Source organism: Mycobacterium shimoidei (genome assembly GCF_900417275.1).
Lineage (GTDB): Bacteria > Actinomycetota > Actinomycetes > Mycobacteriales > Mycobacteriaceae > Mycobacterium > Mycobacterium shimoidei.
The window spans coordinates 2,931,334-2,989,004 of record NZ_UEGW01000001.1 but is presented as its reverse complement, the minus strand read 5'-3'; the positions used below and the strand labels follow the sequence as shown (position 1 = coordinate 2,989,004).

Below are 57,671 nucleotides of genomic sequence, written 5' to 3'. Positions count from 1 at the left end.
GGTGTTCTCGACTGTCGACCAATTGGGTGACGGTGGGGGTAGCGCGCCGCCGGCCGAGGACGTCGGCGATCGCGAAGCCTTGGTTCTGTTCACCAGCGGCACGACCGGATTGCCCAAAGCGGTCGGCATCAGCCACCGGCAACTGAGTGCACGAATCCGCGGGTTCGCGACGCCCTTCCGGGCGGACTCGCCACCCGCCGTGGCGATGATGTGCGTGCCGTTCTTCCATGTCGGTGGCGCCATCGGCATGCTCGGCAGCCTGTATTCGGGCAACACGCAGGTGGTTCAGGATCGGTTCGACGCCGGAGAGTGGTTGCGCCTGGTGCAAGAACACCGGGTCACATCGACCTTTCTGGTGCCCACGATGCTTCAGCGGATCCTCGACCATCCCGAGTTCGCCCGCACCGACCTGTCGTCGCTGACCGCCATCGCGTACGGGGCGGCCGCGGCACCAATCGACCTGGTACAGCGGGCCATGACGGCGCTGCCAAAGGTGGCTTTCGCCAACGTCTTTGGGCAGACAGAAACCCTGGGCGCGTACACGACGCTGCTGCCCGACGATCATCACGACCCACGCCGAGCGGGATCCGTCGGCCGACCACTTCCCGGAGTCGAGGTCCGGGTGGTCGACCCCGACACCGAAGCCGATGTCGAGACGGGAGCGGTCGGCGAGCTGTGGGTGAGCACCACCCAGAACGTCGGCGAAGGTTGGCTGCGCACAGGTGATCTCGCCCGCCAAGATTCCGACGGCTACATCTATCCGAGCGGCCGGCTTAAAGACACCATCAACCGCGGTGGTGAGAAGTTCGGTCCGGTCGAGGTCGAGGAAGCGCTGCGCAGCCACCCGGCGGTCAGCGATGTGGCCGTCGCCGGAATCGACGACGTCGAGATGGGCCAGCGAGTCGGCGCCGCAGTGGTGGCTCGCTTTCCGGTGACACTCGAGGAGTTGCGATCGCACTGCCGGGAACTGCTCGCGTACTTCAAGCTTCCCGAACGGCTGAAAATCGTGGACCACATCCCCTACACCGAGACCGGCAAGGTCAACCGGCGCACACTGGCCGCGCTGATCACCGCGAGAGACGCGAGAGAGGAATGAGTTGCCGTGCTGTTCCTGCATGAGACACACAAGGTCGTCGGCGCGCACGAGGACGACTTCGAAGCTGCCTATCGAGAGGGCTGGATGCCCACCCTCGCGCAGGAGGACAACGCCCGGCTGCTCTGGTACACCAACCACGCGCACGGCACGGGTGTGTCCTACAACGTCGTCACCATCACCGGCATCGCCGATGGTGCGGCGTGGGAGAACCTGGCCCGTCGCGTTCAGCAGGGCGACCTGGCTGCCTGGGCGCGCGAGCTGGACAGTTTGCGCCACGACGTGACGGGAAAGATCCTGCTGCCCGTCGACTGGTCGCCGCTACAAGAGGTGGACTTGGCCAGCGTGCCCACCGACGGTGCGACCCACCCGTTGAGCCTGTTCATGGAAGACACCGGATGGCCGCACGCCCCGCTGGACGACTACATCCGCTGCTGGGACGAGATCTACTACCGCCCCATGTCGCAGGCACCCCCGGGCATGCGGGTGCTCGAGATCCAGGGCTGCTTTCAGGTCGCACATGGCAGTTACAAACGACGCGAGGCCATGCTGTGGCAGAAAATCGACCCGTCCAACAACTACGAGGCGCTCATGCACCTGCTGACGACCGACCTTCCTGTCGAGCGCCGTGCACCGGGCAGTTACATGTTCGATGCGCTCCAGTACCGCGATCAGTGGGAAAGCCGGCTCTTGCGGACGTCCGCGTGGTCACCCCTGTACTGAGTCGTTGTGCCGTATCTGGGCGACAGGGTCGAGGCAGACCCCGATTTCACGAAGGTAATGGTCGATGATCAGCCAGGCGTGGGTGGTGAGTCGGTCGATCAGCTGCTCACGCGTATCGGCTCGCCGGCTCAGCCAGTCCAGAATCGACGCGTTGATCATTCCGGTCAGTCCCACCACGATCGCGACCGCAGTATCGGGGTTGTCACCAAAACGCGGGAAATAACGTGCCCCGACCTCAGCGAGTTGGGCCATGAAGTCATGCCCTTCGGAGTTGCGCCGATGCGAACTGCGCTGGTAGCCGCGGCTGACGAGAAACCGGTACAGGTTGGGATGAGTGTCGGCCCAAACCGCCTGGGCCGCGATCGGCGCGCGGATCACCTCACGCGGTGATCCGCTCAAATCCACCCGTTTGAGGACTTCGGCTCGCAATTCCCGGTATGCGCTGCGGGCTACCGCCAGGTCGAGTTCGTCTTTGCTCGAAAAGTGTCGGTACACATTGGGCCGGGCCAATCCGGCCCGCTCGGCGATCTGCCCGGTCAATGCGTCCGGGCCATACTCTTCGATGACCGCCCGAGCGGCCTGCAGGATTTGCTCACGCCGTGCGAGCCGCGCCGGGCTTTCAGCCTGTGCAGGTGGCGCTACCACCGGCTCACCCTAGCAGCGTGCGCACCACCGCGTCGGCCAGTAGCCTTCCACGATCGGTGAGCACCAGCGCCTCGCCTTGGGCGGCCAGCAGCCCGTCGTCGACAGCGGTTGCGGCGCGGGCACGCTCGTCGGTGTCCAGCAACTCGAGCGGCAAACCCCGGCGCAGCCGAATCCGCAGCATCACGTCCTCGGTGTGCATGTCATCGACGCTGAGTTGTTCGAAACCGGCCACCGGCAGCGCTGTCTCGGCCAGTCGCTGCGCATACGTATTGGGGTGTTTGACATTCCACCACCGGGTTGCGCCGACGAAGCTGTGCGCTCCGGGGCCGGCCCCCCACCACTGCCCCCCGTTCCAGTACCCGATGTTGTGCCGGCACTCTGCCCCCGGGCGGCTCCAGTTCGACACCTCATACCAGTCCATGCCGGCGTCGCGCAGCCGCGCGTCGACCAGCTCGTAACGCTGCGCGAGAACGTCGTCGTCGGGAGGGGCCAGCTCGCCGCGCCGGATGCGTCGGGCCAGCGCGGTGCCGTCCTCGACGATCAGCGAGTACGCCGACACATGGTCGGCGCCGGCTTCGAGGGCCGCGTCCACCGACCGGCTCAGGTCGTCGTCGGACTCCCCCGGCGTGCCGTAGATCAAGTCGAGGTTGACGTGCTCGAAGCCGGCCGCCAATGCCTCGCCGGCCGCGGCCGCGGCCCGGCCCGGTGAGTGCACCCGGTCCAACGTGGCCAGCACCCGCGGCGCGACCGACTGCATGCCCAGCGAGATGCGGGTGTAGCCGGCCGACCGCAGCGCGTCGAACATTTCCGGTGTGGTCGATTCGGGGTTGGCCTCCGTGGTGATCTCGGCGTCCGGCGCGAGGCTGAAGTGCTCGCGCACCATGTCGAGCAGCGCGCACAACCGCGCGCTGCCCAGCAGCGACGGGGTGCCCCCGCCGACGAACACCGTGTCCGCGGTCGGCCCGCCCAGGCGCGCGGCTGCCGCCTCGAGTTCCGACCTCAACACCTGAAGCCAGGCGTCGGGATTGACGCCACCCAACTCAGCCGGCGTATAGGTGTTGAAGTCGCAGTACCCACACCGGGTCAGGCAGAACGGCACGTGCAGATAGACGCCGAACGGCGCGCCGGGCCTCAGCTGCACGTCGGGCAGGGTGACCGGTGCGGAGGGGGCCGTCATGCCACCCCATCATCCCCGCTCATCCCCGACCGCGAGTCAGGTCAGGCTGTCCAGGAACGTCAGCATCTGGGTGAGCGAACCCACCGGCGATACCGTCGAATTGCTGCGGGACGAACATTTCGGCCACGCGTCAGGCCCTTGGGCGGCCATGATCCGCTTTCCCACTTGGATCTGCTCCAGCCGGCTGGCGTCATCGGGGAACTTGGCAAACCCGTCGCCACCGTGGGCGCGCCACGTCGGAGCACTGATCTGCAAGCCGCCGTAGAAACCGTTGCCGGTGTCGGCTGCCCAGTTTCCACCGGATTCGCATTGCGCGATGGCGTCCCAGTTGACCGGCTCCGCGGTGGCGATGGTCGGGATTGCTGCCACCGCGCTCAGGGCTGTTATCACTGCGGCGATGTTTTTCATTGCAACTCAACCTTGCTGGCCAGCCAACGGCCGTCGACCTTGTCCATGGTCATCTTGATGCGGCTTCGATCGATCTCCGGATCGGGATCGTCTGAGGTGTTCACCGCCTGCTCAACGTCGTACACGAGCTCAACTCTGCTGGGAGTGGCCGACCGGACCGTCGAATCGACGATGGTGCCGTGGGTCGTTGCATCGTGATCCAGCAACATCATGCGCAGCACCCCATTCGACTTGCCGTACCGGGCTTTGAATTCACCGGTGGAGTTGGCCAGGATTTCTTTGATGCTCGAGTCCATCGACTTGCTGTCGAGGTTGATCAACGTGAGGACGTACTTGTTGGCCACGCTCGAAGCTTGAGACGCCGCGACGTCCTTTTGATGTCGTTCATCCCACGACCAGGCAAAATATCCCCCGGCACCGGCCAGTACCGCGGCCAGGGCGACAGCGGCGACCCAGCGGCGGCGCCGGCCCACGGCGTGTTTTTCGTCACTGCCGTCGGGCAATGCGGCATCTCCCGGACTTTCCATTGCAGCCACCTATCTGTTCTGTCTGTTCTTCAGCCAGCACATTCGCGACCGAAACGGTCACATCCGAGCGATTTTTGCTCACGGTGATCACAATTCCGACCCGGTCGGATGGCTTTTCGGCATCCATGGCACAATGGCCGGGTGACCGCCGCCCACCGCAGCCAGCTCCGTATTGCCTTGGTGGCGCGTCGGCACATCGATCTCAAGCGCGTCTGCAGCTGTCGCTGTCTGCCTTGATGTCGTAGACCCGCCCACCCTGTACTTGCAGCTGGCCGCGGATCTGCGCCGCCGGACAGCAACCGGTGATGTGCGCGTTCCCAGCCGGCCCTCCGCATAAGGAGACCGCCGAATGACGACCACCCGCCCCGCGGGACCCGCCAAAACCCGCAGCGAGGGCCAGTGGGCGCTCAATGAGCGTGAACCGCTCAATGCCACCGAGCAGCTCAAGTTCGACGACGCCCCGCTCAACGTGCGAGCCCGCGTCGAAAACATCTACGCCAAGCAGGGTTTCGACAGCATCGACAAGACCGATCTGCGTGGCCGGTTCCGCTGGCTGGGGCTCTACACCCAGCGCGCGGAGGGCTATGACGGCACCTGGACCGGCGACGACAACGCAGACCTGCTCGAGGCCCGTTACTTCATGATGCGGGTGCGCACCGACGGCAAGCCGTTGTCGGTCACAGCGCTGCGCACGCTGGGGCAGGTCTCGACCGAATTCGCACGAGACACCGCCGACATCTCGGATCGGGAAAACGTGCAATTTCACTGGATCGAGATCGAGAACGTCCCGGAGATCTGGCGGCGGCTGGAAGCGGTCGGCCTGCAGACCACCGAGGCCTGCGGGGACTGCCCGCGCGGCATGCTCGGTTCGCCGCTGGCCGGTGACTCGCTCGACGAGGTGCTCGACGCCAGCCCCGCCCTCGACGAGATCGTGCGGCGCTACATCGGCAAACCCGAGTACGCGAACCTGCCGCGCAAGTACAAAACGGCGGTATCCGGCCTGCAGGATGTCGCACACGAGCTCAACGACGTGTCGTTTGTCGGGGTCAACCACCCCGAGCACGGCCCGGGCCTGGACCTGTGGGTCGGCGGCGGGCTGTCCACGAATCCGATGCTGGCCCAACGGGTCGGCGTCTGGGTGCCGCTGGACGAGGTGCCCGATGTGTGGGAGGCCGTCACCTCGGTGTTCCGCGACTATGGCTACCGGCGGCTGCGGTCCAAGGCCCGGCTGAAGTTCCTGATCAAGGACTGGGGCGTCGAAAAGTTCCGCGAAGTGCTCGAGACCGAATACCTCAAGCGGCCGCTGATCGACGGTCCCGCTCCCGAGCCGGTCAAGCATCCCATCGACCACGTCGGCGTGCAGCGGCTCAAGAACGGACTCAATGCCATCGGGGTGGCCCCGATCGCCGGGCGGGTCTCCGGCAGCACCCTGTCGGCGGTGGCCGACCTCATGGAGCGCGCCGGATCCGACCGGGCCCGTTTCACGGCGTATCAGAAGCTGATCATTCTCGACGTCCCTGACGCCATGCTCGACGAGACGATCGCCGGCCTGGACGCACTGGGCCTGCCATCGCGGCCGTCACACTGGCGTCGAAACCTGATGGCGTGCAGCGGAATCGAATTCTGCAAGCTGTCGTTCGCGGAGACCCGTGGGCGCTCCCAGGTGCTGGTGCCCGAGTTGGAGCGAAAGCTGGAAGACATCAACGCCCAACTCGATGTCCCGATCAGCATCAACATCAACGGCTGCCCCAACTCGTGTGCGCGAATTCAAGTGGCCGACATCGGTTTCAAAGGCCAGATGGTTGACGACGGCCACGGCGGCTCGGTCGAGGGCTTCCAGGTACACCTGGGTGGCAGCCTCGGTCTCGACAGCGGGTTCGGCCGCAAACTGCGCCAGCACAAGGTCACCAGCGATGAACTGCCCGACTACATCGACCGGGTGGTGCGCAACTTTGTCAAACAACGCGACGAGGGCGAGCGGTTCGCCAGCTGGGCGGCCCGTGCCGACGAGGCGGACCTGCGATGAACTTCACTGAGGCAGAACTGCGGGAGCTGGCCGCGCGTGGCGCGGCGGAGATGGACGGCGCCAGCGCCACCGACCTGCTGCGCTGGACCGACGAGAACTTCGGCGGCGTCCACGGCCCGCGCGGGGCGGCGACCTGTAATTACGTGGTGGCCTCCAACATGCAGGACGCGGTACTGGTCGACCTGGCGGCCAAAGTGCGCCCGGGTGTGCCGGTGCTGTTCTTGGACACCGGTTATCACTTCGTGGAGACCATCGGCACCCGCGACGCGGTGGAGGCGGTCTACGACGTGCGGGTGCTCAACGTCACGCCCGAGCAAACCGTCGCCGAGCAGGATGCGCTGTTGGGCAAGGACCTGTTCGCCCGCGAACCCAACGAATGCTGCCGGCTGCGCAAGGTGGAGCCGCTGGCCAAGGCGCTGCGCGGCTACTCGGCCTGGGTGACCGGGTTGCGCCGGGTCGAGGCGCCCACCCGAGCCAACGCCCCATTCATCAGCTTCGACGAGGCGTTCAAGCTGGTGAAGATCAATCCGCTGGCCGCGTGGACCGACCAGGACATGGACGACTACATCGCCGAAAACGATGTGCTGGTGAATCCCCTTGTCTACGAAGGCTATCCGTCGATCGGTTGTGCTCCGTGCACGGCGAAGGTGGCTGACGGCGCCGATCCGCGCAGCGGACGGTGGCAAGGCACCGGCAAGATCGAATGCGGGTTGCACGCCTCGTGACAACCCTGGTGTTGGCCGCACACGGCAGCGCCGATCCGCGTTCAGCCGCCAATGCGCACGCCGTCGCCGGTCGGCTGCGGCGGCTGCGGCCAGGCCTGGATGTGCGCGTGGCGTTCTGCGAGCTGAACTCACCAAGGCTGCCCGAGGTGCTCAGCCCGGGCGCGGTGGTGACACCGTTCTTGCTGGCCGACGCCTATCACGCGCGGATGGATATCCCCAGGCAAATCGCGGATTTCAGCGAGGTGCGTCAAGCCGAGGTGCTCGGCGACGACGAGCGACTGGTGGCCGTCCTGCGCGAAAGACTTGCCGAAGTAGGGATTTGCGGGCACGAGCCGAATCTCGGCGTCGTGGTGGCGGCGATCGGGTCTTCTCATGTCGCGGCGAACGCGCGCACGGCTTCCGTTGCTGTACGGCTGGCGTCGGGCACCCGTTGGGCGGGTGCGACGACGGCGTTCGCGACCGGACCCGGGCCGAGGCTGGCGGAAGCTGTCGAGGCATTGCGGCGGGACGGGGCCGAACGGCTGGTGATCGCGCCGTGGTTTTTGGCGCCAGGGCGACTGCTCGATCGAATGGCGGAATACGCACGCGGCGAGGACATTCCGATGGCGGCGCCGTTGGGCGCGCATCGGTTGGTGGCCGCGACGGTGTTGGACCGCTACGACGCGGCGTTGGCCGAGGTTATGGCTGCTTGACTTGCTGCGCCGAAATCGACGTTAGCGGGCGAAAGTTCGAGTAGCGGTCGCGCTGACGTCGATCTCGGCGCAAAGCCGCGTCAGGTCAGGGCGTCAGCCCGGTCTGGATGGAGCTCAAAGGAGATCGGCGGCACCCGGGTGGCCCCGACATAGACGGTGTCCCCCTCTTTGAGGCCCAGCGCCTCGGCGTCACCGCGGGTGATCTGCGCGGTGAATTGGCCGCCGGTAGCGGCACTGGTCAACTCGACCCGCACCTCGAAGCCCAGCATCACCACCCGGTCGATGGTGGCCCGAATGATGCCGGTGGACCGCGCGGCGGCGTCACTGGCGAAGATCTTCATGTCGGGGCTGCGACCAACCCGGATGTCATGCGGGCGCACCAGGGTTCCGTTCAGTGAGGACACCGCCCCCAGAAACGACATCACGAACGCGTTGACGGGCGCGTCGTAGACCTCGGCCGGCGACCCCACTTGCTCGATGCGGCCCTTGTTGAGCACCGCGATACGGTCGGCGACGTCGAGCGCCTCGGCCTGGTCGTGCGTCACCAGCACCGTGGTGACATGCACTTCGTCGTGTAATCGGCGCAGCCAGGCCCGCAAATCCTCCCGAACCTTGGCGTCCAGCGCACCGAACGGCTCGTCGAGCAGCAACACTTGTGGGTCGACCGCCAATGCGCGCGCCAGCGCCATGCGCTGGCGCTGACCACCGGAGAGCTGATTGGGGTAACGGGTCTGAAAACCGCTGAGCCCCACCACTTCGAGCAGGTTGTCCACCTTCTGCTTGATCTCGGCCTTGGGGCGCCGGCGGATCTTCAATCCGAATGCGACGTTGTCGCGGACCGTCAGATGCTTGAACGCCGCATAGTGCTGGAACACGAACCCGATTCCGCGCTGCTGCGGCGGCACCCCGGTGACGTCGCGACCGTTGATCGTCACGGTCCCGGTGTCGGGCTGATCGAGTCCGGCGATGGCGCGCAGCAGCGTCGACTTGCCCGAACCGCTGGGTCCCAGCAGCGCCGTGAGCGAGCCCGCGGGCACCGTAAAGTCGACGTTGTCGAGTGCGACGAAGTCACCGTGCCGCTTGTTGGCGCCCCGCACGATGATCGCGTCAGACTCTTGAGCGGTCATATCGTCTCCTTACCAGAGCGCCGCGCGTCCAGCACCACCTGGACAATCAGCACCAGCACCGACACCGACATCAACAGCGTCGACAGTGCGTAGGCACCGTATTCGGCGCCCCGGTTGTAGCGGTCCGATACCAACAGGGTCAATGTCTGCGACTGTCCCGGCAGGTTCGACGACACGATGAGCACAGCACCGTATTCGCCGAGTGTGCGGGCGATCGTCAGCACCACGCCGTAGGTCAGGCCCCACCGGATCGACGGCAGGGTGACCCGCCAGAACGTCTGCCACCACGACGAGCCCAGCGTCGCGGCGGCCTCCTCCTGATCGGTTCCCAGCTCATGCAGCACTGGTTCGACCTCGCGCACCACGAATGGCAGGGTGACGAAGATGCTGGCCAGCACGATGCCGGGTAGACCGAAGATGATCTTGAGTCCGAAATCGTTTTCGACGAAACCGAGCACGCCGGCCGACCCCCACAGCGCGATCAGCGCCACACCGACGATCACCGGTGAGACGGCGAACGGCAGGTCGATGATGGCCTGCAACACGCCTTTGCTGCGGAACCTGCTGCGGGCCAGCATCAATGCCGTGGGTATACCGAAGATCACGTTCAGCGGTACCACGATCGCGACCACCAGCAGCGACAACTGCAACGCTGACACCGCGGCCGGAGTGCTCACCCAAGCGAAGAATTGGCCGAAGCCCGGCGCGAACGTGCGCCAGAGGATCAACGCGACCGGCACGATGAGTAACAACGCGAGATAGGCCAGCGCCACACAGCGAATCAAGTAGCGCACCGGCGAAGAGAGGGTCATGAGCTCCTCCTCATCGCTTCATCCCGCCAACTCCTCGCGTTTGGCCGCGCGTGAGCCCAGCGTGCGCAAGATGAACAGCACGACGAATGAGATACCCAATAGCACGATGGATATCGCCGCGGCGCCAGTACGGTCGTCGTTCTCGATCAACGTGCGAATCCACTGCGAGGAGACTTCGGTTTTGCCCGGCACCGCCCCGCCGATGAGCACCACCGAACCGAACTCGCCGATCGCCCGCGAAAAGGCCAGCCCGGCACCGGATAACAACGACGGCATCAGCGAGGGCAACACCACCGAGGTGAAGATCGTCGCGTTGTTGGCCCCCAGGGAGGCTGCTGCTTCCTCGGTCTCGCGGTCGATTTCGAGCAGTACCGGTTGCACCGCCCGCACCACGAACGGCAGCGTGACGAACGCCAGCGCGACCGCCACGCCCCACCCGGTGTGCTGCAGATGCAGGCCGACTGGGCTGTGCGGGCCGTACAGCGCGAGCATCACCAGGCTGGCGACGATGGTGGGCAACGCGAACGGCAAATCGATGATGGTGTCGACCAGCCGCTTGCCGGGGAAATCGTCACGCACCAGCACCCAGGCGATCAGCAGACCGAACACCACGTTCAACACGGTGACACCGGCTGCAATGGTCAGTGTGACCCGGAAAGAGGCGAGCGCAGCATTCGACGTGACCGCCAACCAGAAAGCGTGCCAACCACTGCCGGCGGCTTGCCAGGCGATCGCCGCCAGCGGCAGCAACACGATGACCGACAGCCACATCACGGCCGCGCCGACCCGTAACGAGGTGCTAGCGCGGCGCACCTCGCTCAGGTTGGGAAGTACCGCCGTCATCCGGTGGTCCGCATATAGATCTCGGTGATGCTGCCGGTCGTCTTGTCGAACAGTCGCGGGTCCACCGTGTCCCAGCCACCGAGGTCGGTGATCGTCCACAGTTTCCGCGGCACCGGGAACTGGTCGCGAACTTCGGCGGCGACGGACGGGTCGACGGGACGGAATCCCGCTGCTGCCCAGAGCTTCTGCGCCTGTGCCGTGTACTGGAAATTCTTGAACGCGGTGGCCAGCTCCAGATGAGCGCTGCTGGTCACCACCGCCAGTGGATTCTCGATTTTAAACGTTTGCGGCGGGTTGACGTGGGTGATCGGCTTGCCTTGCCGCTCAGTGGCGATCGCCTCGTTTTCATAACTGATCAGGACGTCGCCGCTGCCCTGCACGAACACGTCGGTGGCTTCGCGCCCGGAGCCCGGACGCAGTTTGACGTGCTGGCTCACCAACTGGTTCACGAAGTCGATGCCGGCCTGGGGATTTCGGCCGCCCTCGCTTTTGACGGCGTACGGGGCGAGCAGATTCCATTTGGCCGAGCCGGAACTGAGCGGACTGGGCGTGATGACCTCCACGCCGGGCTTGAGCAGGTCGTCCCAATCTTTGATGTTCTTCGGATTCCCTTGCCGCACCACCAAGGTCACCACCGATCCAAACGGGATACCTTTGGTGGCGTCCTTGTCCCAGTCCTTGGAAACTTTGCCCGCCTTGACAAGCCGGGTGATGTCGGGTTCGACCGAGAAGTTCACGATATCGGCCGGCTTACCAGCAGCGACACCACGAGACTGGTCGGCCGAAGCCCCGTACGAGGTGATCACCTGAACGCCCTTGCCCTGCTCCGAGGCGTTGAACGCCGGAATCACCTTGCTCCAGCCGGGTTCCGGCGCCGAATACGCAACCAGCGTGATACTGGTGTGCGCATTGGCTGGCCCGCTCCCGCCGACGACGTCGCTGGCGCCGCCGTGACATGCCGTCAGGCCGGCCGCCAGCGCGAGTGCGGCGATGCGCCCCGCTTTGACGTGTTGGAGCATTGACGACCTTTCGTGCCGGACTAGATGAGGATTTCGCCCGCTATGACAAGTCCTGGCCGGAATTGATCATTTGCTGAGTTTGACCATCACCGACACCAGACCGTGCGCGGGTGTTTCAGGTCAGTGGCAACAGTGCACGTCAGCTACAGCGCAATCACCCACGGCAATGAGCGCCAACACATAGCACTCTTTGTTGCCGGTCGCAGCGTGCATGTCGCGAAGCCTAACAGAATTCGCCGGACCGCCATTCGACGCGGGCGCGTGTCAATGGGTCAGCAGCCAGGTGACGATGACCAGCACAACCAGCACGACCAGCACCAGCGTCACCCGTGAACGCGGCATGCCGCCTGTCATCGCGGTTCTTCGTCGGTGGGACGGGTGCGGCGCGTCGGCCGAACAGCCTGGATGACGCGTATCCCGCGGCCGAGCCCGGCGTCCAGCACCAGCGCGATGAGGTAGGCCAGCGCCAGCACGACGGGCATCACCACAATGGTTTGCAGGACGAAGCCCAGCCCCGATAGCCACAGTTCGACGCCGTCCCACCAACTGAGGAACCCGCCCACCCGGCTCACCCTATAGCCTCAGCGAATGGCACCGGTACCCGAAGAAACCACCTGCGCGATCGTCGGTGGCGGCCCGGCCGGGGTGATGCTCGGGCTGCTGTTGGCCCGGGCCGGCGTGCAGGTCACTCTGCTGGAAAAGCACGATGATTTCCTTCGCGACTTCCGCGGCGACACCGTGCATCCGACCACGCTGCGGCTGCTCGACGAGCTGGGCCTCTGGGAGCGCTTTACGACGTTGCCCTACAGCGAAGTTCGAAACATGACCTTCGAATCGAACGGGCGCCCGGTGACGTTTGCCGACTTCGGGCGCTTGCGTCAGCCGCACCCGTATGTCGCCATGGTGCCGCAATGGGACCTGCTGAACCTGCTCGCCGAAGCTGCTCAGGCTGAGCCGACATTCACCCTGCGGATGGGCACCGAAGTCACCGGCCTGCTGCGAACAGGTGACCGGGTCACCGGGGTGCGCTACCAAGGGCCGGACGGCGCCGGTGAACTGCACGCCGAGTTGACGGTGGGGTGCGACGGCCGCTCATCCACCGTCCGCCAAGACGCCGCACTGCCCGGACACGACTACCCGGTGAACTTCGATGTGTGGTGGTTCAGGCTGCCATTCAAAGACAGTGACGGTGCCGCGCAGTTCTCGTTGCTGCCTCGCATTGGCTTCAAGAAAGCCGTCCTCCCGATTCCCAGGAGGGGCTATTTCCAAATCGCTTACCTCGGCCACAAAGGGACCGACGCCGAGTTGCGTGCCCGAGGCATCGACGCGTTTCGCCACGAGATCGCCGAACTGTTTCCGGAAGCAGCAGAATCGGTGGCCACCCTGAAATCCATGGACGACATCAAGCACCTCGACGTAAAGCTCAACCGGCTGCGCCGCTGGCACCGCGACGGACTGCTGTGCATCGGCGACGCGGCGCACGCGATGTCGCCGGCAGGGGGCGTCGGCATCAATTTGGCGATCCAAGACGCTGTCGCGGCCGCGACAGTGCTCGCCGAACCGCTGCGCCGGCACCGGGTCACCAGCCGAGACCTTGCGGCTGTGCGGCGCCGGCGCCGGCTGCCGACAGCGGTAACCCAGGCAGTGCAGCGGGTGTTACACCGCGTGGTGCTCGAACCGATTTTTCAAGGTCAGGACCCGACGCAATCACCGGTCGTGCCGGCGATCATGGGCCGATTGCCGTGGCTTTCGGTCGTGCCCGCCTACTTCGTCGGGGTCGGGGTCCGGCCCGAACACGCGCCACGCTACGCGCGTCGCTAGACGTCGACGATGTCGGCAGCCCATGATGTCGGCATGGTGTTGCACGCCGAGCCTGCCGACGAGACCGCCGAGGCCGCCGGCAAGGCCGCGGAAACGTTCACCATCACCTCGCCGGTGCCGTTCGCATCGGGCGTGTCGGCGCGCAACCCGTTTCCGCCGATCGCCGACTATGCATTTCTGTCCGACTGCGAGACAACCTGCTTGATCTCACCGGCCGGCTCGGTGGAATGGCTGTGTGTGCCGCGGCCAGACTCGCCGAGTGTGTTCGGCGCGATCCTGGACCGCAGCGCCGGCCACTTCCGGTTGGGGCCCTACGGGGTGTCGGTGCCCTCAGCGCGGCGCTACCTGCCCGGCAGCCTGATCATGGAAACCACCTGGCAGACCCCCACCGGCTGGATGATCGTGCGAGACGCGCTGGTGATGGGCCCATGGCACGACATCGAGCGGCGCTCGCACACGCATCGTCGCACCCCGATGGACTGGGACGCGGAGCATATCCTGCTGCGGACCGTGCGCTGCGTCAGTGGGACCGTGGAGCTGATGCTGAGTTGCGAGCCGGCATTCGACTATCACCGGACCAGCGCCACCTGGGAGTACTCCGCCAACGCTTACGGCGAAGCGGTCGCGGCGGCCAAAAGCAGCCCCGACGCTCATCCGACGCTGCGGCTGACGACGAATCTGCGGCTGGGTCTGGAGGGCCGGGAAGCACGAGCGCGAACCCGGCTGAAAGAGGGCGACGACGTGTTCGTCGCGCTGAGCTGGTCCAAGCACCCGGCGCCGCAGACCTATGACGAGGCCGCCGACAAGATGTGGCAGACCACCGAGTGTTGGCGGCAGTGGATCAACATCGGGAATTTCCCCGACCATCCGTGGCGGTCCTACCTGCAGCGCAGCGCGCTCACGTTGAAGGGCCTGACATATTCGCCCACTGGCGCGCTGCTGGCGGCCAGCACCACCTCGCTTCCGGAAACCCCGCAGGGGGAACGCAATTGGGACTACCGCTACGCGTGGATCCGCGATTCGACCTTCGCCTTGTGGGGGCTCTACACGCTGGGGCTGGACCGCGAGGCCGACGACTTTTTCGCGTTTATCGCCGACGTGTCCGGTGCCAACAACGGCGAACGTAATCCGCTGCAGGTGATGTATGGCGTCGGCGGCGAGCGCAGTCTCGAGGAAGCCGAACTGCCGCACTTGTCCGGTTATGACCATGCGCGGCCGGTGCGGATCGGCAACGGCGCCTACAACCAGGACCAACACGACATCTGGGGCAGCATTCTCGACTCGTTCTACCTGCACTCCAAGTCGCGTGAGCAGATCCCCGAGACCCTGTGGCCGGTGCTCAAGAAGCAGGTGGAAGAGGCGGCGAAGCATTGGCGTGAGCCCGACCGGGGCATCTGGGAGGTGCGCGGCCAGCCGCAGCACTTCACGTCATCGAAAGTGATGTGCTGGGTCGCGCTGGACCGGGGCGCCAAGCTGGCCGAGCGCCAAGGCGAGAAAAGCTACGCGCAGAAATGGCGGGCGATCGCCGAAGAAATCAAGGCCGACATCCTCGAACACGGGGTGAACGCCAACGGAGTGTTCAAACAGCACTACGACACCGACGCGCTGGATGCCTCGCTGCTCATGGTGGTGCTCACGCGATTCTTGCCGCCGGACGACCCGCGGGTGCGCGCGACGGTACTGGCGATCGCCGACCACCTCACCGAGCAGGGCCTGGTGCTGCGCTACCGCGTCGAGGAGACCGACGACGGGCTCACCGGCGAGGAGGGCACCTTCACCATCTGCTCGTTCTGGCTGGTGTCCGCGCTGGTCGAAATCGGCGAGGTCAGCCGCGCCAAGCACCTGTGCGAGCGGCTGCTGTCCTACGCCAGCCCGCTGCACCTGTACGCCGAGGAAATCGAGCCGCGCACCGGCCGCCATCTGGGGAATTTCCCGCAGGCGTTCACCCATCTGGCGCTGATCAACGCCGTGGTGCACGTGATTCGCGCCGAGGACGAAGCCGATTCCACCGGCGGCTTCCAGCCCGCAAACGCGCCGATGTAGGCCAGCCTTCTTTGGCGCGAACGTGCGCAGATGTACGCCTGCACGCCAGAAATTGCGTACAACTGCGCACCCTCGCGCAAGTGCGGCCTTACTTTTTCGTTTTGTCGCCCGTGGCGTCGGTGGACAACGCGGCGACGAAAGCTTCCTGCGGCACGTCCACCCGACCAATGGTCTTCATCCGCTTCTTGCCTTCCTTCTGCTTTTCCAGCAGTTTGCGCTTGCGGGTGATGTCACCGCCATAGCACTTGGACAGCACATCCTTGCGGATCGCGCGAATATTTTCTCGCGCAATTATTTTAGAGCCGATCGCCGCCTGCACCGGCACCTCGAACTGCTGTCGCGGAATGAGCTCTTTGAGTTTGGTGGTCATCTTGTTGCCGTAGGCGGCTGCGGCGTCCTTGTGCACGATCGCGCTGAACGCGTCGACAGGCTCGCCCTGCAACAGGATGTCGACTTTGACCAGCGACGCCTCTTGCTCGCCGGCCTCCTCGTAGTCGAGGCTGGCGTAGCCGCGCGTGCGCGACTTCAGCGAGTCGAAGAAGTCAAAGATGATCTCGCCCAACGGCATTGTGTAGCGCAACTCCACGCGCTCCGGCGACAGGTAGTCCATGCCGCCCATCTCGCCGCGACGGGATTGGCAGAGTTCCATGATCGTGCCGATGAATTCACTGGGCGCGATGATGGTGGTCTTCACGATCGGCTCGTAGACCGTTTTGATCTTGCCGTCCGGCCAGTCCGACGGGTTGGTCACCCGCACCTCGGTCCCGTCGTCCTTGATCACCCGGTACACCACGTTGGGTGAGGTGGAGATCAGATCGAGGTCGAACTCGCGCTCCAAGCGCTCGCGGGTGATCTCCATGTGCAGCAGGCCCAAAAACCCGCAGCGGAAACCGAAGCCCAGCGCCACCGAGGTTTCCGGCTCGTAGGTGAGCGCTGCGTCGTTGAGCTGCAACCGATCCAGCGCGTCGCGCAGGTTTGGATAGTCCGACCCGTCGACGGGATACAGGCCGGAGTAGACCATCGGCCTGGGTTCGCGGTAACCGGTCAACGGTTCGGTGGCGCCGTGGCGGGCCGTCGTCACCGTGTCGCCGACCTTGGACTGGCGCACGTCCTTCACTCCGGTGATCAGGTACCCGACCTCCCCCACACCCAGACCGTCGCTGGGCTTGGGTTCGGGCGAGACGATCCCGACCTCGAGCAGTTCGTGGGTGGCGCCGGTCGACATCATCGCAATGCGTTCGCGCGGGACGATCTTGCCGTCGACCACCCGCACGTAGGTCACCACACCGCGGTAGATGTCATAGACCGAGTCGAAAATCATTGCCCGAGTGGGAGCTTCAGCGTCACCCTGCGGCGGGGGAACCTGCTTGACGACCGCATCCAGCAGCTCGGCCACACCCTCGCCGGTCTTGCCGGAGACGCGCAGCACGTCGCCGGGTTCGCAGCCGATGATGTGGGCGATCTCGGCGGCGTAACGGTCGGGCTCGGCGGCGGGCAGGTCGATCTTGTTGAGCACCGGGATGATCACCAGGTCGCGGTCCAACGCCAGATACAGGTTGGCCAGCGTCTGCGCTTCGATGCCCTGTGCGGCGTCGACCAGCAGAACCGCGCCCTCACAGGCGGCCAGCGCCCGCGACACCTCGTAGGTGAAGTCGACGTGGCCGGGGGTGTCGATCAGATGCAGCACGTAGTCCTGGTTCCCCACTCGCCAGGGCAGCCGCACGTTCTGCGCCTTGATGGTGATGCCGCGTTCGCGTTCGATGTCCATCCGGTCGAGGTATTGCGCGCGCATCGACCGTTCGTCGACGACACCGGTCAGCTGCAACATCCGATCGGCCAGCGTGGACTTGCCGTGATCGATGTGGGCGATGATGCAGAAGTTCCGAATCTGCGCCGGCGCCGTGAAGGTCTGGTCGGCGAAACTGCTGATGGGAATCTCCTGGTGGACGGGTCCTGCGCGGTATGTCCAGGGTATCGGGGCAAGCGCGCGCGGACACAATCGCGCCGGGCAGTCCTATGCTGCGAATATGCCGTCTCCAGGGAAAGGGCAGTGGAAGACGCTGCAGGGGTTTCAGAGAAGTCTGGGAAACCTGGTCTTCAACGAGGCGCCGAAATTCATCCGCCAGCTGCAGAACTCGCCGGCGATGCGGGAGGGCATCCAGCGGGGCATCAAGCTCGGTATCGACGTTCTCACCGGCTCGGCGTCCGAACCACCGGCCGAGATCAGCACGGGCCGTCCGGTAACCCGCGTCAGCGTCCCCACCGCGCACCGCGCCCGAAAGCTCGTCTACGCCCCCGACCTCGACGGTCGCGCTGACCCGGGCGAGATCGTGTGGACCTGGGTTGCCTACGAAGACGACCCCACCCGCGGCAAGGACCGCCCCGTCCTGGTGGTCGGCCGCGACCGGCACACCCTGCTCGGGCTGATGCTGTCCAGCCAGCAGCCCCACAGCGCCGACCGCAACTGGGTCGGAATCGGCAGCGGCAGCTGGGATGACGAGCGCCGACCGAGCTGGGTACGCCTGGACCGGGTGCTCGACGTGCCGGAGGAGGGCATCCGCCGGGAGGGCGCGATCCTGCAACGCGAAACCTTCGACATGGTGGCCGCCCGGCTGCGCGCCGACTACTCGTGGAGCTGAGCCGTCCGGCTCAGCCCTGGGTGATGTAGGACTGCAGCTGCTGGTGCTCGGCCAGCAATTGTTCGATACGGCTCTTGACGACGTCGCCGATACTGACGATCCCGAGCAGTTTTCCGCTCTCGATCACCGGGACATGCCGGACGCGATTCTGAGTCATCAGCACACTGATGTCGTCCACCGAGTCGGACCTGGTGCACGTCGACACCACGGCCGTCATGATCTTCTTGACCGGCCGGGCCAGCAGGCTGGCGCCGTGCTTGTGCAGTGCGCGTACCACGTCGCGCTCCGAAACAATGCCCGCAACACCATCGGGGCCAGACACCACCATGGCACCGATGTTGTGCTCGGCCAGACCGGCAAGCAATTCAGCCACCGTCGCGTCGGGATTGATGGTCATCACCGCCGCGCCCTTGTTCCGCAACACATCCGCAATTCGCATCCAGGCCTCCCGCCAGTTGTGATCGGATTCACACCAGGCTACGGCCATTTTTCGTTGCGTGGGGGTCAGAACCGAAACTCATACGTCGGCCGGCGTTCGCTACGGCGCCGTTGCGGCTGAACGAAGCCTGAGAACACAGTCCCGCAACCGGGGAGGCCGGCGACGGCGGCAACGGCGGCGACGCTCCGGATCCCGGTGCGGCCGGCCGGCCAGGCCAACCGGGTACCGCGGAGGTCAACGGGACCGACAGCACGGCGACACCCGGCGCGGCCCGGGTCGCCCGGCACCCAAACGTAGGGCTCGTCGGCTGATCGCGAGGCGTAACGGCGCCTCGCTATCTGCCCCGCGGGGACGTGTCGACTGGGCATGATGTGGTCATGATCGACATCACCCTGCTCGGCACCGGAAGCCCCATCCCCGACCCGGACCGGGCCGGGCCGTCGACGCTGGTCCGCGCCGGCGGACAAGCATTCTTGGTCGACTGTGGGCGCGGCGTGTTGCAGCGGATGGCCGCAATCGGCCTGGGCGCCAACGCATTATCGGCGCTGCTACTCACCCACTTGCACAGTGACCACATCGCCGATCTCGGCGACGTGTTGATCACCCGTTGGGTCACGACGTTCGCCCCCGAGCCGGTCCCGCTACCGATCATCGGGCCGCCGGGCACCGCGGACGTGGTCGAAGCGACCCTCAAAGCGTTCGGCCATGACATCGGCTACCGGATCGCTCACCACGCCGACCTAACCGCCGGGCCCGCGGTTGACGTGCACGAATACACCGAGGGTGCCGTGTGGGACCGCGACGGCGTTTCGATCCGGGTGACGCCGACTGATCACCGGCCGGTGACGCCGACCATCGGTTTTCGCATCGAGTCCGGCGGCGCTTCGGTTGTGCTGGCCGGCGACACCGTGCCCTGCGAGTCGTTGGACCAGCTGGCCTCGGCGGCGGATGCTTTGGTGCACACCGTGATTCGCAAAGACATCGTCGCTCAGCTACCGCAACAGCGGATCAGGGACATCTGCGACTACCACTCGTCGGTGGAGCAGGCCGCCGACACGGCGCAGCGCGCGGGTGTGGCGACCCTGGTGCTGACCCACTATGTGCCAGGGATGGTCTCGGGCCAAGAAGACCAGTGGCGCACGCTGGCGGCCGGTGCGTTCGACGGCCGGATCGAACTCGGCGATGACCTGCACCGGGTTGAAATCCATCCGCGCACCTGATCAAGTGGCGCGAACGTCGTTGCGCTGCAGCGGCAATAGCGCGGCGGCAACGAGAAGCCAGAGCAGCCCCGCTACCCGCGCGATAGGCAGCATCACTGCGAGCGGCGACCATATCAGCACCAACGTCGCCAGTTCGGCGAACGCGCCGATCCCCACTCCGACCCGAGCCAGAGTCTGGGGCAACAAGCGCAGTTTCAAACTGGGCATCGACATCCCGATCACAAGCAAACCCAGCGCCACGATGTGCGCGGGACCGCCGGTAAGAAAGGCCAGGTAATACAGCGCCCCAATCAAGTGTCTGTCCGGGCTGATGTCGGGCCGCGACAAGATCCAGCCGACCAAGCCCGTCGTCGCCAACGCGCCGGCGGCCAGGGTTCCGCCGGTCAGCGCGATCGTTGCAGCGACGGCGCTGGCCCCGAGCTGACGTAACCGCGCGCTGACCGTCGCCGCGTAAACCGCTAACGGCACCGCCGACGCAAACACACCGACCGCCATGACGTGCACGGCCGTCGGTTGGGTGGCGACGTAGTGCCGGATGGGCCCAGCCGGGCCGTACGGCAGCGGCATCACACCGCCGAGCACCACCCCGACGGCGATCGCCCCGAACAGCAGGCCTAGCGACAACGCGGCCCACACAACCAGCGGCAAGCCGCGGTGGCGCCCCTTCGCATCCGCCGCTGAACTATTCATGACCTGCACGATATGAGGCTTTCGCGCATCTGGCGATGATCGACTTCGGGCGAACTTGGGCACAACACGCCTCGACTGATACCCTGGTCAGTCGCTGGCCAGACATCTGGAAGCCCTAAAACTCCCCACTGAGATCGACGAAGGAACTGACGCGTGGCCAACATCAAGTCGCAGCAGAAGCGCAATCGCACCAACGAGCGTCGGCGTCTGCGCAACAAGTCGGTGAAGTCCTCGCTCCGCACGGCTATCCGCGCGTTCCGTGAGGCCGCCGAGGCCGGCGAGAAGGACAAGGCCGCCGAATTGCTGGTGTCAACCAGCCGCAAGCTGGACAAGGCGGCCAGCAAGGGCGTGATCCACAAGAATCAGGCGGCGAACAAGAAGTCGGCGCTGGCCCACGCGTTCAACAAGCTCTGAGCGCTCAGCGGTTCCGTCCGGCCAGTTCGGCCACCCTGCGTACCGCGGCCTCCAGCGCGTAATCGGCGTCGGCGGCCGCCCCCTTCACATCGGCGTTCAGGGCCGCGACGAGCCTCATCGCCGTCGCCACCGTGTCACGCGACCAGCCGCGGGCCTGCTTTTGCGCCTTCTGCACCCGCCACGGCGGCATGCCGAGTTCACTGGCCAGCCGGTACGGATCACCCGACATAGGTCCCACCCGGCCGATGGCGTGTATCGCCTCGGCCAGCGCGTCGGCCAACACCACATGCGGCTCGCCGCGCATCATCGCCCACCGCAACGCCTCGACCGCTCCTTCGACGTCGCCGACGACCGCCTTGTCGGCGATGTCGAATCCTTTCACTTCGGCTTTGCCACTGTGATAGCGCCGCACCGCGGAAACATCGACGTGGCCCGCGGTGTCGGCCACCAATTGTGAACAGGCCGAAGCGAGTTCGCGGATATCCGAGCCGATCGCGTCGAGCAGCGCGCTGACCGTATCTTGACTGACTTTGACGCCCAGCGAGCGAAACTCGTTGCGGACGAACTCAGCGCGTTCGCTGGGTTTGGTGATCCGTGCACAGTGGTGTACCTGCGCGCCGAGCGCCTGCAGCTGGCCGGCCAGTGCCTTCGCGCGCCCCCCACCGGAATGCACGACGACCAGCACCGTGCCCGCCGGGATGTCGCCTGCGGCTGAGGCGATCACCTCGGCGGCGTCCTTGCCCGCCTCGGCGGCGGCGTCGAGCACCACCAGCCGCTCGTCGGCGAACAATGACGGGCTCAGCAGCTCGGCGAGCTCGTAGGTGCTCACCTCGCCGGCCCGCAGCCGGCTCACCGGCACGTCCTCGGTGCCGGCCCGCTGCCGCGCCGACCGCATCACCTCGGCTACCGCCCGCTCGACGAGTAATTCCTCATCACCCAGCACGAGGTGTAACGCCTGGCTCACCGCTTGATCGTGTCATGGCCGGCCGACACAGACCCGCCCGGCACCAACCCCGACAACGACCAGGCCAGCAGGCCGATGGCGCAGATGGCCATCGCCACCCGAAACCACTGCCACCGCCAGAGCACCACCACCAGCACTGCCAGTTCGGCGACAAGCAGCACGCCGGCGACGCCGGACGGAACCGGCACGCTGGCCGCCGGCACGCCGGCGGCCCAGTGCGCGGCGTTGATCACCCACCACAACTCGGGTCCGGTGAACCGGATCAACAGCTGACCTCCGGCCGGCCAGAACACGCACAGCGCGGCCGCGGCGCTGCCGAGCACGGTGATCGGCGCGATCAGCGGCGCCACCGCGAGGTTGGCGCCCGCCGCGACCAGGCTGACCCGCCCGGAGATCCCGGCGATCAACGGGGCGGTCACCACCTGCGCGGCCCAGGCCACGCACATCGCGTCGGCCAGCGGTTTGGGCCAGCCCGCCGAGACCAGGCGCTGCGACCAGACCGGGGCGACCACGACCAGCGCGGCGGTGGCCACCACTGACAGCGCGAAGCCCACGTCGACTGCGAGCTGCGGGGCCACCGCCATCAACAGCAGCACGCTCGCCGACAGCGCCGGAATCGCTTGGCGGCGTCGGGCTGACAACACCCCCACCAACGCAATGGCGCCCATCACCGCTGCCCGCAGCACGCTGGCCGTCGGCTGCACCACGATCACGAACACCACCAAGGCGACAGCGGCCAGCGCCACTGCCACCCGCGGGCCCACCAGCCGCGCGGAGAACAGCACTGCACCGCAGACAATCGTCACGTTGGCCCCGGAGACGGCCATGAGATGCGTCAACCCGGCCGCCCGGAATTCCCGACTGGTCGTTGTCGTCACCGCCGATGTGTCGCCGAGCACCAGCGCGGGCAGCATGGCCGCTTGGCCGGCCGGCAGCACGCGGCGAGCCGCCGCGGCGAACCGAGTACGCACGGCGTGTGCTGCCCGGTGCGGCAACGCGGCGCGACCCGTCGTCGGCGCTCCGATTGCGTTGAGCACCGCCACCGTCAAGTCTCGGCGGGTGGGCCGGGTGATTCGCGCCCGGAACCGCAACGGCTGACCCACCATCACATCGTTGAAAGCGTGTGCCGGCGCGAAAACCACTACCCGGCCCGATATCTGCTGCTCGCCCAGCCGCTGGATCGTGGCGCGAACCATCAGCCGGGCGCCGCCAAGCGCCACCGCGCTTTCGCTGGGCGTCACCGAAACCTGCGCCGCCGTTCCGAACGCGGCGGTAATCGGATGGTGAGCGACCGCATTGGCGCGCAACGCAATTGCGAACCCAAAACCGGCGCCCACCAAACCGACTGCGGTCAGGCTTATGCCGATTGTCCGTAGCCGCGCAGTTCGGGTATCCGCGCGCCACAACAATGCGCCCACCAGAGCACCCAGACCGCATATCGCGCCGATGACTTTGCCGACGGGCCAGACGATCCCGGCGGCGGTGACCATCCAGCCGACCAGCGCGGCCGGCACCAGCCGCACATCCAGCCGCGGCGCCGCGGCGGTGCCGTCCAGCGGGTGCTGCACCGGCGTCAGACACGAACCAGCGCACGCAGCTTTTCCAGCCGCGCCGGGCCGATGCCGTCGACCTCGGCAAGCTGGTCGACGCTGTTGAATTCGCCGTGGGCTTCCCGCCACGCCACGATCGCGGCCGCGGTCACCGGCCCGACGCCGGGCAGGGTGTCCAACTGCTGAACGGTCGCGGTGTTCAGGTTGATCACGTCGCCGGGCTTGGGCGCCTCGGATGCCGCCGGCTTGCCCGGTGCCGTCGGCGCGCCGGCCGCGGGCGAGCCGGGGGTGACCGAACTGCCCAGTGCGGCCGGCTGGCCTTTGGGCGGCGCCACCCCGACCACGATCTGCTCCCCGTCGCCGACCGGGCGGGCCATGTTCAACCCGATGGTGTCCGCGCCGTCTGTTGCGCCGCCGGCCGCCTTGAGCGCGTCGGCGATTCGCGCGCCCGGCGCCAGCGTCACCAGTCCTGGACTGTGCACCAGGCCCACCACGCTGACCACCACCGGCTGGGCCGGCTCCCCCGACGGGCTTGGGCTCGGCGCTTTGCTTGCCGACGAGATCATTTCGACCGGAGGCAATTTGGCTGACACCACCGGCGTGGGCCGGTCGCGCACGAAGGTAAAGATGGTGACCAACACCGCGATCGCGGCGATCGCCGCGAGCGCGATGGCGCCGGCGCGACCCGGATCGGCGCGCACCCGTGCCAGCAGCCCGGAGCCCTGCTGCGTCGAGCTGTCCGGAAGCCAGCGCGGCAACAACGAATTCGGGTCACCGTCGGCGTCGGCGCCGTCGTCGGGGGCGTCGGCGGCGTCCTCTGCGGCATCGGCATGGGTGCCGAGGCGGCGGCGCAGACGCTCGGCGGGCAGTTCTGTTTGCATGCGCCGAACGGTAGGGGTGTCCACCCACGCGGCGGCCCCCGCCGCAGCCGGTGCCGCCCCTGGCTGTGGACCGACGCGCAACTGTGCACAATCGTGCGGGCCGACGGTTAGGCGGGCGACCACGTGGGTAGCCATGGGTATCAACAGGCGACCTCAGCCGCTCAGGAGGGGCACCCGGTACGCCTGGAAGGGTGGGGATCCTTGCTCGAGTCGCCGCTACTGTGAAGAACGACAGCACGCACCTGAAGGACGCAAAGCATGACCGGATCTGAGCACGAGCGGCAGGCCAGCATTGCCGAAATCCAGTCCGGCATCGAGCACACCCGCGGCCAATTCGGCGACACCGTCGACGCACACTCCGGCGAGGCCGACCGATCGAAGGCTCCGGCCAAGTCACCGGTGGCGGTGGTCGCTTCGGTCGCCGGCGTGACCGTGGCCGGCCTCATTTGGTGGCGCCGACGGCGCCGGCGCTGATCATGGGTCTCACCGTTGCGGTCACCGGGCCGACCGGCCAGATCGGCACGTCCGCTGTCACCGCGCTGGAACGTGACCCGGCCGTCGAGCGCATCATTGGCATGGCCCGCCGGCCCTTCGAGCCGTCGTCGCTGAGTTGGACCAAGACGATCTATCGGCAGGGCGACATTTTGGACCGCGAGGCGGTCGACGCGCTGGTCGCCGATGCCGACGTGCTGGTGCACCTGGCGTTCATCATCATGGGCTCCCGCGAGGAAAGCGAACGAGTGAACCTGGCCGGCAGCCGCAACGTCTTTGAAGCCTGCGCGGCCGGAGCCCACGACGGACACCCGCGGCGCCTGGTCTACACCTCGTCGGTGGCGGCCTACGGCTACCACTCCGACAATCCCGTGCCACTCACCGAGGACGTGCCGGTACGGGGCTCGCCGGAGCACTATTACTCCGCGCAGAAGGCCGCGTGCGAAGCCGCGCTCACGGAAATCACCGCGGGGTCGCCGCTCGAGGTGTTCATCCTGCGGCCCTGCATCGTCGCCGGCCCGCAGGCGCATGCCCTGGCCGACGCGATGCCCTGGAACCAGATTCCGTACGCGAGTGTGGTGACCCGCCTCTTGCCGATGCTCAAGCCTCCGGTCCCCGACCCGGGCAATCCGCTGCAGCTGGTCCATCACGACGACGTGGCCACGGCCATTGCGCTGGCCGCGACGAGTTCGGCCCCGCCGGGCGCCTACAACATCGCCGGCGACGGCGTGCTGTCGGTGTCCGATGTCGCCGAGGCCCTCGGCGGCCGGCCGGTACGGGTCCCGGCCGCCGCGGCGACCGCCACGTCGGCGGTGATCGCCCGACTGCCGTTCGTTCCCGCGCAAGCGGAGTGGCTGCATATCGCGCGCACCTCGATGGTGATGGACACCACCAAGGCCAAAACCCGGCTGGGCTGGCAGCCCACCTACACCTCGGCGCAAACCTTGGAGGCACTTGCGGCGTCGCTGTGAGCCGGGCGCTACCGTGCAGGGAGTTCCCAACAGAGGAGACGGCAATGCAACTGGCGCTCACGGCGGAGGAAGCAGCCTTCCGCGACGAGCTACGCAAGATCTACACCAGCGAGATCCCCGCCGACATTCGGGAGAGGACCCTGCTGGGCGAAGGCGTCAACCACGACGACATCGTCACCAGCCACAAAATCCTGCACAAGCACGGGCTGGCAGTGCCCAACTGGCCGGTCGAATGGGGCGGCAAGGATTGGACGAACACCCAGCTGCAGATCTGGCTCGACGAGATGCAGTTGGCCGGCGTGCCGGAACCGCTGAACTTCAACACCAAGATGGTCGGCCCGGTCATCGCCGAGTTCGGGTCGCAGGAGGTCAAAGAGCGATTCTTGCCGCCCACGGCCAACCTGGACATCTGGTGGTGCCAAGGGTTCTCCGAGCCCGAGGCCGGCTCGGATCTGGCCTCGCTACGCACCACCGCGGTGCGCGACGGCAACAGTTACGTCGTCAATGGGCAGAAGACCTGGACGACACTCGGCCAGTACGCGGACTGGATCTTTTGCCTGGTGCGCACCGACCCGCAGGCACCCAAGAAGCAGGCGGGCATCTCTTTTCTGCTTTTCGAGATGTCGACCCCGGGCGTCACGCTGCGACCGATCAAACTGATCGACGGTGGCTACGAGGTCAACGAGGTGTTTTTCGAAGACGTCCGGGTTCCCGCCGATCAGCTTGTCGGCGAAGAGAATCAGGGTTGGACGTACGCGAAGTTCCTGTTGGGCAACGAGCGAACCGGCATCGCCGCCGTCGGGCGAACCAAGGTACGGCTCGCAGAGGTCAAACGGCGTGCCACCGAAACGGGACTGATCGATGATCCACTTTTCGCTGCCCGGCTCGCAGAAGCCGAAAACGAAGTGCTGGCACTAGAACTCACCCAGATGCGGGTGGCGTCGGATTCGTCAGGCGGCAAGCCAAACCCGGCGTCATCGGTGCTCAAGCTGAGAGGCAGCCAGCTGCAGCAGACCGCAACCGAGCTGTTCGTGGAGGTGGCCGGACCCGATGCCCTGCCGTTCGACGCCGGTGACGACATCGCATCGCCGCAGTGGGCGCAACAATGCGCGCCGCGCTACCTGAATTACCGAAAGACATCGATTTACGGTGGCAGCAACGAAGTGCAGCGCACCATCATCGCGTCGACGATACTCGGATTGTAAGGCAGGCCATGGACTTTCAATTTAGCGACGAACAAATTCTGCTTCGCGACACCACCCGCGACCTGCTGGCCCGAAGCTACGATCCGGAGAGCCGTCTCAAGGTGGTCGACACCGAGCTGGGCTGGAGCCGCGAGGTGTGGGGTCAACTGGCCGACACCGGGATCCTCGGCCTCGGTTTCGACCCAGAGGAGGCCGGCCAGATCGAGATCATGGTGGTGCTCACCGAAATCGGCCGTCGGCTGGCTCCCGAACCGCTGATCCACGCGGCGCTCGGTCCGGGCGCGATCATCGCCGAAGTGGGCAGCGACGCCCAGAAAAAGCAGCTGGAGGAGGTGGCCGCCGGTCAAAAGCTGCTCGCGTTCGCCCACCTCGAGCCTCGCGGCAACTCAACAACAGCTGTGCGCCAAGATGATTCATGGACACTGAGCGGACGCAAGAATCCCGTCCTCGCCGGTGACTGCGCCGACACCCTGGTAGTCAGCGCCGCCTTGCCCGACGGTAAAACCGGGCTGTTCCTGGTGGATGCCCAGGCCGTCAGCCGGCATCCCTACCGGACGTTCGACGGCCAGCGCGGCGCCCAGATCGACCTGGATCACACACCTGCCGAGCCGCTGGGTGAGGGCGACGCCGCATCGGCCATCACCAACGCCGTCATCCGTATCCAGTCGGCGTTATGCGCCGAGGCGGTCGGAGCTATGGAAGAAGCGCTTCGCCTGACGACCGATTACCTCAAGACCCGCAAGCAATTCGGCGTCACCTTGAACAAGTTCCAGACGTTGACCCAGCGGGCCGCCGACATGTACGTCTCGCTGGAGCTGGCCCGCAGCATGAGCCTGTACGCGGCAATGTCGATCGCCGACGGCAACCTCGATCCGGTGATCGCGGCGCGGGCCAAGCTGCAGATCGGCCGATCCGGCCGGCACATCGGTCAAGAGGCGATCCAGCTGCACGGCGGCATCGGGATGACCGCCGAGTACCCAGTCGGCCACTATGCCGCCCGGCTCACCGCGATCGAACACACCCTCGGCTCGTCACAAGACCAGCTGCACGTGCTCATGGATCAGGTCGGCGACTACGAGGTCGTCACGCTGTAGCGGTCAACTCGGCTCTGGCGCCGCGTCCGAACCCGCTTCGCCCGATGGTGAATCCGGGTCGGGTAGCTGGGACGCGAGGTATTCGCCGAGCCCACCGATCGTCGGGTAGTCGAACACCGCGGTTGCATTGATCGTGAACGCGCCACCGAACTGGCTGTGCAACCGGTTGCGGAGCTCCACCGCCATCAGTGAGTCCGTGCCCAGGTCCAAGAACCGACTGGTCGCCGCGGGCGGCTGCGCCAGCCGCAGGAACCCCTGCACTTCGCGCTGCAGGAACTCCGTGATGAACGCGGCGCGCTGGGCCACCGGTATCTCCTGCAGTTGGCGGAGCAACTCACTGTCGCCGGCTGTCTCGGTGACCGCGCTCGGCAAGACGAGGTCGAGAATCGGTGGACGAGAACTGCCCAGCACCTTCGCCGCCCGCTGCCAGTTGGCCTTGATGACGGCCGCCTGCGCGGTTCCGTTGGCGACGACCTCGGCGAGCGCGCTGAGGGCGGCCGAGGGTTCCAGCGGAATCAGTCCCTGCGCACCGATATTGGCACGCGCAGCCTCCGAAGACGCCATGCCACCCTGGGCCCACGGGCCGAAGTTGACCCCGGTTGCCGGCAACCCGTGTGCCTGCCGTCGGGCGACCAACCCGTCGAGCAGCGCGTTGGCAGTCGCGTAGTTGGCCTGGCCTGGTGGACCGAGCAAACTGGACACCGAGGACGACACGATGAAGAAATCAAGGTCGTCATCCCTGGTCAGGCGGTCCAGGTGGCAGGCACCGAACGCCTTGGGGCCCAATGTCGTCCGGAAACGCTCCAGATTCTGTTGTGACAGCAGCGCGTCGTCGAGCACGCCCGCGAAATGCGCCACGCCCGCAAGCGGCGGCAACTCCGCGCGGATCCGCTCCAGCAGCTCGACGACCTGCGTCTCGTCAGCGACATCGGCGGCGAAGGTGTGGATGCGGCACCGGTAGCGCTCGGTGATGTCGTCGATCATCTGCTGAACATCCGCATCGGGCGACCGCCGACTGGTCAACACGATGTCACCCGCCCCGCGCTGGGCCAGATACGAGGCCGTGTGCAGACCGATCGCGCCGAGCCCGCCGGTGATCAGGTAGCTCCGATCATCGCGTAGCTGAAGCGGTTTGGGCATTTGCAGCACGATCTTGCCGATATGCCGCGCCTGCTGCATCCGGCGAAACGCCGTCTTCGCCTCGGTCAGCGGGTAGATCTCGGCGGGCAGCGGTGCCCACTGGCCCTTGGCCAACCCGTCCGACACCTCGGCAAGCAGCGCGCGAATACGCTCGGGCTCCTGGAGAGTAACCGTGTCGAGCGCAACGATTTCGTAGGCGATATCGGGGCGGGCTGCCGCCATCTGCTCCGGGGTCCAGATGTCGCGCTTGGCGATCTCGGCGAATCGGCCATTCTGGGCGGTGGCCCGCACGGTCGCTTCGACAAACCCTTCGTTCGTCAAGCTGTTGAGCACCACGTCAACGCCGGCGCCATTGGTGTCGGCGAGAATTTGATCGGCGAAATCCGTGCTGCGCGAGTCGTAGACGTATTTCACACCCATTTTGCGCAGCGTCGCGCGTTTGTAGGTGCTTGCCGTGGCAAAGACCACCGCACCGTGCTGTTGGGCCATTTGGATCGCCGCCAATCCGACGCCACCGCTGGCGGCGTGGATCAGCACCCGATCGCCGGGCTTGAGCTGCGCCCAGTCGAACGCGAGGCGCGCCGTCAGCGCCGCCGCCGGGATGGTCGCCGCTTCTACCGCGCTTACCCGGGCAGGAATCGGCGCCAGCAACTGTGCGGGCACATTGAACCGGCTGGAGAATGCGCCCTGCATGAAGCCGTAGACGCGATTGCCCACCTCAAGTCCCGTGACACCCCCACCCACCGCGGTGACGACGCCGGCAAAGTCACCGCCGATCGGGCCGGGATCGCCCGGATAGAGGCCCAACACGTTGAGCACATCCCGGAAATTCAATCCGGCGGCTTCAACCTTTACCTGCACGTAGCCCTCGTCCGGCGGCGGCACTTCCGCTTCGGTCAGGCGCAGGTTGTCGATCGCGCCGCGTTCGGTGGGCGCCAGCGTGTAATCGGCTACGCGCGGAAGCGCGAGATGACCGCTGCGCGACCATTGCAGCAACCGAGACGCCAACAGCTTCCCTTGTCGCACAGCAAGTTCGGGCTCGTCGACGGGTGCAGCGAGCAGACTGATCAGCGAACGGACAGCCTGTTCTGATCCGTCGGAATCGACCAGCTTGCAGCGCAGAGCCGGCTCCTCGTTGACGATGGTGCGCCCGAGGCCCCACAGCGCCGTCTGCACCGGGTCGACCGACTCACCGGACTCGGTCGCGACCGCTCGTTCGGTGATGATCCACAGTCCGCCGGGAAGCTTCAGTGAGTTGTCAGCCTGGGCGGCGTGTACCGCGCTGAGCAAGTTGTCGAGCTCGGCTTCCAGCCGCGTGATCGATTCTGCCGTGGGCTCCCCTGCCTTCGATCCGTCGCAGCGCCAGACGATGCCGGTGAACGGCATGCCCCGCTGATGAGCCTGCGTCAACACCTCGCCCAGTAACTCGGGGTCCGAAGCACTGTCGGACGGGATGCAGCCCGGTAACTCGGCTGCCAGCTCACTGAAGCCAGCGACTAGCCATGTGCCGCTGACCTTTTCGGCGCCCTCGGTATCGCTGGCCGATGGCGGGGGCGGCACTTCGTGCCAGCCCAGCGCATACATCAGACGGGTGGCATCACCGCCGAGTCCGCGCAGCAACGCCTCGCGAGGCGCCCGTTTGACCGTGAATTCGCGAATCCCGCCCAGGTGGCGACCATCCCGGTCGATGAAATCGAGGTCGAAGACCTGGGTTTCGCTCATCAGCTCACTTGTATGCCACCTCGCGCGGCAGTAGAACCGTCGAGGCATCTTGTCCCGCAGCGCCACTTGCCCGTAACGCAACGGCAAGAACAAATCGCTCACTCCTTGTTCGGCGGCGAGAAGTGCGGGGAACGCCGGGAAGGCGACCCCGGTGCACAGGTCGAGCAGCACCGGATGCATCGGCTCGGCACCGAGATGTTCGGTTAGTTCCTCGCCGACCGAGATGTCACCGATCGCCTCACCGTCACCGAGCCACAACGACTTCAGCGATCCGGACCAGCTAGGCCCCCATGCCAGCTCCATATCAGCGAAGGTCTCGAACAGCTGCTGCGGACGCATGCGCTCCATCCGCTCGATCGCCGTATCGACGGGATCGGCGTCTTCGGCCGCCGGCTCCTCCCCGAAACCGGATAGCGCCGTGCCGTCGGCGTTCAGCGACCATTCGGCGTCGCTGACCCCGTACGGGCGGCTGTGCACCTGGAATTTCCAGCCACCACCCTCGTCGAGCGGATGCAGCGTCAGCTGGACCTCACGAGAAGCCTTCTCCGGCAAGATGATCGGTTCATAGAAGAAAACCTCTTTGACGTGCGCCGGGGTTCCGACCGCGGCCAGGGCCATCGTGGCATAGGTGGCGCCCGGAACGACGACGGTGCCGTAGATGACGTGATCCGATAGCCACGGTTGCGACCTGACCGAAAGCCGACTGGTATACACGCGATCGCCGGACGCGAGATCCTTGCCGCTGCCGAGCAGACCCGACGTCGACGGGCCGTCGACGCTGATGGCGGAAGCCTTGGGCCAGAAGCGACGGCGCTGGAAGGGATAGGTGGGCAGTTCGACTCTGCGGCGGGGTTGCTGATGCAGTGCGGCGAAGTTGGGCCGGTGGCCGCTGACATACGCAGTGGCCAGCGCTTCGGCGATCTGGCGGCGATCACCGGTGCCCTTTCGCAGTGACACGATCGCACGCGGCGCGGCCAGGTGTTCCGGCCAAACCTGCACCGCCGCCCCGGTCAGCACCGGTTGGGGCCCGATCTCCATCAACACCGAGCACCCCAGCGCGGCCACGGTGCGCACGCTTTCGGCGAACTGCACCGGCTGGCGGGAATGCCTCCGCCAATACTGCGCGTCCAGTGGGGTGTCGGCGGTGAGCACTGTGCCGGTCCGATTGCAGACCAGCGGCAATGTCGGCGCAGCGAACTGCAGTTGGGCTGCGTAAGACTCGAATTCACCGAGCACCGGTTCCAGCAGTTCCGAATGGAAGGCGTGGCTGGTTTCCAGCCAGCTGCAGCGGATTCCGTCGTTACTGAATCGGCCGACAATCTCGTCCAGATCCGTCCCGGGACCGGATAGCACCGTGTTGGGTCCGTTGTAGGCAGCGACCGACACCCGAGGGAATTCGTTGGCGACTTCCTCGACTTGCTTGGCGTCGACGAAGACCGCCACCATGCGTCCGCCTTCGGGCAAACTGCCGAACAGCCGGCCGCGCTCGGCCATCAGCCGCGCGCCGTCTTCGAGGCTGAAAACTCCGGCCACACACGCCGCCGCGTATTGACCGACGCTGTGCCCCAGCACCACATCTGGCTCGACACCCCACGACTGCCACAGTCGCGCCAAACCCATCTCGACGGCGAACAGCGCCGGCTGCGCAAACGAGGTGTGCTTCAGCGTTTCGCCCGCCTCCCCGCCCGTTTCCCGGTCGGTAGCGAACAACACGTCCAGCAACGGCCGCGGCAGGATTTCCTTGACCGCATCCGCGCAGCGTGTCACTGTTTCTGCGAAAACTGGTTCAGTGTCGAACAATTCGCGTGCCATACCCGGATGCTGGCTGCCCTGTCCGGTGAACAGCCACGCCGTCGTCGGCCGGTCCGCGCACTCCCCGCGTACCACACCGGGCCGCAGCCTGTTCTCGGCCAGTTCAGCCAGGCCCTCGCCGGCGCTTCGAACCGAATCCACCACCAGCGCCGCCCGATATTCGAAATGCGAGCGGCCCACTCCGGCCGTGAGACACACGTCGGCGATGTCAACCTCCGGATGGGTGCTCAACCAGGATTCATAACGCCGCGCCAGCGCCACCAGCGCCTGCGGTGATCGCGCCGACAGCGCCAGCACATCAGGTGACCCGCCGCGGGCGTCCGACTCCTGCTGCACCGCGGCGTCGTCTACCGGCTCTTCGCCGGTGGGCGTCCATGTCGGCGCCTCCTCGATAAGCACGTGCGCGTTGGTGCCAGTGAACCCGAAGGAACTTACGCCCGCGCGTCGCGGTCTTCCGGTGGTCTGCCACGGGATTGCTTTGTCCACGACGCGAACCGGCAGCGAGTCCCACGGGATGTGCGGCGAGGGTGTGTCAAAGTGCAGGCTGGCCGGCAGCACGCCGTGCTGCAGCGACAACACAACCTTGATCAGGCCGGCGGCCCCTGACGCCGATTCGAGGTGGCCGATGTTCGTCTTCACTGATCCGATCAGCAACGGCCGGTCCGCGTCACGAGCGGCCCCATAAACAGCTCCCGCCGCCTGCACCTCGATCGGATCACCCAGCGGGGTACCCGTCCCGTGCGCCTCCAGGTAGTCGACGTCTTCGCCGGTCAGGCCGGCGCGGGCCAGTGCGGTGCCGATAAGCCGTTGCTGTGCACCACCATTGGGCACCGTCAAACCGCTGGAAGCGCCGTCTTGGTTGACCGCGCTACCCGGGATGACCGCGCACACTCGATCGCCGTCGCGCTGCGCATCGCTTAGCCTCTTGAGCACCAGAATCCCGCAGCCTTCACTGCGCACATAGCCGTCGGCGGAGGCGTCGAAGGTCTTGCATCGCCCGACGGGAGAAAGCATCCTGGCGCGCGAGGCGGCGATGTTGGTGACCGGGCTAAGCAACACATTCACGCCGCCGGCCAACGCCAAATCGCAGTCGCCGGAGTGCAATGCCTGGCAGGCCTGATGGACGGCCACCAGCGACGAGCTGCACGCGGTATCGACGGCCACCGCCGGCCCTTCGAGTCCGAGCGCGAAGGCAACCCGACCCGAAACGGCGTTGAGCGCGTTGCCGGTGATGAAATACGGCTCGATTTTGTCCACCGACTCGGCGGACAGCAGATGCGCATACTCGTTGGCAGCCACCCCCACGAAGATGCCGGTTCGGCTGCCGCGCAACGCAGACGGTGCGTAGCCGGCCCTTTCCAGCCCCTCCCATACCGTTTCCAGCACCAGCCGCTGCTGGGGCTCGATCCACATTGCCTCGCGCGGAGAGATCCCGAAGAACTCCGGATCGAATCCGTCGATACCGTCGAGGAATCCACCGAAGCGGCTGTAGATCTTGCCCGGAATCTCCGGATCCGGGTCGTAGAACTCGTCGATGTCGAATCGGTCTTCCGGAACTTCCCGGATCGCGTCAACACCGCCGGACAGCAGCTCCCAGAAAGCTTCCGGATCGGGCGCCCCGGGGAAACGGCACGACACCGCGACGATCGCGATCGGCTCATCCGTGCGTGTCGTCGCCACCGTGGCCGGCGCTGCCTTTGCGGATGCCTGCTCGTCAAGTCCGAGCACGTCGCCGAGCAGATGATCCACCACGTCGGACAGCCGCGGGTAATCCATCGCCAGTGTCGCGGGGATGTCTTTACCTACACCCTGCTCGATGCGCCGTCGCAACTCGACAGCCATCAGCGAATCCATGCCCAAGTCAAAGAATCCCGCGTCTTCGCGAATCTCTGCGGCATCGACGCGCGTCACCTCTGCCACAGCGTCACGCAGGTAATCCATCAGCAGTTTGCGCCGTTGCTGCACCGGAGCGTTGGTCAGCCGCTCGACCAGTTGGGTCTTCCCGCTCAGGGTCGTCGACGGCGCCACCCCAGTCAGTGAGCTGGGCACCTCGCGCTCCAGCTCCGCCAAAAATGCCCGGCTGCCCGCTTGTTGGTAGAGCGGCAAAAAGCGAGCCCAGTCGACCCTGGCCACCACGCCTTGCGCCACCCCCTGGGCAGCAGAAGCCGCCATGAGATCCGCCATGCCCGCCAGTGCATCGGCAGGTGAGAGTGTCCGGACCCCGCGCTTGTTCAGCCGCGCGCGAGATTCCTCGTCGGCCATGCCGGCCGACCACGGACCGAAATTCACGCTGATCCCCGAGACACCCTGCGCGCGCAGTCGCCAGGTCAGCCCGTCCAAGAACGCGTTGGCCGCGCCATAGGCAGTCTGACCGAATCCGCCCCATACCGAGGCGATCGAGGAGGTGCTGAGGAAGAAGTCCAACTGCAAATCTGCGGCTGCTTCGCTTAAATGCCAAGCACCCCAGACCTTTCCGGCAAAAACACGATCGACTTCGGAATCGTCGAGAGCGCTCAGCGGGGTGGTGCCGATCTCGCCCGCGGCATGAACGATACCGGCCAGCGGCGGTAGTTCGGCCTGCACGGTGGCCAACAGGCGAGCGACGTCATGCGCGTCGGCGACATCGGCGCCGACGACCCGGAATTCGCAGCCGTGCTGGTCGCGTAGCGCGTCGATACGCAGTTGCGCGGCATCGCGGGGCGGGCGGCGGCTGGTCAGCCCCAGATGGCGGGCGCCGTGCGCGGCCAGGTATCCGGCGTTTTCGAGTCCTATCGACCCCAGCCCGCCGGTTACCAAATATGTTGCTTCGGGCCGCAATATCGGCGGTGCCGCGCTCGGCGGGCCCCCCCGCCGCACCAGCCGGGGGAGGTAAACCACTTGATCACGCAACGCGAACTGGTCTTCGGTGCGCGGAGCGGCCATGAGCTGCGTAATGAACCGCGACCATTCGTCGGCGGTGCCATGCGCCAGATCCGCCAGTCCGCCCCACACCTGCGGATGCTCCAGCGAGGCGGCGCGGCCAAATCCCCAGAGGCAGCTCTGATCCGGCGACACGACGTCGGCGTCGGTGACTCGTTGCGCGCCACGGGTTACCAGCCAAATGGGCCGGCGCAGTTCGGCGGCAACCGCGGCGCGGAAGAGTCGCCGCGTTCCGCCCAGGATCTGGTGCTGCATCCGCAGCAGCGCCCGCATCGACGGCGCGGTCTCGGAGTCGATAGCCGCAACATGGACGATTCGCAGCGTCGATTCATCTGCCGCAGCGGCGCGCAACGCGCCCTCGAGTTGTTCCTCGTCAGCAGCGGACATTGGCAAGCCGATACGCCGATGTTGGTGTCCCAGTGCGGTCAGCGCGTCGACCAGCGGCTCAATCACCTCGGTGTTATCGCCCACGAGCAGCCAGGCGGGTTTTTCTTGCGCCTGTGCATCCGAAGCCGCGGCGCTGGATTTCTCCCAGCGAATCGCGTAGCGGTCGTCCGCGATGGACTGTGTCGAGCGCTGTTGGTTGTGTTGCGCGGCAAGCTTGTTCAACACACTCAGGGTCTGGTCGTCGCCGCCCGCACCGCCGAGCAGAGCGGCGAGTTCCTCGACCCGGCCGTCCTCGAGGAGCCGGACCGCTTCGCTACGCACCTCGAGGTGCTGTTGTTGGCTGGGGCGCTTGCGATCGTCTCGATACCAGTACTGGCGGTGCTGGAACGGGTAGGTGGGCAGGTCGAGCTTGCGCGCCGATCCCTGCCAGGGAGCACCGAAGTCAGGCAGATGCCCCAGCACGTAAGCGTCGGCAACAGCTTCGGTGATCTGGCGGTGGTCGGCGGTGTTTCGGCGCATCGACGCGATCGCCCGCGGCGCGGTAGCCGAGTCGGGCCACGCCCGCAGCGCTGCGGCGGTGAGCACCGGTTGCGGACCGATTTCCAGCAGCACTTTGCAGCCCAGGTCGGCCAGTGTCTGCACGCTTTTGGCGAATTCCACCGGCTGCCGTGCATGACGACGCCAATAGGCGCCATCGACTTTGACGCTCCTGCCCAGCGCGGCACCGCTGCGGTTGCACACCAAAATTCGTTGCGGCGAGCTGAAATTGAACCGGTTCGCGTACGACTCGAACTCGTCGAGGACCGGATCCAGCAGCGCGGAGTGGAACGCGTGGCTGGTATCCAGCCAGTCGCACCGGACGCCGTCGGCTTTCAGCTGGGCCACCGCCCGCTGAAGATCCTCCGCCGGCCCCGATAGCACGGTATTAGCGCCGTTGTAGGCGGCGACGGACAGAGTGGGGTACTCGTCGGTGAAGGCCTCGACGCGTTCGGCAGCGGTGAAGGCGGCGACCATCCGGCCGCCGGCAGGCAAGCTGCCGAAAAGGCGGCCGCGCTCGGCCATCAGTAGCGCGCCATCCTCGAGGCTGAGCATGCCCGCTACGCAAGCAGCTGAATACTGGCCGACGCTGTGGCCCAGCACTACGTCGGGTTCGAAGCCCCACGACTGCCACAGCCGGGCCAGTCCCATCTCCACTGCGAACAAGGCGGGCTGGGCGTAGGTGGTCTGTCGGAGCGTTTCTTCGTTTTCTGGATTATCCGTATCGAAAATGACGTCCAGCAATGGTTTTTCGAGAACATCTGCGACCGCGGCGGCGCAGCGCGTCATTGTCTCGGCGAACACCGGCTCGGTATCGAAAAGTTCCCGCGCCATACCCGGGTACTGGCTGCCCTGACCGGTGAACAGCCACGCGGTCTTCGGCGTGTCATCGGATACCCCGCGCACCAGGCCCGGTGCCGGGCGGTCGTCGGCGAGTGCGCCGAGTAACTCACGGGCCGATTCCGTCGAATTGACCACCAACGCGGCCCGGTGTTCGAAGTGTGCTCGCCCCGTCCCGGCGGTGAAGCACACGTCGGCCAAAGTGGCTTGCGGGTGCGCACCCAACCAGTCGCGGTATTGGTCGGCGATCTGGACCAATGCGTCGGGTGTGCGCGCCGAGAGTGGAAGCACACCAAACCGCCGACCTCCCGGGTCGACCGGGTTGTTCGGTGCTACCGGAGCCTGACCCGCGGGCGCTACTGGAGCTTCTTCGATGATGACGTGCGCGTTCGTTCCGGCGAACCCGAACGAGCTGATCCCCGCGATTCGCGGCCGGTCGCCGCGCTCCCAGGCGGTGGGCTCCTGCACAACCTGCAGCGCGAGCCGATCCCACGGAATGTGTGGCGACGGATTGCGAAAGTGCAGGTGCGCCGGCAGCAGCCCGTGCTCGAGCGACAGGATGACCTTGATCACGCCGGCGATGCCCGCAGCAGCTTCCAGGTGCCCGATATTGGTCTTCACCGAGCCGATCAGCAGCGGCCGGCTCGCCTCGCGTCCGGCGCCGAACACCGCGCCCGCGGCCTGGGCCTCGATCGGGTCGCCCAGCGATGTCCCGGTCCCATGCGCCTCCAAATATCCGACGTCGGCGGGTTCAACGCCCGCGCGCTTCAGCGCTTCGGTGATAACCCGTTGCTGGGCAACGCCATTCGGCACTGTCAAACCGCCCGATGCGCCATCCTGGTTGATCGCGCTGCCCCGGATGACGGCGCGAATCCGATCGCCGTCGCGGATCGCATCCTCGAGCCGCTTGATGACGATGACGCCACAACCTTCGCCGCGCACATAGCCGTCGGCGGCTGCGTCGAATGTCTTGCACCGGCCGTCGGGCGCGAGCATGTGCGCGTGCGAGAAGGTGATCATGGTGGCCGGGCTGAGCAGCACGTTCGCGCCACCGGCAAGAGCGAGGTCGCACTCCCCCAACCGCAGCGCTTGGCATGCCTGATGAATAGCCACCAGCGACGAGCTGCACGCCGTGTCGACCGCGACCGCCGGGCCCTGCAGCCCCAACCGGTAGCTGATCCGGCCGGCCGCCGCGGATGCCGACGTCCCGATTGCCATATAGGCCTCGATCTCGGGGTACGTCAGCTCAGCCGATGCCATTCCCAGGTAGTCATGCGTGGCCAAACCGACGAACACGCCGGTGTTCGTGTTCGCCAGAGCCGTGGGCGCCGTACCGGAATGCTCGACCGCCTGCCAGGCGGTTTCCAGCAGCAGCCGATGCTGCGGGTCCAGCAACCTCGCCTCGCGCGTCGACATACCGAAAAACGGCGCGTCAAAGCCCGTCGCGTCGTCGACGAAGCCTGCTCGCCGGGTCACCACCTTCCCGGGTGCATCAAAATCCGGATCGAAGAATTCGTCGACATCCCAGCGATCCTCGGGCACCTCCGAGACTGCGTCTCGGCCTTCGCTCAGCACCTCCCAGAACTGGTCTGCATCCGCACCACCCGGGAACCGCGCCGCGTAGCCGATGATTGCGAAACCCGATGGTGGATGGTCGCTTTCGGCGAACGCCATACGGCTGTCCTTTCTGCCTGGCCCATGATCCCCCGCAGCGGATCCGATGCGCAGAAGGATCACTGCCGTCGGACAGTATTACAGCGCCGTGCAGGCACTGGGCAAATATTGCCAAGCCTACAGCGCAACAAGCTATCTTGGTCTCGCCGTGAGCGCGGCCGGACCAGCACCGTTGAACCGAGGAGGATCAGCTATTGCGCATCGGGAAAATAACGGTCGGTTCGCTCGCCGAGTGGAAGCTGACCCCCGGCTCGGTCACCTCCTGGCACCCGACGGCGGCGGCTGCCGAAAAAGCAAGACAGGCCCCGGTCAGCTCGGTGCCGGTCAGCTACATGCAGGGCCAACACCTGCGTAACTACTGCGAACGAACCGCTGCGGGACTGACCTTTTCCCGGCAGATCATCGCCAGCTGTGACGTGCCCGGCAACTGCGATGTTTCTGCGATGGATCAGGCCCTTAACGCCTACCTGCGCCGGCACGACACGTTCCGCAGCTGGTTCGAGCATGTTGGTGACGGGCAGTTCGTTAGGCATTCGTTGAACGACCCCAACGATGTTGAATTCATGCCGGTCGATCACGGCTACATGACCGTCGACGAAATCCGCTCCCACGTCGTGGGCATACCCAATCCGCTGGAGTGGGGCTGCTTCACCTTCGGAATCATCCAAAACGAAGGCCAATTCACGTTTTTTGCCGCCATGGATCATATTCACGGCGACGCGACGTTGATCGGCACCACGATGCTCGAGGCCAACGGAATGTATTCGGCATTGACCGGCGGTGGCGAGCCGCTGGCCCTTCCCGATGCCGGCAGCTATGACGAATTCTGCACCCGCGAACGCGATTACGCTTCGACGTTAACCGTGGATTCACCCGAGGTGCGCGCGTGGATCGACTTCGCCGAGAACAACCATGGTGGATTCCCGGAGTTCCCGCTTCCACTGGGTGACCCATCGGAATCCACTAGCAGTGAGATGGCCTCCGAAGTGCTGATGGACCCGGCGCAGACCGAGCGATTCGAAGCCGCCTGCACGGCCGCAGGCGCACGCTTCGTCGGCGGTTTGTTCGCCTGCCTTGCGCTGGTGGAACACGAATTCACCGGCGCCCTTACCTATTACGGTCTGACGCCCCGCGATTCTCGCACCGCGGCGGACAATTTCATGACGCAGGGCTGGTTCACCGGATTGATCCCGATCACCGTGCCGATAGCCGCCGCCTCGTTCAGCGATGCCGCATGGGCAGCGCAGGCGTCGTTCGATTCAAGTCTGGACATGGCAAGGGTTCCCTATTACCGCGTCCTGGAGTTAGCGCCCTGGTTGAACTGGCCGCGACCGAATTTTCCGGTGTCGAACTTTTTTCATGGCGGCGCCGCCCCGCTCAACGCCGTTCTCGCGGCGGCCGACTTGGGCCTTGCGAACAACATCGGTATCTACCCCGATGGCCGCTACTCATACCAACTGACCATCTATGTATTTCGGTACGGCGAAGGCACGGTAATGGCGATCATGTATCCCGCCAACCCGGTCGCGCTGAAATCCGTCACCCGTTTCATGGAGGCGATGAAGTCCGTCTGCGGGCGCGTCGCGGACAGCGGGCATTGGGGACGCGTCGCATAGCGTGGAGCGATCCGATGGTCAGGGCTTTTCTCAAACCGGGGAGACGGCGAGATGCGACGACTAGCTGATTTTGTAGTGCGGTGGCCCTGGCTGGTCATCGGACTGTGGGTCGCGACCGCGATTGCGCTACCGCTGACGTTCCCCTCCCTGAACGAGATGGCGCAGAAGCATCCACTCGCTATCTTGCCCAGCGATGCACCGTCGAGCGTCGCCGCTCGAAAGATGAGCGAGGCGTTTCACGAATCGGGCTCAGATGACCTGCTGCTTGTAGTCCTGACCAACGACAAGGGTCTGGGACCCTCAGACGAAGCCGTGTACCGCAAACTGGTGGACGCGCTGCGCGCCGACACCCGAGATGTCGTGATGCTGCAGGACTTCATCAGCGCGCCGCCGCTGCGTCCGGTCGTGACGAGTCAGGACCACAAATCTTGGGTGCTGCCGGTCGGGGTTGCCGGCGAGTTGGGCACTCCAGGCTCCTACGCCGCGTTCAACCGCATCAGCGACATCGTCAAGCGCACCTTGGAACAAACCCGACAAGCGGGAACGTCCCTGACGGTGAACCTCACCGGACCGGCGGCCACCGTCGCCGACCTCACGGTCGCCGGCGAACGGGATCGGATGCCGATTGAAGTGGCGATCGCCGTCCTGGTGCTCATTGTGCTGCTGGTCGTCTACCGCAGCGTGGTCACCATGCTGCTGCCGTTGCTGACGATCGGTTCGTCGCTGGTGATCGCACAATCGTTGGTAGCCGGCTACTCGCAGTTGAGCGGCTCGGGCGTCTCGAACCAGTCCATCGTCTTTCTGAGCGCGATCATGGCCGGCGCCGGAACCGATTACGCGGTCTTTCTGATCAGCCGCTATCACGACTACCTGCGCCTGGATCCGGATTTCGATCGCGCTGTCAAACGGGCGATGATTTCGATCGGCAAAGTGATCGCCGCGTCGGCCACCACCGTTGGGATCACATTCCTTCTCATCGGTTTCGCCCGGATGGGAGTGTTCAAAACGGTCGGAGTGTCGGCGGCGATTGGGGTCGGCGTGGCATTCCTGGCCGCCGTCACGTTGCTGCCGGCGATCCTGGTGCTTGCCGGTCCGCGTGGGTGGGTCCGGCCACGCCGCGAACTGACGGCCCGGTTGTGGCGGCGTTCGGGCATCCGCATTGTGCGCCGACCGAAGGTGCATCTGGTCGCCAGTCTGCTGGTCCTGGTCATCCTGGCCAGCTGCGCCGGATTGGTGCGCTACAACTACGACGACCGCAAGGCCCTGCCGGCTTCGGCCCCGAGCTCTCTCGGATATGCCGCACTGGATCGCCACTTCCCGGTGAACCAGTCCATTCCGGAGTACATCCTGGTCCAGTCACCGCACGACCTGCGCACACCTGGAGCCCTCGCGGACCTGGAGCAAATGGCGGACCGAGTCAGCCAACTGCCGAATATCGCCGCGGTCAGCGGCATCACCCGACCCACCGGGGCGGTACCGAAAGAATTCCGAGCCACCTATCAGGCCGGCGCGGTCGGCGCCCTGCTCGCCGGCGGGTCCGAGATGATCAACGACCACAGCGGCGACCTCAACGAGCTCGTCGACGGGGCCGGCACACTGGCCCAAAACCTCAGCGACATGCGCCGCCAAGTCACCCGGCTGGCCGCCAGCGTCCAGAGCTTGGTCGATTCATTCTCATCCACCAGGGACCAGTACGACGGGGACGCGTTGGTCAAACAGGTCGACACCGCAGCCAAGCTCGTCGACCACGTCAACTCGCTCAGCAATGCCATGGGCTGGAACTTCTCCGCCGGCAAGAACATGTTCGCCTGGATAGGCCCGGTGCTGGAGGCCCTGCGGGGCAACCCGGTCTGCGACCTCAACGAGTCATGCAGCGCGACCCGCGGAGATTTCGAACGGCTGCTCGCTGGACATGATCAAGAAGACCTCGACGCGATCAGCGAGCTGGCCGGAGAACTGCAATCGTTCCCGGACAAGGAGTCCCTGGACGCATCGATAGCCCGAGTCCGTGGCGCGTTGACCGACCTCGCCAAGGTGATGCAGTCCATGGGGATGGATCAACCCGGCGGCCTGCAAGCCAACCTGAGCAGCATGCAGGAGGGCGCGAACCGCTTCGCCAGTGGAAGCCGGCAAGTGGCTGACGCGGTGATTCAGCTCGTCGACCAGGTCAAACAGATGGGCGATGGGCTCGATGAGGCAGCGACGTTTCTGTTGTCGCTGAAGCGTGACGCCGCACAGCCGGCGATGGCCGGCTTCAATGTCCCCTCGCAGCTGTTGCAGCTGGCGGAGTTCCAGGACGCCGCGAAGGTATTCATTTCTCAAGACGGCCACTCGGCGCGGTACTTGGTGCAAACCAAACTCAACCCGTTCAGCACCGAAGCCATGGATCAGGTCACCGCGATCAGTCAGGCCGCCCGGGACGCCCAACCGAACACCGCATTAGCGGACGCCACGATCTCGATGGCCGGATACACGGTTGGCCTCAAAGACACCCGTGACTACTACCAACACGACATCCGGTTCATCATCGCGGTAACTCTGCTCGTGGTGCTGCTGACCTTGATCGCGCTGCTGCGTGCAATTGTCGCACCGCTGTATCTGGTTGCCTCGGTGATCGTTTCGTACTTCTCGGCGGTGGGGATCGGCGCGCTGGTGTTTCAGTTCATGCTCGGCCAGCAGCTACATTGGAGCGTGCCTCCGCTGGCATTTGTGGTGCTGGTCGCGGTAGGAGCCGACTACAACATGCTGCTCGTCTCACGCATGCGTGACGAGTCCCCGCGTAGCATGCGATACGGCATCATTCGCACCCTGAGTTCGACGGGCGGCGTCATCACCGCGGCAGGCCTGATCTTCGCTGCCTCGATGTGCGGCCTGTTGTTCTCCAGCATCGGCACCGTGGTCCAGGGCGGTTTCGTGATTGGTGTGGGAATCCTGCTGGATACCTTTGTGGTACGCACCATTACGGTTCCCGCCGTCGCCGCGCTGGTCGGGCGGGCCAATTGGTGGCCGTCACGCGCTCCAATATCGAAGGCGGGTTAGGGGGTGGGCCCGGTGTATGTGAGACTACGAGACGAAGCCGAACGGTCAGGAGTAGGAATGAAAAAGCTACTCGCCGCAGTTACGGCGCTGGTAAGCGCCACAGGCTTTTTCGGCGTCGGGGCTGCGGCTGCCGACGACCCGCCGGCCGGCGGAACCCCGCCCCCCGGAACGCACGCCGACGGGACCGCCTACTCGCTCGGCGGTGCGCACGTTCTGGGCATTCCCTATGACGAGTACATCCGTCGCTCAGGTGCGGACTGGTTTCCCGGCATGAAGCGAGAAATCGTTCCCTACCCGGCAGGTCAGGTGCAGGGCCACGTACTGGAACGGCTCTTCCCGGGCATTGCACGACTCGATCAACTCTTTCCAGGCCTGGGCATGGACGGTCCCAGTGTCGGCGAGTCAGTCGACGAGGGAGAGGGCAACCTTGATGCGGCCATCCGCGCCGGTGGTCGCGGTACCGCGATCGGCCTCTCCGAGGGATCGCTTGTGCTGGATGCCGAGCAGGCCCGGCTCGCGAATGACCCGACCGCTCCCCCGCCTGACCAGCTGAGCTTCGCGACATTCGGCGACCCCATAGCGCGTCACGCCTTCGGTCAAAGCTTCCTGACCGCCATGTTTCCGGTGGGCAGCGTTGTTCCGGCCCTCGACTACCGCATCCCGCCTCCGGTCGAGAGCCAATACGACACCAAGCAGTTCGTGTCCGCCTACGATTCGATCGCCGACTTCCCCGACCGGCCGGACAACATGTTCGCGCTCGCCAACACGTTGATGGGCCTCGCTACCGGCCACACGGCGGTGGCATTCACCAACCCGAGCATGGTGCCGCCGCAGAACATCAGAACGACGGTCAACTCCAGGGGCGCGACGACGACGACGTATCTGATTCCCGAAAAGCACCTTCCGCTGACCATGCCGTTGGCTTACATCGGGTTCTCCGAGGACACGCTCAACAAACTCGACGCGATACTGCTGCCCCGGGTGAATGCGGGCTATTCGCGTAACGACGACCCGGCGACGGCGCCGGTGCAAGTAGACCCCGTCAACGGCTTCGATCCCGCAGCCGTCACCGCGCCCGCCACCCAGGCGACTTTTGGCGGCGGCGCCGATCCGTTCTCACAAATTCTCAGCGGCGCCCTGTCCGTGCTGTCCTCTCAGGGTAAAGGCTGACGGCGGCTATGCCTCCTTCATCTATTCTTTCGATCTTGCATGGGCGTGCGAGTATGCGGCCCAACGATGTGGGATTCACTTTCACCAACTACGAACACGATCCGGCGGGTGTCGCCGAGAGTCTCACGTGGTCGCAGCTATCACGCCGAACACTCAATCTCGCGGGCGAGCTCAGCCCCTATGGGTCGGTCGGCGACAGGGCGGTGATACTCGCTCCCCAGGGCCTCGATTACATCACGGCATTCCTGGGATCCATGCAGGCCGGACAGATCGCTGTTCCACTCCCACTGCCGCACCGCGGCTCGAGTCATGAGCGCGTGGGTGCGGTCCTGGCCGATACATCGCCGTCGGTTGTGCTCACCACGTCGACGGTCGCGGAAGATATCGCCGAGTACGTGCATCAAGCACACCTCGACGCTGTTCCGAAGATCCTGGAAATCGATGCAATCAATTCGATCAATCTGGGCGCCGATGGCGGAACAAGCGTTCGGACAACAGATTTGCCAGATATCGCGTATCTGCAGTACAGCTCAGGTTCGACCCGGCTGCCGACCGGAGCGGTGATCTCGCACCGAAACCTTCAGGTGAATTTCGAGCAGCTGATGCGCGGCTTCTTCGGTGAAGCCCCATCGGACGCCACGATCGTGTCGTGGTTGCCCTTCTACCATGACATGGGTTTGGTGCTGGGAGTCTGCATACCGATCCTGGCCGGTTACCGCGCCGAATTAACCAGTCCGATCGCATTTTTGGAGAGACCGGCCAGATGGGTACGGTCCCTGGCCTGCAATCCGCACGCGTGGTCAGGGGCGCCCAACTTTGCCTTTGACTTGGCAGCCCGGAAGACATCCGACAGTGACCTGGCGGGACTCGACCTCGGCGGAGTGCTGTGCATCATCAATGGCGCCGAACGTGCCGAGCCGGCTACCTTGCAACGTTTCGCTGATCGGTTTGCTCATTTCAACCTTCGCGACCATGTGCTAAGTCCTGCCTATGGCTTGGCGGAGGCAACCGTGTTCGTGACGGCCGGCAACTGGAGTGAATCATCGCCGGCGGCTCACTTCGATGCCGCCGAGCTGGGTTCGGGCCGGGTTCAGCGGTGTGCGCCCGGCGCCGGCACCGGACTGGTCAGATACAAAGTGCCACAATCACCGGCGGTGCGAATCGTCGACAGCGACACACACCGCGAGTGCCCTGCCGACTTGGTCGGCGAAATCTGGGTGCACGGCGCCAATGTCGCCGAAGGGTATTGGAATAAATCTTCGGAGGAGCAACGGTGCTTCGGCGCAACGCTCGTCGACCCGTCGCCAGGCACGCCCGACGGGCCCTGGCTGAGAACGGGCGACTTGGGCTTCATCTACGACGGTGAGCTGTTCATTGTCGGCCGCATCAAGGATCTGCTGGTCATCCGTGGGCAGAATCACTTTCCCGAGGACATCGAGGCGACGGTCCAGGAGATCACACGTGGTCGGGTCGCGGCGATATCGGTCCCGGTGAACAGTACCGAGCAGCTGGTCGCCATCGTCGAGGTCAAGAAGCGAGACGATGCCGCCACCGACGCGATGCGCTGGCTCAGTGACGTCAAAAGCGACGTCACCTCCGCGATATCCAATGCGCACGGCCTGAATGTGAGTGACCTTGTTCTGGTCGCGCCCGGTTCGATCCCGACCACGACGAGCGGCAAGATCCGGCGTGCCGCCTGTGTCGAGCAGTACCGCCAAGGCCAATTCGTCCGGTTAGACGGCTGACCGGCGGGTGGGTGCACACCCGTCGATGCTGATCACCGTGCTGACAATGGCCCTTGCCGTCAGTTTCGAACCGTTCCGGATCGGCATGACGCTGCTCATGCTGAACAGGCCGCGACCCGTGCTGCAACTGCTCGCGTTCTTATCCGGTGGTTTCGCCATGGGAACAACGGTGGGTCTGGTGGTGCTGTTCGTGTTTCGGCGCCGACTGCTCGGGACCACCTATTTCACGTTGCCCAACGTTCAGATTGTGATCGGGCTGCTGGCCCTGGTAATCGCCGGGGTCGTGGCCGTGGGCGTCCCCGGCTGGTTGGGCCCTCACCCGGCGAGGTTGGCGATGCCGGCCCGACGGTTGATGAGCGGCGCTTCGCTGTTGGTCGCCGGAATTGCCGGTCTCGGTATTGCATTGCCGTCGGTCGACTACCTTGCCGCGCTGGCCGTGATACTGGCCTCCGGCGCAGCAGCCCTGACGCAGGTCGCGGTGCTGTTGGTGTTCCACGTGGTGGCCTTCGCGCTCGTTGAAATTCCGCTGCTGGCCTATCTTCTGGCACCCAAAGCAACTGCCAGGTGGGTGGCGGCACTGCACGACTGGATTCGGTCACGTCGCCGCACCGACGCTGCCATCCTGGTGGCTGCGGTCGGCTGTGTGTTTCTCGCCGTCGGCGCGGTCGGTCTTTGAAAGGAGTCACGATGACCATCCCCAGTGCAGCCCGTCCGCTTCGGGTGATCCAGTGGACCACCGGCAACATCGGCCGGCGATCGCTGCACGCCATCATCGGCAGAGAAGACATGGAGCTGGTCGGCGTGTTCGCCCACGGTGAGGGCAAAGTCGGCGTGGATGCCGCCGAGTTGTGCGGCTGGCCCGAGCCGACCGGGGTGAAGGCCACCAATGACATTGATGCGTTGCTCAAGCTGCGGCCCGATGCGTGTTGTTACAACCCGTTGTGGCCCAACATCGACGAGTTGGTGCGCCTGCTGGAGGCTGGGGTGAATGTGTGCACCAGCGCGGCGTGGATTACCGGCGGCAAGCAGACACCGCAGGACCGGCAACGCATCGTGGACGCCTGCCGGCGCGGCGGCTCGACGATCTTCGGCAGCGGCGCTCATCCCGGAATGACCAACTTGGTCGGCATGGTGCTCAGCGGCTCGTGTCAGCGTGTCGACGAAATCCGCATCACCGAATCCGTGGACTGCTCGACTTACGAGTCGGCGGGCACCCAGACTGCAATGGGCTTTTCGCAAGACCCCGACACTCCGGGGCTGGCCGAGAGCGTGCGACGCGAAAGCGAGGTCTTTGCGGAGTCCGCGGCGATGATGGCCGACGCGATCGGGGCGAGGCTGGACCGGATGACCTTCGACGTCCAATTCACTGCCGCCACCGCCGACACCGATCTGGGCTTCATGAAGATCCCGGCGGGAACCGTCGCCGGCGTCTACGGCTACCACCGCGGCTGGGTCGGCGACCGCAACGTCGTCAGCGTCGGGTTCAACTGGATCATGGGCGACCATGTGGTGCCGCCCAAGCCGCTCGAGCACGGGCACGTTATCCAGGTCTTCGGGCTGCCCAATATGCGCACGGTGATCCATTGCCTGCCGCCGAAAGACTGGACCGAGCCTGGCTTCATGGGGCTGGGCATGATCTACACGGCGATGCCGGTCACCAACGCCGTTCCCGCGGTGGTGGCCGCCCCGCCGGGGATCGTGACGCTGGCCGACTTGCCGCCGATTACCGGCCGGGCAGCCGTGTGACCAGCACGGGCACCCCGCGAACGTCATCGTCGCTGAGCCGTCTAGGATAGTTAGCCGTGCAAATGTTCGGTTGACGACGCCGTCAGCACGGCGCCGTCGTTCGACACTGGGCAGCTGGCCAATCTGCCGCCGAGGCCGGGCTAACGAGCAGGATCAGTGAGCGGGAGGAGACTCGGTTGAGAGCTATTCCGGTCAGCAAGATAGCTAAACGCACCTGGATACCTCTGGTGTTGCTGGTGGTGCTCACTGTCTCGGGGTTCGGGGTTGCCCGGCTCCACCGCATCTTCGGATCAGAGGACCTCAACGCGAGTGCCGGCGCCGGGATCGAGATCGTCCAGTTCAACCCGAAGGTGGTGACGTACGAGATCTTCGGCCCGGCTGGTACCACGGCGAGCATCAACTACTGGGACGCCGAGGCCAACACCCATCAAGTCGATGCGGCGCCACTGCCGTGGTCGTACACGCTGAGCACGACCCTGCCCTCGGTGAGCGCCAACATCATGGCGCAGGGCAACGGCAATCAGATCGGCTGCCGCATCACGGTCGACGGTGTCGTCCGCGAGGAGAAAAAGGTCGACGGAACTAATGCGCAGACGTTCTGCCTGGTGAAGTCGGCATGACCCGCCCGAGCCTCAAACGGCCCCACCGGCCCTACATCCCGCATGCCATCCGCCTGTTCGCGGTGCCGATCATCCTGGCGTGGGTGTTCATCACCGTGCTGGTGAACGTCGTTGTGCCGCCGTTGGAAACGGTCAGCGAGGAGCATTCGGCGCCGATGGCTCCGGAAGATGCGCCGTCGATGGTGGCGATGATGCGTCTCGGTCACAACTTCAAGGAATTCGACTCCAACAGCACGATCATGATCGTGCTGGAGGGTGAGCAGAAGCTCGGCGACGAGGCGCACCGTTACTACGACAGCATCATTCGCCAACTCGAGCGTGACCCCGAGCATGTTCAGCACATTCAGGACTTCTGGAGCGACCGGCTCACCGCGGCCGGCGTGCAAAGCGCCGACGGCAAGGGCGCTTACGTCATGCTCAACATCGCCGGAAACCAGGGCCAAACGCTGGCGAATGAATCCGTCGAAGCGGTGCGCAAGGTCATCGATCGGACTCCCGCACCGTCCGGAGTGAAGGCCTACGTCACCGGCCCCGCGGCGCTGTCCGACGACATGCACGTCATCGGAAACGCGAGCCTGGCCAAGATCACGCTGTTCACGTTGGCTGCGATCGCGATCATGCTGTTCTTGGTCTACCGCTCGTTGGTCACCACGCTGGTCCAGCTGTTCATGACCTTCGTCGCGCTGGCATCCGCGCGAGGCGTCATCGCGGTTCTCGGGTATCACAACGTCTTCGGGCTCACCACCTTCGCCGCGAATATCCTCACCATGCTGGCGATCGCGGCCGCAACCGACTACGGAATCTTCCTCATCGGCCGATACCAGGAAGCCCGGGCGGCCGGTGGAGACCGGTTTGATGCCTACTACATCACTTTCCACTCGGTGGCCCGCGTGATTTTGGGTTCGGGCCTGACGATCGCCGGTGCGACGTATTGCCTCAGCTTCGCGCGGCTGCCCTGGTTTCACACCATGGGCGTGCCGGTCGCCATCGGCATGCTGGTCGTCGTGTTGGCCGGCCTCACCCTGGGCCCCGCCGTGCTCACCGTCTGCACTCGCTTCGGGCTGCTGGAGTCCAGGCGAGCAGCCAAAGGACGGCTGTGGCGGCGGGTCGGCACCGCGGTGGTCCGCTGGCCGGCGCCCATTCTCGCGGCGAGCACCGTGGTGGTGCTGATCGGCATGATCGCGCTGCCCGGATTCAAGCCCGGCTACAACGATCGCTATTACCTGCCCGAGAACGCGCCGGTGAACATCGGATACGCCGCCGCGGACCGGCACTTCTCCCAGGCCCGGATGAACCCGGACCTGTTGATGGTCGAAGCAGACCATGATATGCGCAATCCGGCCGACATGCTGGTGTTGGACCGGGTGGCCAAGAACGTCATCCGCGTCGTGGGAATCGCGATGATTCAGGACATCACCCGACCGCTCGGGATCCCAATCCAGCACAGCTCCATACCGTTTCAGAACAGCATGCAGGCCCAGACAACCATGCAGAACATGGCGTTTCTGAAGGAGCGCATGGACGACATCCTGAAGATGGCCGACCAGCTGGGCGTTACGATCGACTACCTGCAGCGGACCTATGACGTTCAACAACGACTTGTCGAGGCTACGCACCGCACGGACGTCGACACCCACGAGCTGACTGAGATCACCGACCAATTGCGGGACCACATCGCCGATTTCGACGATATGTGGCGGCCCATCCGTAGCTACTTCTACTGGGAGAAGCACTGCTACGACATTCCCATTTGTTACTCCCTGCGGTCGCTCTGGGATTCGTTGGACGGTATCGACCAGCTCGACGAAAAGTTCCACGGGCTGGCCAACGACTTTGACGACATCGATCGGCTCCAGCCGCAGTTGGCCGCGCTGCTGCCGCCGCAGATCGAATCGCTGAAGACGACCCGCGCTCTGACGCTGACGCTGCACAGCACTTTCCAGGCGATGATCAACCAGATGGAGTCCATGAGCGATACCGCGATCGTCATGGGGCAAAGTTTCGACAACTCCAAGAACGACGACTTCTTCTACCTTCCCCCCGAGGCGTTCGACAACCCGGACTTCAAGATCGGCCTGAAGATGTTCTTGTCGCCGGATGGAAAGTCCGCGCGCTTTTTCATCACGCATCAGGGCGATCCTGCTACGCCGGAAGGGATTTCACGCGTCGACGCGGAGCGGACAGCCGCTCAGGAGGGCCTCAAACAGTCGTCGTTGTCCGAAGCCAGGGTCTACATGGGTGGTACCGCCGCGACCTATAAGGACATGCACGACGGCGAGAAGTACGACCTGATGATCGCGGTGCTGTCGTCGCTCACCCTGATCTTCATGATCATGCTGTTGCTCACCCGCAGCCTGGTTGCGGCCATGGTGATCGTGGGCACCGCGGCCAGCTCGATCGCCGCGGCCTTCGGGCTGTCGGTGCTCATCTGGCAAGACCTCCTCGGTCACCACATCCACTGGGTGGTGGCCGCGCTGTCGGTCATCATCCTGCTGGCGGTCGGATCGGACTACAACCTGCTGCTGGTATCCCGGTTCAAAGAAGAGATTCACGCCGGGTTGAAGACGGGATACATCCGGGCCATGGCCGGCAGTGGTGGCGTGGTGACCGCGGCCGGCTTGGTGTTCGCGTTCACCATGGCCGCCATGCTCGGCAGCGATTTGCGGGTGCTCGGCCAGTTCGGCTCCACGGTGTGTGTCGGTCTTCTGATGGACACGCTGGTCGTGCGCACGCTGTTCATGCCGTCGATCGCCGTCCTGCTGGGGCGCTGGTTCTGGTGGCCGCAGGTCGTTCATCCCCGCGGGGACAACGCCATTCGACGGCCGTCCGAGCAGCTCAGTGACGACACCGCGCCGCTACCGATCAACGCGGGTTCGGTGCAATAGCCGTCACTTAACGACCAAACCGCGCCGGACTCACTCAGGCACGTCGACGCACACCGCGAGCGCGCCCGCGCCGACGTGCAGGGCGAGCACCGGCCCGAGCCCAGTCACCAACGCAGGTTCACAGGCCGGCAGCCGCTCAGCCAGTGCGGCCGCCACGCTGTCGGCGCCCTCGGGGTTGGCGACATGATGTACCGCCAGCGCGGCGGAGTGATCACCGACAATGTCACACACCCGGTCGATCATTGTCGCGACAGACTTGCTGGCGGTCCGAACACGCTGTGCCAGAACGAGTTTGCCGTCATCGATGCGCAACAGCGGCTTGAGTGACAGGGCGGTGCCCAGCCAGGCCGCGGCACCGCCGATCCGCCCGCTGCGGCGCAGGTTGTCCAGTCGGTGCACCACGATGAAGCCATGGTTGCGCTTGACCGCGGCGGCGGCGGCCTGCGTGACGGTGTCCAGGTCGGCGCCGTCGGAGGCGGCCCGCGCGGCGGCCAGTGCAACGAAACCGGTGTTCATCGCCGTCGATTTCGAGTCGACGACCCGCACGCTCGAACCCATCTCGGCAGCCGTCGCCTCCGCCGCGGCGAACGTCCCCGATAATGCCGCCGAAAGGTGCACGGCCACCACCCCGTCACCGCCGCTGTCGGCCAGCGCCCGCCGATACACCTCGGACAGTTCGGCCGGTGTGGCGGCTGCGGTGGTGGCTTGGCCACGCAGGTGGATGTCGTCGGGAACCTCGTCCACACCGTCGCGCAGGTCGGCGCCCTCGAGCAAAATATGCAGCGGCACCTGACGAATCCCCCACTTGCGGCGCAGCTCCTCTGGAAGGCGCGACGACGAGTCGGTGACGACTACGACTGACATGGTTCCACATCGGTTTGATTGCCCGGCTCCTCATCATCGCGCTCCGCGCTCTGTATCGTCGCCGCGCCAGCCTCGGCCAGTGCCTTGAGCATTAGTTCCGCGACCGCTTGGTGGGCCTCGAAATTCCAGTGGATGCCGTCCGGGTTGCCACGCCCACCCATAACGTGCTCGGCGACTGCTGCTTTCAGATCGACGAGCGGAATGTCGTGCTGCTGCGCCCATTCGGTGATCGCCGCAGCGGTTCCGGCCCGCCCGTGGTGGGCTTTGCCGTACGTCTCAGCGATGTGCACCGACGGCAACGACGCGACGATGGGAATACCGGGACGATTGAAATCAATTGCACCGCGGGTCTGTTCGAGGTATTTCACGGACAGGTGCGGCGGCAGGGCGGACCGAGCGATCGGCGAGATCCGGGGCTGCAGCCAGCCGTAGCCGTCGCGGACCCAGCGGCGTAGCCAGGGCGGCCGCACGTAACGGATCAGCTCACGCAGTGCAGTCGGCAGCGGCGATGGAAGCGAATCCATACCGCCGGTGGCAAAGATGACCGCGCCCGCTCGCGGCAGCGCCGCCCAGGCCCGCGGATCCTGAGTCGCGGCCCACCAGACGTCGCGGCACGTCCAGCCGATGCGCCCGATCAGCTCCACATCCCATCCAAGTTGTGCACCAACGATATTGGGCCAAATGCGTGGGTCGTCGGAGGGCAAGCCACCGGTCGGCCCGTAGTAGGCCAGCGAATCGGCGAAAATCAACAGCACCGGCCGCGATTCAGAGGACATCGTTAGCAACCTGCGCCGAGGCATTCCACACGTCGAGGCGCCACCTGATGCCGTCGAAGTCCGCGTCGGCGGCCGAGTGTCCGGACAACTGAGTCCAGCTGGCATTGCCCATTCCGCCCAGTGCCGGCCAGTTGGCAACCGGAAGCCGCAGCAACGCCCCAGTCATGGCCGCGACCAGGCCGCCGTGCGCGACCAGCACGATTGGTCGCTCGTCGATCCCCCATTCCTTTTCGCTCGCAACCAATTCGGCAATCAGCGGGATGCTGCGGGCGGCGACGTCCACCCGGCTCTCCCCGCCGTGCGGCGCCCAGGAAGCGTCGTCGCGCCAGGCCAAACGCGCCCCGGGGGCGGCCGCGTCGATCTCGGCGTGGGTCATGCCTTGCCAGTCGCCGAGATGGGTTTCGCGTAACCGGCGGTCGACCCGCAGCGTCAAGGCGGTCCGCTCTGAAAGCATCACGGCGGTGTCGTAGGCGCGGCGCAGATCCGACGTCACGATCAGCAGCGGCTGACGTTTGCCGAGCACGTCGGCCGCCGCGCCGGCCTGCGCGCGGCCCAGCTCAGTCAGCTCGGTGTCCAACTGACCCTGCATGCGGCTGCCGAGGTTGAAATCGGTCTGGCCGTGCCGCAGCATCACCAGCCGCCGCCGCTTCACGAGGTGGCCTCCAGATCGACGTCGACCGTCGGGCAGTCCCGCCACAGTCGATCCAGCGCGTAGAAGTTGCGCTCGTCCTGGTGCTGGATGTGTACCACGATGTCGACGTAATCCAGCAGCGTCCAGCGTCCCTCGCGGGCGCCTTCCCGACGCGCCGGTTTGTAGCCGGCCCGGCGCATCTTCTCCTCGACCTCGTCGACGATCGCGTTGACCTGGCGCTCGTTGGATGCCGAGGCGATGACGAAGCAGTCGGTGATGACCAGCTGCCCCGAAACGTCGATCACGACGACGTCGTCGGCGAGCTTGGCCGCGGCCGCACCCGCGGCCACCGTTGCCATGTCGATGGCTTCCTGCGTGGCGGTCATGGTTTGCGGTAAAGCTCTCGTTTCGAGATGTACTGCACGACACCGTCGGGCATCAGATACCACAGCGGCCGCGACTCGTGGGCACGCCGGCGGCAGTCGGTCGACGAAATTGCCAATGCCGGGATTTCGATCAGCGTGAGCGCGTCTTCGGGCAGCCCCTCGAGGACGCCGGCGAGATGTTCGCGGTCCAGTTCGTAGCCGGGCCGGCTCACCCCGACAAAGCGCGCCATCGCGAACAGCTCCTCCAAGTCGTGCCAGGACAGGATGGACGCGAGCGCGTCAGCGCCGGTGATGAAGTACAAGTCCGAGTCGGGATTGATCGTGCGCAGATCGCGCAAGGTGTCCTTGGTGTACGTGAGCCCGCCGCGGTCGATATCGACGCGGCTCACCGAAAAGCGCGGATTGGACGCGGTCGCGATCACCGTCATCAGGTAGCGGTCTTCGGCGGCGCTGACCTGCCGGCTCTTCTGCCAGGGTTGGCTGGTCGGCACGAACACCACTTCGTCGAGATGGAACCGGTCGGCCACCTCGCTGGCGGCGACCAGGTGCCCGTTATGGATGGGATCGAACGTCCCGCCCATCACTCCCAGCCGCTGCTTTCGCACGATTTGCCAGCTTACTGGAGCACCCCCTACCAGCCGCGAGCGTGATGTGAGGACGGCTCAGACCGGCAGGAGTCGGTCGATCACCGCCGCCAGCTGCTTGGCCGACCGACATTCATGCATGGTGATCACGTCTTGGTAGCGCGGCACCGCCGAATCGCCGCTGCCCCACAAGTGCTTGGGTTCGGGGTTGAGCCAGTGCGCGTGCCGGCTCGCGGTCACCATGTGGGCCAGCACATCGGTGGCCGGGTCGCGGTAGTTGGTGCGTCCATCGCCCAGGACCAGCAGCGAGCTGCGTGGCGACAACACGTTCGGGTGAGCCTGCACGAACGAGATGAACGCATTGCCGTAGTCCGAATGCCCGTCGCGGGTGTACACGCCGGCCTCGCGGGTGATCCGCTGGATCGCCATGGCCAAATCCGCGTCAGGCCCGAACAGGTGCGTCACCTCGTCGGTGGTGTCGATAAAGGCAAAGACGCGCACCCTGGAGAATTGTTGGCGCAGCGCATGAACCAGCAAGAGCGTGAAGTGGCTGAACCCGGCGACCGATCCGGACACGTCGCACAAAACGACCAATTCGGGGCGGGCCGGACGAGGCTTGCGCAGCACCACGTCGATCGGCACCCCACCGGTGGACATCGACTTGCGCAGCGTCTTGCGAAGATCGATCGCACCCGCGCGGGCCCGTCGACGGCGGGCGGCCAGCCGGGTGGCCAGTGTTCGGGCCAACGGCGCCACGACGCGGCGCATCTGGCGCAGCTGATCACCCGAGGCGCGCAGAAATTCGACATTCTCGGAAAGCTGCGGGATGCCGTACATCTGGACATGGTCGCGGCCCAGCTGCTCGGCGGTGCGCCGTTTGGTCTCGGCGTCGACCATCTTGCGCAGTTGGGTGATCCGCTGTGCGGCAAGGGCTTTTGCGATTTCTTCTTGGGTGGGTGTTGGCTCGTCGCCGTACGGTGCGAGCAACCCGCCCAGCAGCTTGCCTTCCAGCTCGTCGAGCGCCATCGCCTTGAGCGCCTGGTAAGACGAATACGACGGCCCACGGCTGGAGTTGTATTTGCCGTAGGCCTCGACGATCTGGGCGATCATCGCCACCAGCCGCTCATCCATCTCGGCCAGTTCGGTGTTTTGGCTCAGCAAGTCGACGAGCATCTGGCGCATCGCCTCGATGTCCTCGGCGGGCAACTGCACGCTGGGATCGTCCGCGGACACCTCCTCATCGAGCGCCGCGCGCGCACCCAGCGCCGCCGGCCACCACAGGTCGAACATGGCGTCGTAGGTGTCGCGGTGATCGGGCCTGCGCAACACCGCGCAGGCGAGGCCCTCGCGCAAGACCTCCCGGTCGTCCAGGCCCAACACCGTCATCACCCGGCCGGCATCGACCGTCTCCGACGGCCCGACCGCAATGCCTTGTCCGCGAAGAGCTTCCACGAACCCGACCAAGTGGCCGGGTATCCCGTGCGGTGCCAGCGGCTGGCTGGGGCGGACGCGGCGGGCCATCAGTTCAACCGGAGCTCCGCGCCGGCGCGTTGCTGGTCGGATTGGTGCTTGAGCACCACACCCAGCGTGGCGGCGATCGTCGCGTCGTCGATGGTGTCGAGCCCCAACGCCAAAAGCGTGCGCCCCCAGTCGATGGTTTCGGCCACCGAGGGCAGCTTCTTCAGCTGCATGCCGCGCAGCACCCTAATGATGCGGACCAGCTCGTCGGCGAGATGCGCGGGCAACTCCGGCACCCGCGACAGCAAGATCCGGCGCTCCAGCTCCGGGCTGGGGAAGTCGATGTGCAAAAACAGGCAGCGACGCTTCAGCGCCTCGGACAGCTCCCGGGTGGCGTTGGAGGTCAGCACCACGAACGGCGCCCGCTCGGCAACGATGGTGCCCAGCTCGGGCACCGTCACCGCGAAGTCGCTCAAGACCTCCAGCAGCAGCCCCTCGATCTCGATGTCGGCCTTGTCGGTTTCGTCGATCAGCAGCACGGTCGGTTCGGTGCGGCGGATCGCGGTCAGCAGCGGGCGGGTCAGCAGAAATTCTTCGCTGAACACGTCGGTCTTGGTGGCCTCCCAGTCACCGGACCCGGCCTGGATGCGCAGAATCTGCTTGGCGTGGTTCCACTCATACAGCGCGCGAGCCTCGTCGACGCCCTCGTAGCACTGCAGCCGCACCAATCCCGACCCGGTGGCCTCGGCCACGGCGCGGGCCAGTTCGGTCTTGCCGACCCCGGCCGGACCTTCCACCAGCAAGGGCTTGCCGAGCCGGTCCGCGAGGAACACCGCGGTCGCGGTGGCGGTGTCGGGCAGATAGCCGGTTTCGGCCAGCT

46 protein-coding genes and 1 pseudogene (2 of these 47 only partly in view) are annotated in these 57,671 nt (G+C 65.6%); 23 read left to right on the top strand and 24 right to left on the bottom strand.

The window, feature by feature from the left end:
• Positions 1-1,096, top strand: the 3' portion of a protein-coding gene (locus MSP7336_RS14460) for a class I adenylate-forming enzyme family protein (RefSeq protein WP_113963992.1). The gene continues 356 nt to the left of window position 1, outside the view; the window shows 1,096 of its 1,452 coding nt (coding positions 357-1,452); its start codon lies off the left edge, out of view; its stop codon occupies positions 1,094-1,096.
• Between the two features lie 6 nt (positions 1,097-1,102).
• Positions 1,103-1,816: a hypothetical protein gene (locus MSP7336_RS14455; protein WP_069394618.1), complete on the top strand. Its 714-nt coding sequence runs from the start codon at positions 1,103-1,105 to the stop codon at positions 1,814-1,816.
• Here the strand turns inward: MSP7336_RS14455 and MSP7336_RS14450 are convergent.
• The 4 genes from MSP7336_RS14450 to MSP7336_RS14435 are packed head-to-tail and all read right to left on the bottom strand — an operon-like array spanning position 1,802 to position 4,573.
• The gene (locus MSP7336_RS14450) at positions 1,802-2,461 is read right to left on the bottom strand and encodes a TetR/AcrR family transcriptional regulator (protein WP_069394617.1); all 660 of its coding nucleotides are present in this window, start codon (positions 2,459-2,461) and stop codon (positions 1,802-1,804) included. The two genes, MSP7336_RS14455 and MSP7336_RS14450, sit on opposite strands and share 15 nt — an antisense overlap.
• 4 nt (positions 2,462-2,465) lie before the next feature.
• Entirely contained in the window at positions 2,466-3,638 is a 1,173-nt protein-coding gene (hemW, locus tag MSP7336_RS14445) for a radical SAM family heme chaperone HemW (RefSeq protein ID WP_069394616.1), read from the bottom strand.
• Between the two features lie 36 nt (positions 3,639-3,674).
• Complete coding sequence (locus tag MSP7336_RS14440) at positions 3,675-4,046, bottom strand: transglycosylase family protein (RefSeq protein WP_069394615.1); 372 nt, start codon at positions 4,044-4,046, stop codon at positions 3,675-3,677.
• Complete coding sequence (locus MSP7336_RS14435; protein WP_113963991.1) at positions 4,043-4,573, bottom strand: hypothetical protein; 531 nt, start codon at positions 4,571-4,573, stop codon at positions 4,043-4,045. The genes MSP7336_RS14440 and MSP7336_RS14435 overlap by 4 nt, the downstream gene beginning before the upstream one ends.
• Positions 4,574-4,681: 108 nt before the next feature.
• Between MSP7336_RS14435 and MSP7336_RS24685 the strand changes: the two genes are divergently transcribed.
• From MSP7336_RS24685 to MSP7336_RS14415, 4 genes are all read left to right on the top strand, one after another.
• Positions 4,682-4,810 carry an Ms4527A family Cys-rich leader peptide gene (locus tag MSP7336_RS24685; protein WP_372507670.1) on the top strand — a complete coding sequence of 43 codons (129 nt, stop codon included), beginning with the start codon at positions 4,682-4,684 and terminating at the stop codon, positions 4,808-4,810.
• A gap of 112 nt (positions 4,811-4,922) precedes the next feature.
• Positions 4,923-6,599 carry a nitrite/sulfite reductase gene (locus MSP7336_RS14425; RefSeq protein WP_069394614.1) on the top strand — a complete coding sequence of 559 codons (1,677 nt, stop codon included), beginning with the start codon at positions 4,923-4,925 and terminating at the stop codon, positions 6,597-6,599.
• A complete protein-coding gene (locus MSP7336_RS14420; RefSeq protein WP_113963990.1) occupies positions 6,596-7,324 on the top strand; it encodes a phosphoadenylyl-sulfate reductase in 729 nt (242 codons plus the stop codon). Before MSP7336_RS14425 ends, MSP7336_RS14420 begins: the two co-directional genes overlap by 4 nt.
• On the top strand, positions 7,303-8,016 hold the full coding sequence (locus MSP7336_RS14415; RefSeq protein WP_113963989.1) for a sirohydrochlorin chelatase: 714 nt from the start codon (positions 7,303-7,305) through the stop codon (positions 8,014-8,016). Before MSP7336_RS14420 ends, MSP7336_RS14415 begins: the two co-directional genes overlap by 22 nt.
• Before the next feature lie 80 nt (positions 8,017-8,096).
• Here MSP7336_RS14415 and MSP7336_RS14410 read toward each other — a convergent pair whose 3' ends face one another.
• The 6 genes from MSP7336_RS14410 to MSP7336_RS14390 form a co-directional block, all read right to left on the bottom strand.
• A complete protein-coding gene (locus MSP7336_RS14410; protein ID WP_113963988.1) occupies positions 8,097-9,143 on the bottom strand; it encodes a sulfate/molybdate ABC transporter ATP-binding protein in 1,047 nt (348 codons plus the stop codon).
• Entirely contained in the window at positions 9,140-9,955 is an 816-nt protein-coding gene (gene cysW, locus MSP7336_RS14405) for a sulfate ABC transporter permease subunit CysW (RefSeq protein ID WP_113963987.1), read from the bottom strand. The genes MSP7336_RS14410 and cysW overlap by 4 nt, the downstream gene beginning before the upstream one ends.
• A gap of 18 nt (positions 9,956-9,973) precedes the next feature.
• The gene (gene cysT, locus MSP7336_RS14400; RefSeq protein WP_069394609.1) at positions 9,974-10,798 is read right to left on the bottom strand and encodes a sulfate ABC transporter permease subunit CysT; all 825 of its coding nucleotides are present in this window, start codon (positions 10,796-10,798) and stop codon (positions 9,974-9,976) included.
• A complete protein-coding gene (locus MSP7336_RS14395; protein ID WP_113963986.1) occupies positions 10,795-11,817 on the bottom strand; it encodes a sulfate ABC transporter substrate-binding protein in 1,023 nt (340 codons plus the stop codon). The genes cysT and MSP7336_RS14395 overlap by 4 nt, the downstream gene beginning before the upstream one ends.
• A 120-nt stretch (positions 11,818-11,937) precedes the next feature.
• Positions 11,938-12,030, bottom strand: coding sequence for an Ms4533A family Cys-rich leader peptide (locus MSP7336_RS24680; protein WP_372507671.1), 93 nt, complete (start codon positions 12,028-12,030; stop codon positions 11,938-11,940).
• 137 nt (positions 12,031-12,167) lie between these two features.
• The gene (locus MSP7336_RS14390; protein ID WP_232320931.1) at positions 12,168-12,389 is read right to left on the bottom strand and encodes a hypothetical protein; all 222 of its coding nucleotides are present in this window, start codon (positions 12,387-12,389) and stop codon (positions 12,168-12,170) included.
• Positions 12,390-12,405: 16 nt separating this feature from the next.
• Here MSP7336_RS14390 and MSP7336_RS14385 point away from each other — a divergent pair, with 16 nt between their 5' ends.
• Entirely contained in the window at positions 12,406-13,638 is a 1,233-nt protein-coding gene (locus tag MSP7336_RS14385) for an FAD-dependent oxidoreductase (protein ID WP_113963985.1), read from the top strand.
• 33 nt (positions 13,639-13,671) lie between these two features.
• Positions 13,672-15,681 (top strand): glycoside hydrolase family 15 protein, encoded by a 2,010-nt coding sequence (locus MSP7336_RS14380; protein ID WP_069394676.1) that lies wholly within the window; start codon positions 13,672-13,674, stop codon positions 15,679-15,681.
• 88 nt (positions 15,682-15,769) lie between these two features.
• Here MSP7336_RS14380 and lepA read toward each other — a convergent pair.
• Positions 15,770-17,721, bottom strand: a pseudogene (lepA, locus tag MSP7336_RS14375) (translation elongation factor 4).
• Here lepA and MSP7336_RS14370 point away from each other — a divergent pair.
• Positions 17,709-18,320: a type II toxin-antitoxin system PemK/MazF family toxin gene (locus tag MSP7336_RS14370; protein WP_113963984.1), complete on the top strand. Its 612-nt coding sequence runs from the start codon at positions 17,709-17,711 to the stop codon at positions 18,318-18,320. The pseudogene lepA and the gene MSP7336_RS14370 overlap by 13 nt on opposite strands.
• A gap of 10 nt (positions 18,321-18,330) precedes the next feature.
• Here the strand turns inward: MSP7336_RS14370 and MSP7336_RS14365 are convergent, their stop codons facing one another.
• Complete coding sequence (locus tag MSP7336_RS14365) at positions 18,331-18,759, bottom strand: CBS domain-containing protein (protein ID WP_113964923.1); 429 nt, start codon at positions 18,757-18,759, stop codon at positions 18,331-18,333.
• Between the two features lie 377 nt (positions 18,760-19,136).
• Here MSP7336_RS14365 and MSP7336_RS14360 point away from each other — a divergent pair, with 377 nt between their 5' ends.
• Positions 19,137-19,979, top strand: coding sequence for a ribonuclease Z (locus tag MSP7336_RS14360; protein WP_113963983.1), 843 nt, complete (start codon positions 19,137-19,139; stop codon positions 19,977-19,979).
• On the opposite strand, the gene MSP7336_RS14355 is transcribed toward MSP7336_RS14360, so the two are convergent.
• On the bottom strand, positions 19,980-20,669 hold the full coding sequence (locus MSP7336_RS14355) for a hypothetical protein (RefSeq protein ID WP_113963982.1): 690 nt from the start codon (positions 20,667-20,669) through the stop codon (positions 19,980-19,982).
• Between the two features lie 153 nt (positions 20,670-20,822).
• Here MSP7336_RS14355 and rpsT point away from each other — a divergent pair, with 153 nt between their 5' ends.
• Positions 20,823-21,083: a 30S ribosomal protein S20 gene (rpsT, locus tag MSP7336_RS14350; protein ID WP_113963981.1), complete on the top strand. Its 261-nt coding sequence runs from the start codon at positions 20,823-20,825 to the stop codon at positions 21,081-21,083.
• Positions 21,084-21,087: 4 nt separating this feature from the next.
• Here rpsT and holA read toward each other — a convergent pair whose 3' ends face one another.
• The 3 genes from holA to MSP7336_RS14335 form a co-directional block, all read right to left on the bottom strand.
• Complete coding sequence (gene holA, locus MSP7336_RS14345; protein WP_113963980.1) at positions 21,088-22,047, bottom strand: DNA polymerase III subunit delta; 960 nt, start codon at positions 22,045-22,047, stop codon at positions 21,088-21,090.
• Positions 22,044-23,537, bottom strand: coding sequence for a ComEC/Rec2 family competence protein (locus MSP7336_RS14340; protein WP_113964922.1), 1,494 nt, complete (start codon positions 23,535-23,537; stop codon positions 22,044-22,046). Before MSP7336_RS14340 ends, holA begins: the two co-directional genes overlap by 4 nt.
• 83 nt (positions 23,538-23,620) lie before the next feature.
• On the bottom strand, positions 23,621-24,478 hold the full coding sequence (locus MSP7336_RS14335; protein ID WP_069394602.1) for a ComEA family DNA-binding protein: 858 nt from the start codon (positions 24,476-24,478) through the stop codon (positions 23,621-23,623).
• 258 nt (positions 24,479-24,736) lie between these two features.
• On the opposite strand from MSP7336_RS14335, the gene MSP7336_RS14330 reads away from it, so the two are divergent.
• The 4 genes from MSP7336_RS14330 to MSP7336_RS14315 are packed head-to-tail and all read left to right on the top strand — an operon-like array spanning position 24,737 to position 28,240.
• Positions 24,737-24,952 (top strand): hypothetical protein, encoded by a 216-nt coding sequence (locus MSP7336_RS14330; RefSeq protein WP_069394601.1) that lies wholly within the window; start codon positions 24,737-24,739, stop codon positions 24,950-24,952.
• 2 nt (positions 24,953-24,954) lie between these two features.
• The gene (locus MSP7336_RS14325; protein ID WP_113964921.1) at positions 24,955-25,941 is read left to right on the top strand and encodes an NAD-dependent epimerase/dehydratase family protein; all 987 of its coding nucleotides are present in this window, start codon (positions 24,955-24,957) and stop codon (positions 25,939-25,941) included.
• A 44-nt stretch (positions 25,942-25,985) separates the two neighbouring features.
• Entirely contained in the window at positions 25,986-27,146 is a 1,161-nt protein-coding gene (locus MSP7336_RS14320) for an acyl-CoA dehydrogenase family protein (protein ID WP_113963979.1), read from the top strand.
• 8 nt (positions 27,147-27,154) lie between these two features.
• Positions 27,155-28,240 (top strand): acyl-CoA dehydrogenase family protein, encoded by a 1,086-nt coding sequence (locus MSP7336_RS14315; RefSeq protein WP_069394599.1) that lies wholly within the window; start codon positions 27,155-27,157, stop codon positions 28,238-28,240.
• A gap of 3 nt (positions 28,241-28,243) precedes the next feature.
• Here MSP7336_RS14315 and MSP7336_RS14310 read toward each other — a convergent pair whose 3' ends face one another.
• The gene (locus tag MSP7336_RS14310; RefSeq protein ID WP_113963978.1) at positions 28,244-39,271 is read right to left on the bottom strand and encodes a type I polyketide synthase; all 11,028 of its coding nucleotides are present in this window, start codon (positions 39,269-39,271) and stop codon (positions 28,244-28,246) included.
• A 194-nt stretch (positions 39,272-39,465) separates the two neighbouring features.
• On the opposite strand from MSP7336_RS14310, the gene MSP7336_RS14305 reads away from it, so the two are divergent.
• The 8 genes from MSP7336_RS14305 to MSP7336_RS14270 all read left to right on the top strand — a co-directional run bounded on the left by MSP7336_RS14305 (position 39,466) and on the right by MSP7336_RS14270 (position 52,092).
• Positions 39,466-40,887: a condensation domain-containing protein gene (locus MSP7336_RS14305; RefSeq protein WP_113963977.1), complete on the top strand. Its 1,422-nt coding sequence runs from the start codon at positions 39,466-39,468 to the stop codon at positions 40,885-40,887.
• 51 nt (positions 40,888-40,938) lie between these two features.
• Entirely contained in the window at positions 40,939-43,926 is a 2,988-nt protein-coding gene (locus MSP7336_RS14300) for an MMPL/RND family transporter (protein WP_113963976.1), read from the top strand.
• A gap of 57 nt (positions 43,927-43,983) precedes the next feature.
• Entirely contained in the window at positions 43,984-45,096 is a 1,113-nt protein-coding gene (pe, locus tag MSP7336_RS14295) for an acyltransferase PE (RefSeq protein ID WP_069394596.1), read from the top strand.
• An 8-nt stretch (positions 45,097-45,104) separates the two neighbouring features.
• Entirely contained in the window at positions 45,105-46,841 is a 1,737-nt protein-coding gene (locus tag MSP7336_RS14290; RefSeq protein WP_113963975.1) for an AMP-binding protein, read from the top strand.
• Between the two features lie 25 nt (positions 46,842-46,866).
• Positions 46,867-47,517 carry a GAP family protein gene (locus MSP7336_RS14285; protein ID WP_113963974.1) on the top strand — a complete coding sequence of 217 codons (651 nt, stop codon included), beginning with the start codon at positions 46,867-46,869 and terminating at the stop codon, positions 47,515-47,517.
• 11 nt (positions 47,518-47,528) lie between these two features.
• Positions 47,529-48,587, top strand: a complete 1,059-nt coding sequence (locus tag MSP7336_RS14280) for an NAD(P)H-dependent amine dehydrogenase family protein (protein ID WP_113963973.1) — start codon at positions 47,529-47,531, stop codon at positions 48,585-48,587.
• Between the two features lie 176 nt (positions 48,588-48,763).
• A complete protein-coding gene (locus MSP7336_RS14275; RefSeq protein WP_084226306.1) occupies positions 48,764-49,207 on the top strand; it encodes an MmpS family transport accessory protein in 444 nt (147 codons plus the stop codon).
• A complete protein-coding gene (locus MSP7336_RS14270) occupies positions 49,204-52,092 on the top strand; it encodes an MMPL/RND family transporter (protein WP_113963972.1) in 2,889 nt (962 codons plus the stop codon). Before MSP7336_RS14275 ends, MSP7336_RS14270 begins: the two co-directional genes overlap by 4 nt.
• 30 nt (positions 52,093-52,122) lie before the next feature.
• On the opposite strand, the gene MSP7336_RS14265 is transcribed toward MSP7336_RS14270, so the two are convergent.
• The 7 genes from MSP7336_RS14265 to MSP7336_RS14235 all read right to left on the bottom strand — a co-directional run.
• The gene (locus tag MSP7336_RS14265) at positions 52,123-52,956 is read right to left on the bottom strand and encodes a DegV family protein (protein WP_113963971.1); all 834 of its coding nucleotides are present in this window, start codon (positions 52,954-52,956) and stop codon (positions 52,123-52,125) included.
• Complete coding sequence (gene octT / locus MSP7336_RS14260; RefSeq protein ID WP_244917463.1) at positions 52,944-53,732, bottom strand: diglucosylglycerate octanoyltransferase; 789 nt, start codon at positions 53,730-53,732, stop codon at positions 52,944-52,946. Before octT ends, MSP7336_RS14265 begins: the two co-directional genes overlap by 13 nt.
• Entirely contained in the window at positions 53,722-54,384 is a 663-nt protein-coding gene (gpgP, locus tag MSP7336_RS14255; RefSeq protein WP_069394589.1) for a glucosyl-3-phosphoglycerate phosphatase, read from the bottom strand. The genes octT and gpgP overlap by 11 nt, the downstream gene beginning before the upstream one ends.
• The gene (rsfS, locus tag MSP7336_RS14250) at positions 54,381-54,749 is read right to left on the bottom strand and encodes a ribosome silencing factor (RefSeq protein ID WP_069394588.1); all 369 of its coding nucleotides are present in this window, start codon (positions 54,747-54,749) and stop codon (positions 54,381-54,383) included. Before rsfS ends, gpgP begins: the two co-directional genes overlap by 4 nt.
• Positions 54,746-55,339, bottom strand: a complete 594-nt coding sequence (nadD, locus tag MSP7336_RS14245; protein WP_264078136.1) for a nicotinate-nucleotide adenylyltransferase — start codon at positions 55,337-55,339, stop codon at positions 54,746-54,748. The genes rsfS and nadD overlap by 4 nt, the downstream gene beginning before the upstream one ends.
• Before the next feature lie 72 nt (positions 55,340-55,411).
• A complete protein-coding gene (locus MSP7336_RS14240) occupies positions 55,412-56,857 on the bottom strand; it encodes a vWA domain-containing protein (RefSeq protein WP_113963970.1) in 1,446 nt (481 codons plus the stop codon).
• Positions 56,854-57,671: the 3' portion of an AAA family ATPase gene (locus MSP7336_RS14235; protein WP_113964920.1), read on the bottom strand. It continues 58 nt past the right edge of the window; 818 of the gene's 876 nt are visible here — the last part of the coding sequence; its start codon lies off the right edge, out of view; its stop codon occupies positions 56,854-56,856. Before MSP7336_RS14235 ends, MSP7336_RS14240 begins: the two co-directional genes overlap by 4 nt.

Coding starts and splice junctions, on each gene's coding strand:
- hemW (WP_069394616.1), bottom strand. CDS start 3,638: ATGACGGCCCCCTCCGCACCGGTCACCCTGCCCGACGTGCAGCTGAGG.
- MSP7336_RS14440 (WP_069394615.1), bottom strand. CDS start 4,046: ATGAAAAACATCGCCGCAGTGATAACAGCCCTGAGCGCGGTGGCAGCA.
- MSP7336_RS14435 (WP_113963991.1), bottom strand. CDS start 4,573: ATGGAAAGTCCGGGAGATGCCGCATTGCCCGACGGCAGTGACGAAAAA.
- MSP7336_RS24685 (WP_372507670.1), top strand. CDS start 4,682: ATGGCTTTTCGGCATCCATGGCACAATGGCCGGGTGACCGCCGCCCAC.
- MSP7336_RS14425 (WP_069394614.1), top strand. CDS start 4,923: ATGACGACCACCCGCCCCGCGGGACCCGCCAAAACCCGCAGCGAGGGC.
- MSP7336_RS14420 (WP_113963990.1), top strand. CDS start 6,596: ATGAACTTCACTGAGGCAGAACTGCGGGAGCTGGCCGCGCGTGGCGCG.
- MSP7336_RS14415 (WP_113963989.1), top strand. CDS start 7,303: ATGCGGGTTGCACGCCTCGTGACAACCCTGGTGTTGGCCGCACACGGC.
- MSP7336_RS14410 (WP_113963988.1), bottom strand. CDS start 9,143: ATGACCGCTCAAGAGTCTGACGCGATCATCGTGCGGGGCGCCAACAAG.
- cysW (WP_113963987.1), bottom strand. CDS start 9,955: ATGACCCTCTCTTCGCCGGTGCGCTACTTGATTCGCTGTGTGGCGCTG.
- cysT (WP_069394609.1), bottom strand. CDS start 10,798: ATGACGGCGGTACTTCCCAACCTGAGCGAGGTGCGCCGCGCTAGCACC.
- MSP7336_RS14395 (WP_113963986.1), bottom strand. CDS start 11,817: ATGCTCCAACACGTCAAAGCGGGGCGCATCGCCGCACTCGCGCTGGCG.
- MSP7336_RS24680 (WP_372507671.1), bottom strand. CDS start 12,030: ATGCACGCTGCGACCGGCAACAAAGAGTGCTATGTGTTGGCGCTCATT.
- MSP7336_RS14385 (WP_113963985.1), top strand. CDS start 12,406: ATGGCACCGGTACCCGAAGAAACCACCTGCGCGATCGTCGGTGGCGGC.
- MSP7336_RS14380 (WP_069394676.1), top strand. CDS start 13,672: ATGGTGTTGCACGCCGAGCCTGCCGACGAGACCGCCGAGGCCGCCGGC.
- MSP7336_RS14370 (WP_113963984.1), top strand. CDS start 17,709: ATGCCGTCTCCAGGGAAAGGGCAGTGGAAGACGCTGCAGGGGTTTCAG.
- MSP7336_RS14365 (WP_113964923.1), bottom strand. CDS start 18,759: ATGCGAATTGCGGATGTGTTGCGGAACAAGGGCGCGGCGGTGATGACC.
- MSP7336_RS14360 (WP_113963983.1), top strand. CDS start 19,137: ATGATCGACATCACCCTGCTCGGCACCGGAAGCCCCATCCCCGACCCG.
- MSP7336_RS14355 (WP_113963982.1), bottom strand. CDS start 20,669: ATGAATAGTTCAGCGGCGGATGCGAAGGGGCGCCACCGCGGCTTGCCG.
- MSP7336_RS14340 (WP_113964922.1), bottom strand. CDS start 23,537: ATGGTCACCGCCGCCGGGATCGTCTGGCCCGTCGGCAAAGTCATCGGC.
- MSP7336_RS14335 (WP_069394602.1), bottom strand. CDS start 24,478: ATGCAAACAGAACTGCCCGCCGAGCGTCTGCGCCGCCGCCTCGGCACC.
- MSP7336_RS14330 (WP_069394601.1), top strand. CDS start 24,737: ATGACCGGATCTGAGCACGAGCGGCAGGCCAGCATTGCCGAAATCCAG.
- MSP7336_RS14325 (WP_113964921.1), top strand. CDS start 24,955: ATGGGTCTCACCGTTGCGGTCACCGGGCCGACCGGCCAGATCGGCACG.
- MSP7336_RS14320 (WP_113963979.1), top strand. CDS start 25,986: ATGCAACTGGCGCTCACGGCGGAGGAAGCAGCCTTCCGCGACGAGCTA.
- MSP7336_RS14315 (WP_069394599.1), top strand. CDS start 27,155: ATGGACTTTCAATTTAGCGACGAACAAATTCTGCTTCGCGACACCACC.
- MSP7336_RS14310 (WP_113963978.1), bottom strand. CDS start 39,271: ATGGCGTTCGCCGAAAGCGACCATCCACCATCGGGTTTCGCAATCATC.
- MSP7336_RS14300 (WP_113963976.1), top strand. CDS start 40,939: ATGCGACGACTAGCTGATTTTGTAGTGCGGTGGCCCTGGCTGGTCATC.
- pe (WP_069394596.1), top strand. CDS start 43,984: ATGAAAAAGCTACTCGCCGCAGTTACGGCGCTGGTAAGCGCCACAGGC.
- MSP7336_RS14290 (WP_113963975.1), top strand. CDS start 45,105: ATGCCTCCTTCATCTATTCTTTCGATCTTGCATGGGCGTGCGAGTATG.
- MSP7336_RS14285 (WP_113963974.1), top strand. CDS start 46,867: ATGCTGATCACCGTGCTGACAATGGCCCTTGCCGTCAGTTTCGAACCG.
- MSP7336_RS14280 (WP_113963973.1), top strand. CDS start 47,529: ATGACCATCCCCAGTGCAGCCCGTCCGCTTCGGGTGATCCAGTGGACC.
- MSP7336_RS14270 (WP_113963972.1), top strand. CDS start 49,204: ATGACCCGCCCGAGCCTCAAACGGCCCCACCGGCCCTACATCCCGCAT.
- MSP7336_RS14265 (WP_113963971.1), bottom strand. CDS start 52,956: ATGTCAGTCGTAGTCGTCACCGACTCGTCGTCGCGCCTTCCAGAGGAG.
- octT (WP_244917463.1), bottom strand. CDS start 53,732: ATGTCCTCTGAATCGCGGCCGGTGCTGTTGATTTTCGCCGATTCGCTG.
- rsfS (WP_069394588.1), bottom strand. CDS start 54,749: ATGACCGCCACGCAGGAAGCCATCGACATGGCAACGGTGGCCGCGGGT.